Annotated in this window: 54 protein-coding genes and 3 tRNA genes (1 of these 57 cut by a window edge); 42 read left to right on the top strand and 15 right to left on the bottom strand. The window is 47.7% G+C overall.

Features of this window, described 5'->3' with window-relative positions; genetic code table 11:
* The first annotated feature begins 65 nt into the window (after positions 1 to 65).
* The 9 genes from BBB58_RS13475 (at position 66) to BBB58_RS13435 (ending at position 5,376) form a co-directional block, all read left to right on the top strand.
* Positions 66 to 139 (top strand) — tRNA-Cys (locus BBB58_RS13475).
* A gap of 9 nt (positions 140 to 148) precedes the next feature.
* Positions 149 to 229 (top strand) — tRNA-Leu (locus BBB58_RS13470).
* A gap of 106 nt (positions 230 to 335) precedes the next feature.
* Positions 336 to 1,406 (top strand): DUF2332 domain-containing protein, encoded by a 1,071-nt coding sequence (locus BBB58_RS13465; RefSeq protein ID WP_084543112.1) that lies wholly within the window; start codon positions 336 to 338, stop codon positions 1,404 to 1,406.
* A 119-nt stretch (positions 1,407 to 1,525) separates the two neighbouring features.
* Positions 1,526 to 1,596 (top strand) — tRNA-Gly (locus BBB58_RS13460).
* A gap of 67 nt (positions 1,597 to 1,663) precedes the next feature.
* Positions 1,664 to 2,812: a tRNA epoxyqueuosine(34) reductase QueG gene (gene queG / locus BBB58_RS13455; protein WP_074037692.1), complete on the top strand. Its 1,149-nt coding sequence runs from the start codon at positions 1,664 to 1,666 to the stop codon at positions 2,810 to 2,812.
* Positions 2,793 to 3,233 (top strand): methylated-DNA--[protein]-cysteine S-methyltransferase, encoded by a 441-nt coding sequence (locus tag BBB58_RS13450; protein WP_084543111.1) that lies wholly within the window; start codon positions 2,793 to 2,795, stop codon positions 3,231 to 3,233. The genes queG and BBB58_RS13450 overlap by 20 nt, the downstream gene beginning before the upstream one ends.
* Positions 3,234 to 3,245: 12 nt before the next feature.
* Positions 3,246 to 3,719 carry a tRNA (uridine(34)/cytosine(34)/5-carboxymethylaminomethyluridine(34)-2'-O)-methyltransferase TrmL gene (trmL, locus tag BBB58_RS13445; protein ID WP_015880908.1) on the top strand — a complete coding sequence of 158 codons (474 nt, stop codon included), beginning with the start codon at positions 3,246 to 3,248 and terminating at the stop codon, positions 3,717 to 3,719.
* A gap of 227 nt (positions 3,720 to 3,946) precedes the next feature.
* Positions 3,947 to 4,504, top strand: a complete 558-nt coding sequence (locus BBB58_RS13440) for a DUF5366 family protein (protein WP_074037691.1) — start codon at positions 3,947 to 3,949, stop codon at positions 4,502 to 4,504.
* A gap of 68 nt (positions 4,505 to 4,572) precedes the next feature.
* Positions 4,573 to 5,376, top strand: a complete 804-nt coding sequence (locus BBB58_RS13435; protein WP_143180257.1) for a hypothetical protein — start codon at positions 4,573 to 4,575, stop codon at positions 5,374 to 5,376.
* 40 nt (positions 5,377 to 5,416) lie between these two features.
* Here BBB58_RS13435 and BBB58_RS13430 read toward each other — a convergent pair whose 3' ends face one another.
* Complete coding sequence (locus tag BBB58_RS13430; protein WP_074037689.1) at positions 5,417 to 7,207, bottom strand: transglycosylase domain-containing protein; 1,791 nt, start codon at positions 7,205 to 7,207, stop codon at positions 5,417 to 5,419.
* A gap of 155 nt (positions 7,208 to 7,362) precedes the next feature.
* On the opposite strand from BBB58_RS13430, the gene BBB58_RS13425 reads away from it, so the two are divergent.
* From BBB58_RS13425 to BBB58_RS13410, 4 genes are read left to right on the top strand one after another with little or no spacing between them, the layout of a single operon-like run.
* Positions 7,363 to 8,517, top strand: coding sequence for a glucose-1-phosphate adenylyltransferase (locus tag BBB58_RS13425; protein WP_074037688.1), 1,155 nt, complete (start codon positions 7,363 to 7,365; stop codon positions 8,515 to 8,517).
* Positions 8,450 to 9,652, top strand: a complete 1,203-nt coding sequence (gene glgD, locus BBB58_RS13420) for a glucose-1-phosphate adenylyltransferase subunit GlgD (RefSeq protein WP_236548973.1) — start codon at positions 8,450 to 8,452, stop codon at positions 9,650 to 9,652. The genes BBB58_RS13425 and glgD overlap by 68 nt, the downstream gene beginning before the upstream one ends.
* Positions 9,653 to 9,662: 10 nt before the next feature.
* Complete coding sequence (gene glgA, locus BBB58_RS13415; RefSeq protein WP_074037687.1) at positions 9,663 to 11,096, top strand: glycogen synthase GlgA; 1,434 nt, start codon at positions 9,663 to 9,665, stop codon at positions 11,094 to 11,096.
* Between the two features lie 22 nt (positions 11,097 to 11,118).
* Entirely contained in the window at positions 11,119 to 13,551 is a 2,433-nt protein-coding gene (locus BBB58_RS13410; protein ID WP_074037686.1) for a glycogen/starch/alpha-glucan phosphorylase, read from the top strand.
* Positions 13,552 to 13,564: 13 nt separating this feature from the next.
* On the opposite strand, the gene BBB58_RS13405 is transcribed toward BBB58_RS13410, so the two are convergent.
* The gene (locus tag BBB58_RS13405) at positions 13,565 to 14,380 is read right to left on the bottom strand and encodes a sulfurtransferase (RefSeq protein ID WP_074037685.1); all 816 of its coding nucleotides are present in this window, start codon (positions 14,378 to 14,380) and stop codon (positions 13,565 to 13,567) included.
* Between the two features lie 100 nt (positions 14,381 to 14,480).
* Between BBB58_RS13405 and BBB58_RS13400 the strand changes: the two genes are divergently transcribed.
* The 3 genes from BBB58_RS13400 to BBB58_RS13390 all read left to right on the top strand — a co-directional run bounded on the left by BBB58_RS13400 (position 14,481) and on the right by BBB58_RS13390 (position 17,740).
* Positions 14,481 to 16,208: a phospho-sugar mutase gene (locus BBB58_RS13400; protein WP_074037684.1), complete on the top strand. Its 1,728-nt coding sequence runs from the start codon at positions 14,481 to 14,483 to the stop codon at positions 16,206 to 16,208.
* Between the two features lie 126 nt (positions 16,209 to 16,334).
* Positions 16,335 to 17,093 carry a transporter substrate-binding domain-containing protein gene (locus BBB58_RS13395; RefSeq protein WP_015880919.1) on the top strand — a complete coding sequence of 253 codons (759 nt, stop codon included), beginning with the start codon at positions 16,335 to 16,337 and terminating at the stop codon, positions 17,091 to 17,093.
* A complete protein-coding gene (locus BBB58_RS13390; RefSeq protein WP_074037683.1) occupies positions 17,090 to 17,740 on the top strand; it encodes an amino acid ABC transporter permease in 651 nt (216 codons plus the stop codon). Before BBB58_RS13395 ends, BBB58_RS13390 begins: the two co-directional genes overlap by 4 nt.
* A gap of 41 nt (positions 17,741 to 17,781) precedes the next feature.
* Here BBB58_RS13390 and BBB58_RS13385 read toward each other — a convergent pair whose 3' ends face one another.
* Complete coding sequence (locus BBB58_RS13385) at positions 17,782 to 18,879, bottom strand: ABC transporter ATP-binding protein (RefSeq protein ID WP_015880921.1); 1,098 nt, start codon at positions 18,877 to 18,879, stop codon at positions 17,782 to 17,784.
* Positions 18,880 to 18,983: 104 nt separating this feature from the next.
* Entirely contained in the window at positions 18,984 to 19,835 is an 852-nt protein-coding gene (locus BBB58_RS13380; protein ID WP_244150754.1) for a PucR family transcriptional regulator, read from the bottom strand.
* A 69-nt stretch (positions 19,836 to 19,904) separates the two neighbouring features.
* Between BBB58_RS13380 and BBB58_RS13375 the strand changes: the two genes are divergently transcribed.
* The 4 genes from BBB58_RS13375 (at position 19,905) to BBB58_RS13360 (ending at position 23,861) form a co-directional block, all read left to right on the top strand.
* Entirely contained in the window at positions 19,905 to 20,996 is a 1,092-nt protein-coding gene (locus BBB58_RS13375; RefSeq protein ID WP_074037964.1) for a DUF445 domain-containing protein, read from the top strand.
* A 35-nt stretch (positions 20,997 to 21,031) separates the two neighbouring features.
* A complete protein-coding gene (locus BBB58_RS13370) occupies positions 21,032 to 21,403 on the top strand; it encodes a YlbF family regulator (RefSeq protein WP_015880924.1) in 372 nt (123 codons plus the stop codon).
* A gap of 128 nt (positions 21,404 to 21,531) precedes the next feature.
* Positions 21,532 to 23,307, top strand: a complete 1,776-nt coding sequence (locus BBB58_RS13365) for an SLC13 family permease (RefSeq protein WP_074037681.1) — start codon at positions 21,532 to 21,534, stop codon at positions 23,305 to 23,307.
* Between the two features lie 62 nt (positions 23,308 to 23,369).
* Complete coding sequence (locus BBB58_RS13360; protein WP_143180256.1) at positions 23,370 to 23,861, top strand: hypothetical protein; 492 nt, start codon at positions 23,370 to 23,372, stop codon at positions 23,859 to 23,861.
* 39 nt (positions 23,862 to 23,900) lie between these two features.
* Here BBB58_RS13360 and BBB58_RS13355 read toward each other — a convergent pair whose 3' ends face one another.
* Genes BBB58_RS13355 through BBB58_RS13345 form a run of 3 tightly spaced genes read right to left on the bottom strand, consistent with a single transcriptional unit; the run spans position 23,901 to position 26,210 of the window.
* Entirely contained in the window at positions 23,901 to 24,119 is a 219-nt protein-coding gene (locus BBB58_RS13355) for a YhzD family protein (RefSeq protein ID WP_015880927.1), read from the bottom strand.
* A gap of 39 nt (positions 24,120 to 24,158) precedes the next feature.
* The gene (dinB, locus tag BBB58_RS13350) at positions 24,159 to 25,250 is read right to left on the bottom strand and encodes a DNA polymerase IV (protein ID WP_074037679.1); all 1,092 of its coding nucleotides are present in this window, start codon (positions 25,248 to 25,250) and stop codon (positions 24,159 to 24,161) included.
* A gap of 36 nt (positions 25,251 to 25,286) precedes the next feature.
* The gene (locus BBB58_RS13345) at positions 25,287 to 26,210 is read right to left on the bottom strand and encodes a magnesium transporter CorA family protein (RefSeq protein WP_074037678.1); all 924 of its coding nucleotides are present in this window, start codon (positions 26,208 to 26,210) and stop codon (positions 25,287 to 25,289) included.
* Positions 26,211 to 26,291: 81 nt separating this feature from the next.
* Here BBB58_RS13345 and BBB58_RS13340 point away from each other — a divergent pair, with 81 nt between their 5' ends.
* The gene (locus tag BBB58_RS13340; RefSeq protein ID WP_074037677.1) at positions 26,292 to 27,251 is read left to right on the top strand and encodes an HD domain-containing protein; all 960 of its coding nucleotides are present in this window, start codon (positions 26,292 to 26,294) and stop codon (positions 27,249 to 27,251) included.
* Positions 27,252 to 27,302: 51 nt separating this feature from the next.
* Here the strand turns inward: BBB58_RS13340 and BBB58_RS13335 are convergent, their stop codons facing one another.
* Complete coding sequence (locus BBB58_RS13335) at positions 27,303 to 28,304, bottom strand: peptidylprolyl isomerase (RefSeq protein WP_074037676.1); 1,002 nt, start codon at positions 28,302 to 28,304, stop codon at positions 27,303 to 27,305.
* Between the two features lie 153 nt (positions 28,305 to 28,457).
* Between BBB58_RS13335 and BBB58_RS13330 the strand changes: the two genes are divergently transcribed.
* Positions 28,458 to 28,796 (top strand): DUF1878 family protein, encoded by a 339-nt coding sequence (locus BBB58_RS13330; protein ID WP_235189241.1) that lies wholly within the window; start codon positions 28,458 to 28,460, stop codon positions 28,794 to 28,796.
* Here BBB58_RS13330 and BBB58_RS13325 read toward each other — a convergent pair.
* Both BBB58_RS13325 and BBB58_RS13320 read right to left on the bottom strand, forming a co-directional pair.
* Entirely contained in the window at positions 28,780 to 29,343 is a 564-nt protein-coding gene (locus BBB58_RS13325; RefSeq protein ID WP_015880933.1) for an HTH-type transcriptional regulator Hpr, read from the bottom strand. The genes BBB58_RS13330 and BBB58_RS13325 overlap by 17 nt on opposite strands.
* A 61-nt stretch (positions 29,344 to 29,404) precedes the next feature.
* Entirely contained in the window at positions 29,405 to 29,761 is a 357-nt protein-coding gene (locus BBB58_RS13320) for a hypothetical protein (RefSeq protein WP_015880934.1), read from the bottom strand.
* Between the two features lie 168 nt (positions 29,762 to 29,929).
* Here BBB58_RS13320 and BBB58_RS13315 point away from each other — a divergent pair, with 168 nt between their 5' ends.
* Entirely contained in the window at positions 29,930 to 30,265 is a 336-nt protein-coding gene (locus BBB58_RS13315; protein WP_074037675.1) for a hypothetical protein, read from the top strand.
* Between the two features lie 32 nt (positions 30,266 to 30,297).
* On the opposite strand, the gene BBB58_RS13310 is transcribed toward BBB58_RS13315, so the two are convergent.
* Positions 30,298 to 30,726, bottom strand: coding sequence for an HIT family protein (locus BBB58_RS13310; RefSeq protein WP_015880936.1), 429 nt, complete (start codon positions 30,724 to 30,726; stop codon positions 30,298 to 30,300).
* Between the two features lie 128 nt (positions 30,727 to 30,854).
* Between BBB58_RS13310 and BBB58_RS13305 the strand changes: the two genes are divergently transcribed.
* Positions 30,855 to 31,904, top strand: coding sequence for a hypothetical protein (locus tag BBB58_RS13305; protein WP_074037674.1), 1,050 nt, complete (start codon positions 30,855 to 30,857; stop codon positions 31,902 to 31,904).
* 45 nt (positions 31,905 to 31,949) lie between these two features.
* On the opposite strand, the gene BBB58_RS13300 is transcribed toward BBB58_RS13305, so the two are convergent.
* Positions 31,950 to 32,201, bottom strand: coding sequence for a GlsB/YeaQ/YmgE family stress response membrane protein (locus tag BBB58_RS13300; protein WP_047795606.1), 252 nt, complete (start codon positions 32,199 to 32,201; stop codon positions 31,950 to 31,952).
* A 169-nt stretch (positions 32,202 to 32,370) separates the two neighbouring features.
* On the opposite strand from BBB58_RS13300, the gene BBB58_RS13295 reads away from it, so the two are divergent.
* Entirely contained in the window at positions 32,371 to 33,108 is a 738-nt protein-coding gene (locus BBB58_RS13295) for an ABC transporter ATP-binding protein (protein WP_084543108.1), read from the top strand.
* The gene (locus tag BBB58_RS13290; RefSeq protein WP_074037672.1) at positions 33,105 to 34,238 is read left to right on the top strand and encodes an ABC transporter permease; all 1,134 of its coding nucleotides are present in this window, start codon (positions 33,105 to 33,107) and stop codon (positions 34,236 to 34,238) included. The genes BBB58_RS13295 and BBB58_RS13290 overlap by 4 nt, the downstream gene beginning before the upstream one ends.
* Positions 34,239 to 34,282: 44 nt before the next feature.
* Here the strand turns inward: BBB58_RS13290 and BBB58_RS13285 are convergent, their stop codons facing one another.
* Positions 34,283 to 35,587, bottom strand: a complete 1,305-nt coding sequence (locus BBB58_RS13285) for an ammonium transporter (RefSeq protein ID WP_047795604.1) — start codon at positions 35,585 to 35,587, stop codon at positions 34,283 to 34,285.
* Between the two features lie 120 nt (positions 35,588 to 35,707).
* Between BBB58_RS13285 and BBB58_RS13280 the strand changes: the two genes are divergently transcribed.
* The 16 genes from BBB58_RS13280 (at position 35,708) to BBB58_RS13205 (ending at position 53,141) form a co-directional block, all read left to right on the top strand.
* The gene (locus tag BBB58_RS13280) at positions 35,708 to 36,013 is read left to right on the top strand and encodes a MerR family transcriptional regulator (RefSeq protein WP_074037671.1); all 306 of its coding nucleotides are present in this window, start codon (positions 35,708 to 35,710) and stop codon (positions 36,011 to 36,013) included.
* A 116-nt stretch (positions 36,014 to 36,129) separates the two neighbouring features.
* On the top strand, positions 36,130 to 37,179 hold the full coding sequence (gene hemE / locus BBB58_RS13275; protein WP_074037670.1) for a uroporphyrinogen decarboxylase: 1,050 nt from the start codon (positions 36,130 to 36,132) through the stop codon (positions 37,177 to 37,179).
* A complete protein-coding gene (gene hemH / locus BBB58_RS13270; RefSeq protein ID WP_015880944.1) occupies positions 37,176 to 38,105 on the top strand; it encodes a ferrochelatase in 930 nt (309 codons plus the stop codon). The genes hemE and hemH overlap by 4 nt, the downstream gene beginning before the upstream one ends.
* Positions 38,098 to 39,483 carry a protoporphyrinogen oxidase gene (gene hemG / locus BBB58_RS13265; protein ID WP_074037669.1) on the top strand — a complete coding sequence of 462 codons (1,386 nt, stop codon included), beginning with the start codon at positions 38,098 to 38,100 and terminating at the stop codon, positions 39,481 to 39,483. The genes hemH and hemG overlap by 8 nt, the downstream gene beginning before the upstream one ends.
* An 87-nt stretch (positions 39,484 to 39,570) precedes the next feature.
* Positions 39,571 to 40,458, top strand: a complete 888-nt coding sequence (locus BBB58_RS13260) for a Cof-type HAD-IIB family hydrolase (RefSeq protein ID WP_074037668.1) — start codon at positions 39,571 to 39,573, stop codon at positions 40,456 to 40,458.
* Between the two features lie 71 nt (positions 40,459 to 40,529).
* Positions 40,530 to 41,519 carry a lipoate--protein ligase gene (gene lplA, locus BBB58_RS13255; protein WP_074037667.1) on the top strand — a complete coding sequence of 330 codons (990 nt, stop codon included), beginning with the start codon at positions 40,530 to 40,532 and terminating at the stop codon, positions 41,517 to 41,519.
* 147 nt (positions 41,520 to 41,666) lie between these two features.
* Entirely contained in the window at positions 41,667 to 42,140 is a 474-nt protein-coding gene (locus BBB58_RS13250) for a PTS sugar transporter subunit IIA (RefSeq protein WP_074037666.1), read from the top strand.
* 100 nt (positions 42,141 to 42,240) lie between these two features.
* Complete coding sequence (locus BBB58_RS13245) at positions 42,241 to 43,788, top strand: long-chain-fatty-acid--CoA ligase (protein WP_074037665.1); 1,548 nt, start codon at positions 42,241 to 42,243, stop codon at positions 43,786 to 43,788.
* Positions 43,789 to 43,878: 90 nt separating this feature from the next.
* Positions 43,879 to 44,181, top strand: coding sequence for a metal-sensitive transcriptional regulator (locus tag BBB58_RS13240; RefSeq protein ID WP_074037664.1), 303 nt, complete (start codon positions 43,879 to 43,881; stop codon positions 44,179 to 44,181).
* Between the two features lie 11 nt (positions 44,182 to 44,192).
* Positions 44,193 to 46,304: a heavy metal translocating P-type ATPase gene (locus BBB58_RS13235; protein WP_074037663.1), complete on the top strand. Its 2,112-nt coding sequence runs from the start codon at positions 44,193 to 44,195 to the stop codon at positions 46,302 to 46,304.
* Entirely contained in the window at positions 46,301 to 46,507 is a 207-nt protein-coding gene (copZ, locus tag BBB58_RS13230) for a copper chaperone CopZ (protein ID WP_074037662.1), read from the top strand. Before BBB58_RS13235 ends, copZ begins: the two co-directional genes overlap by 4 nt.
* A gap of 313 nt (positions 46,508 to 46,820) precedes the next feature.
* Positions 46,821 to 47,483, top strand: a complete 663-nt coding sequence (locus BBB58_RS13225; protein WP_015880954.1) for a response regulator transcription factor — start codon at positions 46,821 to 46,823, stop codon at positions 47,481 to 47,483.
* Positions 47,484 to 47,509: 26 nt separating this feature from the next.
* On the top strand, positions 47,510 to 48,850 hold the full coding sequence (locus BBB58_RS13220) for a sensor histidine kinase (protein ID WP_244150753.1): 1,341 nt from the start codon (positions 47,510 to 47,512) through the stop codon (positions 48,848 to 48,850).
* Positions 48,851 to 48,977: 127 nt separating this feature from the next.
* Entirely contained in the window at positions 48,978 to 49,448 is a 471-nt protein-coding gene (locus BBB58_RS13215) for a competence protein ComK (protein ID WP_074037660.1), read from the top strand.
* An 86-nt stretch (positions 49,449 to 49,534) separates the two neighbouring features.
* Entirely contained in the window at positions 49,535 to 52,603 is a 3,069-nt protein-coding gene (locus BBB58_RS13210; RefSeq protein WP_074037963.1) for an efflux RND transporter permease subunit, read from the top strand.
* A gap of 127 nt (positions 52,604 to 52,730) precedes the next feature.
* Complete coding sequence (locus BBB58_RS13205) at positions 52,731 to 53,141, top strand: hypothetical protein (protein ID WP_074037659.1); 411 nt, start codon at positions 52,731 to 52,733, stop codon at positions 53,139 to 53,141.
* A gap of 28 nt (positions 53,142 to 53,169) precedes the next feature.
* Here the strand turns inward: BBB58_RS13205 and BBB58_RS13200 are convergent, their stop codons facing one another.
* On the bottom strand, positions 53,170 to 53,556 hold the full coding sequence (locus tag BBB58_RS13200) for a hypothetical protein (RefSeq protein ID WP_015880959.1): 387 nt from the start codon (positions 53,554 to 53,556) through the stop codon (positions 53,170 to 53,172).
* 55 nt (positions 53,557 to 53,611) lie between these two features.
* A protein-coding gene (locus tag BBB58_RS13195; protein ID WP_015880960.1) for a truncated hemoglobin crosses the window boundary here: on the bottom strand, positions 53,612 to 53,796 show its final stretch. It continues 196 nt past the right edge of the window; only the last 185 of its 381 coding nucleotides appear in the window; its start codon lies off the right edge, out of view; the stop codon is at positions 53,612 to 53,614.

Genomic DNA, 53,796 nt, shown 5'->3' with positions numbered 1-53,796 from the left:
AGAATACGACCTTGCCAAGGTCGGGGTCGCGGGTTCGAATCCCGTCTTCCGCTCCAATGACTTTTGGCGCCATAGCCAAGTGGTAAGGCAGAGGACTGCAACTCCTTTATCGTCGGTTCGATTCCGACTGGCGCCTCCAACATAATATGCCGGTGTGGCGGAATTGGTAGACGCGCACGACTCAAAATCGTGTTCCTCTGGAGTGTCGGTTCGACTCCGACCACCGGTATCCGTATGACTCTAACTGAGGTTAGGGTCTTTTTTCTTTTCTTTTTCTTTTTTTGAGAAGGATTGACATTCATTCAGCTCGAATGTTTTAATCAAGAAGAAACGAGGTGGATGATATTCAATATACAGAACAATCGAATCGGTTCATCCGATTTGCTGACAACGAATGTGTGGGTTCTAGTCGCTTATACGAAGTGCTAGCTCGAGAAGTGGCCCAGCATGAATGGCTCTTATCTTTGTGTGAAGACATACCAAAGGGACAACCTGCTCCAAATCTATTGTTTGCATCTGTTCATGAACTGGTAATTCAACACTCTGCTGATGAGTTGGCCACCTATTATCCTAGCGTGACAATATATCCAAAACAAGCTGAAGATGTATTTCCCTCTTTTTTAGCTTTTTTTCATACTTACGAAAGTGGGATCCGTCATCGATTGAGGACCCGTCGTGTGCAAACGAACGAGGTTCAACGATGCGCCTACTTGTATCCGATATTTTCGAAGATTCAACAACAGACGAAGCAATCACTCGCACTGCTCGAAATTGGAACGAGTGCAGGGCTTCAACTATTTGTTGACCAGTACGCTTATGAGTATAATGGCGTCCCAATCGACCCGATAAGCATCTCATCAGTAAACATCTCAGCGACCGTCGAATCGAACGAATCATTCCATCTCGAGGCTAAGACGCTATTAGACATCGGAACGCGTCTTGGCGTCGATTTGAACATTGTAGATTTGACAGACGAAGCAGAGCGGTCATGGTTAAATGCGTTAATTTGGCCAGAACATGAAACAAGACGGCAACTGCTTCAGGCCGCCATGAATGAAGTCAATTTGAATAAGGTGACGCTCATTGAAGGGGATGGTGTGACGATGCTACAAGAACTCGTATCGCGTGTACCTGAAGCGGAGATGTTATGTATCTTCCATACACACGTTGCGAATCAGATGTCACGTCCCGTCAAAGAAGAACTCTTGAGGCAAGTCGAGCGAATTGGACAAACACGAGACGTCTTCCATATCTATAACAATATCCAAGATCGTTTCCTTCATGTAGACCTGTATCAGGACGGTCAACTCACAGCGTTGACGTATGCAGAAACAGAGGGGCACGGCCGTCAATTTCAAATCATGACGCCACTCGATTCTTTGTTTCATCAAAAATCTTTTGAATGATTAAGATATATTAACATATTGATTTCATTGAATTTAGAAAAACTTACGAATACTTGTTGACAGATTAATAGTATAGGTGTATATTAACTATAGTCGCTTGAACGACAACAATATTTCATGCGGGTGTAGTTTAATGGTAAAACCTCAGCCTTCCAAGCTGATGACGAGAGTTCGATTCTCTTCACCCGCTTCATATCTCTCTGCCGAGTGGCGGAGAGATTTTTTGTATGCGAAAATATATAGAGGAGGTGAACGGAATGGACCCGTACACATTAAAACAACAAATCTTAGCGTATGCCGAAACCATCGGGATTGATGAGTTGAAAGTGACGACAGCTGATCCGTTCATCGTCATGAAACAGCGACTTATTCGGCAACAAGAGAAAGGGTTTGCCTCTGGGTTTGAAGAGCCCGACTTAGAGAAGCGTACGAACCCAGAACTCTTACTTGAAGAAGCCCAGTCGATCATTGCAATCGCCATCGCCTATCCAAGTAAATTAAAAGATGCGCCCCGTAGTGTCGCCGGCGAGAGACGAGGGTTGTTTGCTCGTGCTTCGTGGGGACTCGATTACCATCGGGCGGTCGGCGATCGATTGGCCAAACTTCAAGCGTATATCGAAGAATTGGTTCCAAACGTGCGAACGCGTTCGATGGTCGATACGGGTGAACTCGTGGACCGTGCCGTCGCAGAACGAGCTGGGATTGGATTTAGTGGGAAAAACTGTTCAATCATCTCTCCTGAGAAAGGGTCCTATCTTTATTTGGGCGAAATGATTTTAGATGTTTACTTACCACCGGATGAAGCGATTGAAGACGGATGTGGAGATTGCAATAAGTGTATGACAGCTTGTCCGACGACGGCTCTTGTTGAGCCGGGTGTCCTCGATGCGAAGCGCTGTATCGCCTATCTTACACAGATGAAGACGTTGATGCCACGAGAGTTTCGGTCGAAGCTTGGGGGGCGATTATATGGATGCGACACGTGTCAGCAAGTCTGTCCATATAACCGCAAAAAGGACTGGCGTCACCACGAAGAACTGTTACCGGAAGCTGAGATCGTCAAACCGCTCTTAGAGCCTCTTCTGACATTGAGCAACCGGGAGTTCAAACAAAAGTTCGGACATTTATCGGGCGCATGGCGCGGGAAGAAACCGATTCAACGAAATGCGATTTTAGCACTCGCGCACTACCGTGAGCCTTCAGCGATTCCAATCTTACGGGAATTCATCAAACAGGATGAACGCGAAGACATGCGCGCGACGGCTGTTTGGGCAATCGGTGCGATTCTTGGACCTGAGGCCGATTCGATATTTGAAGAGATTGAACGGAATGAAACGTCTGACATGGTTCATGAAGAGATTCGTATCTATCGAGAGGAGTGGGCACATGAAGATCGTGTCGTCTAAATGGGGAACGTTAGCGTATGAATTAAACGCAGCAGGCAAACTGACGGCTCTTGAGTTCACAACACATGAACCGACAGAGGAAGCACCTGAGTGGTTGCGAGATCTCATGACACGAGTCGAGAAGACAGGATTTCAAGAAGCAGATCGTGCCTATGTCGAAATGAACGGAACACCGTTTCAACAGGAGGTTTGGGATGCGCTCTTGACCATTCCATATGGTGAGACACGCACATATAAACAAATTGCCGAACAAATCGGTCGACCAAAGGCCGTTCGCGCCGTCGGACAGGCGCTCAATCGAAATCCATTGCCGATTCTGTTTCCGTGTCATCGTGTCATTGGAAGTAGTGGAAAGCTTATTGGTTTTGCGGGAGGGTTGTCTGAGAAACAACGCCTTCTAGAATTTGAAATGAAAAAGTGAGGGAAATCAACCATGGCGATTCATGTCGTAATGTTTCAACCAGAAATACCAGCAAATACAGGGAACGTCTCACGTACGTGTGCGGCGACGAATTCGGTCCTTCATTTGATTCGTCCGCTCGGATTCTCGACGGATGATAAGATGTTAAAGCGTGCCGGTCTCGACTATTGGCAATTCGTCGATGTACGCTATCATGACTCGTTAGAAGAGCTGTGGGAGAAGCATCCGGATGGTCAGTTCTTTTATATTACGAAGTACGGGGAACAATACCCGAGTGATTTAGACGTTTCAGATGTAGACGGTGACTACTTCTTCGTCTTTGGTCGTGAGACGAAAGGGTTGCCGATGGAAGTCATCGAGAACAATTTGGATCGCTGCATCCGCCTACCACAATCGAACCTCGTTCGTTCATTGAACGTATCGAATACAGCAGCCATCATCGTATATGAGGCGCTTCGCCAACAGGGATATGCAGGATTGAAATAAAAAAGAGCCGGATTCGTAAGAATCCCGGCTCTTATTCGTTACCCTCAGGTTTACGGTTATATCCAGCTGTCAAAATCGCTGCGAGGAAGACGACGCTGATTCCAACCATCAATAATAGGCCCATCCAAAAATCCCCCTTTTATTCTCCATAACTATAAATAGTATAATATACTTGGTAGGTGAATTGCACTGAATATAAGAAATTACTGTGAAATTGGAGAAGGAACATGAAAACGAATGTGTACTTACTGAGCTATGCCCCACTCATCGGAATTATTTTGTTTTCGATGTCACTTGCGATTGCGACCTCCGAGTACGTAATCCAATGGCTGAATCAAATTGGCGTATATAGTGAAATTATCGAACTGTTATCCGTGCAAGAGACGAAAGTGCTCGTGCTCGTCGTATTCTTTACGATTTTCTTTATGTTGTTTAGCGCATTCAAATTGGTAGCCGATACGTTCAATCAACTCGGTTTCGCTTTTTTTGCGCGAGAGACAAATGGCACGTCGCTTCATCGGCTCAAACCTGGTGCCATCATCTTTCTCATCGGGTCCGGAATCAGCTTTCTCTTTTTGAACACGTTACTCGCCGTTATCGCCGTGCTCGTTGGCACGCTCTTGATGTATCTCTTTTACTATGTCTGGCAAGTAAGCCAATCGATGTCCGTCCCACGTGCCATCGGCTTATTACTTATGCAGGCCGTCATGTGGGCGACGTTGGTCAGCGGGTTAGGTTGGTCGGTCCTTCGCTTGTTTAACTCTGTCGGAGATATCATCTTATGAAGCATTCTTTTGGACCAACCTCTGATGTGATCGAAGCGTGGTGTCTATCATTTGTTCCGGAGGAAACCTTGTATTGGATTGATTCTTCGTTTCTTGAGGATATACCGAGTTCCTGTCTCGTGATTCCGAGGCAGGAGTTTTTCAATCATCCGCTTTACCGCAGACCCGACATCACGAATCCGTATGTGACGTGGCAGATGGGTCAAGACGTGACTTATGTCATCCATGCGTTCTCTAGCTTTTTGAAGGAGTTACAGGAGCACGTCAAAACACGTTTATTGGAATTTCAAGTGACGACCCATCGTGGTCTTGTTTTGCCGATATCAGTCGAGCAGATGAAACGTCTATCGAATGAGATGATTATAGAGAAGGATGGCGCGTGTGTCATCGTTTTGCATCCGCAAAATTGGAATGAGCTCGACATCGAGATGCGTCATTCTCTCCTGCTCGACTATGCGAAGGAATGGGATCGTTGGGAAGGGGAACCCTGTGATGACTCGATTGCTTCGCATATTGCGGGTTATACAAATCGGTTTCCGATCCAGGATGGAAGTAACTGTCTCGCGGCGACGTTGTTTGCGGTCACGGGAAACGAACAGGTCGTTCACCAATGGGTTCATCCAGAGACGTTCCTTCAGACATTAAAGCGAAGTAGGTACGAAACTGTGAAGAATGATACACTAAGGCCGAATGACGTCCTGACGTTTTGGAGCGACCAAGGGCAACTGGTCCATGCGAGTTACTGTGTGCGACAAGGACTCTATTTCAATAAACATGGTCAAGTCCGTTTCAATCCATGGAAACTAATCAATCACGACGAGTTAATGGAGCATTGGGGAGCATATCGACTTCAAATCGAACGTCGATTATAAAGCAAAAGGTGTCAGTCCACTTTTCAGTGGCTGACTCCTTTTATTGGTGTGCCTGTGTCCAGACAATCGCCGGATACGCACGGTTGGCGAGTTCCGGGAATGGGCGGGGCGTATCGGCACCGAGCCAGATGGCGGTGATGGTGCGATCGGTCAGTCCGACATACCACATATCTTTGTTGTCGTTCGTTGTTCCGGTCTTTCCTCCGAGATACTCAAACTTACGTTTCAGCTGATTCGCATAGCGACCTGTGCCGTATGAGGTGACGGTCGATAACGCTTTTTTCATCTCACTAATCGTTTCCGGAGACCAGACTGTCTCTTCCGTTAAGATCGGGGTCAACGTTGGTTCACCGGACTTGAATGTGATTTGTTTGATTGTATGTCCGGATGTATACTCGCCTTTATTTAAGAATGGGGTGTAGGCGGCGGCTAGTTCTTTTGGGGAGACCCCTTGTGTGAGACCGCCAAGGGCACTCGCTAAGTTCTCGTCCTGTTCATCCCATTGACTGAACATCATATCAGCTGTCTTATACGCGCGTTCCTGATCGATTGTTGAGAAGGCGGCGAGCGCAGGTGTGTTATACGAGAAAGCGACCGCATCTTTCAATAAGACATCGCCTAACACACGGTTGTGACTATTTCCGGGACAATAAGAACCGTAACAAGCCGGACGACCGTCAAGTACCGTGTCAAGTTTCGCTCCTGTCTCTTCGATAAATGGGGCGAAAACGAGGATCGGTTTGATTGCGGAACCTGGTTGGCGGTACGCCTGGGTCGCTCGGTTGAACTCACCGACCTGCGTCATCTCAGAGTCGACCATGGCCACGATTCTCCCTTGAGGTGTCAGTTCCGTATAGCCACCGTTCACACCGGGAGGGAGTTGACTCATCACCTGTTTTGCTTGTTTCTGCTTCCCGGTTGATAAGTAAGTCTCGATCGTCGCTTCATGCGTGGACAAATATTCTCTCGCCTCGGTATCATCTAAGTCGTAACGTGTCCGTACCAATTGAATCGCTTCACGGACGGCTGTATCCATATAGTCCGGGTATTGAATCGTTTGACTGCGAAACGACGCTTGGAGCTTGACGCCATGATACTGATCGTAAGCACTCTTCGAGAGAACACCCGCTTCAAACAGTTGCGTCAAGATTCGGTCCTTACGCTCAAAAAAAGCATCAGATGGATTGAGGGGATCATAAAGTGACGGATTATTTGGTACTGTCAACAAGTAAGCGAGTTGATTCCAATTCAGATCGTCGAGCGGTCGTGAAAAGTATGTATCGGCTGCCGATTGAATCCCATATACATTATGTCCAAAAAAAATAACGTTGCTATAAGCTGTTAAAATTTCTTTCTTGCTATAATTTTTTTCTAGTGCTCGAGCAAGCAATAACTCTTTCACTTTTCGTTCATATGTCCGTTCATGTGTGAGGTACACGTTCCGTGCCAACTGTTGCGTGATTGTACTCCCACCTTGGACAGATGTCTCGTTCGCGTTATTGATAAATGCTCGGGCAATCCCGCTCAAATCATAACCGGGATGAGCATTGAACTTACGGTCTTCGATGGTCGTAATCGCATCTTGGATATGTTCGGGCAACGCTTTCGGAGACACGTCATTTCTGCGGCCCGCCAAGTAGATTTGCTGTTCTCCACCGTTGTATGCGAGTGTGACGGCATGCATTGACGAGAGTGGTTGTGCCGATACCAGCTCTTGTCCCCAAGATAGAATTTCATCTGCCTGATCAATCTCTTCTTTCAATGCAGTGGCAAGTGACAAGGAAGCAGCCAAAAGTCCAGCAAAAAATAAGGTTCCAATCCAAGCTCTCATCTATTTCACCTCTCTCTATACATTATATCGTCCAATTTACAAAAAAATAAAAATGTAAACGTTATCATATAATAATTCGAGAAGGAATACTTTAGGAAAGGGCGAAAAAGGGTAAAAGAGGTTGTATATTACGATTTTGAGGAGGCTTATTATTTATGAAGCAAGAAATGGTTGCGATGCTCCTTGCAGGAGGAGAAGGAAAACGATTGGGGCCTCTCACGCGAAAGACGGCGAAACCGGCCGTGAATTTCGGTGGAAAGTACCGCATTATCGATTTCCCATTGTCAAACTGCACGAACTCGGGAATTACAACAGTCGGGGTATTAACGCAATATGAGCCACTTGAATTGAATCGTTACTTAGGAATCGGGACGGCATGGGATTTAGATCGTCGCAACGGGGGGTTAGCCATTCTCCCACCTTACCAAGCACAGTCGGGGAAAAACTGGTACGAGGGGACGGCCAATGCAATCTATCGTAACTTGAGCTATATCGATGATTACGATCCAGATTATGTGTTGATTCTTTCGGGAGACCACATCTATAAAATGGACTACGAGAAAATGCTCGAAGCCCATAAAGAAAAACAAGCCGATGTGACCATCTCTGTCATGGAAGTGCCGTGGGACGAAGCGCCGCGTTTCGGAATTTTGAACACAGCGGATGACCTCCGCATCAATGAGTTCGAAGAAAAACCAGAAGAACCGAAGAGCAACTTGGCTTCGATGGGGATTTACATCTTCAACTGGAGCATCTTGCGCGAACATTTGATTAAAGATGCTGAAGACGAAACGTCTAGCTTTGACTTCGGGAAGAATATCATTCCGAACACGCTTCTTCAAGGACTCGACGTCTTCGCTTATAAATTCAAAGGCTATTGGAAAGACGTCGGTACGATCCAGTCTCTTTGGGAAGCGAATATGGACCTCTTGGAAGAAGAGCCTCCATTCGATTTATATGACCCGGAGTGGAAAATCTATTCGGTCAACCCGAACCAGACTCCTCAGTATATTGGAAAAGACGCTTGTGTCGAACAGTCTGTGATTAACGAAGGGTGTCATATCGAAGGCGAAGTCCAACATTCAGTGCTATTTTACGATGTCCGTGTTGGAGAAGGTTCACTCGTTAAAGACTCGGTGATCATGCCAGGAGCTAGAATCGGGAAGGATGTAACAATTCACAGAGCCATTGTCGCTAGCTGTGCAGTCATTGAAGACGGCGCGACAGTAGGTGAGCCGGGTGGTGAAATCGTTGTTATTGAACCACACGAAAACATTGAAAGTGGAACCGTCTTCAAACAAAGAGTTTGATACGAGTAAAGAGACACGCAAGGAGGCGTTACTGTTGACGAACGATTTATTAGGGGTCATTAACTTAGGAACGGAACAAGGTCTGTTTCCGGAATTTACTGGACATCGTAATCTGGCATCAGTCCCATTCTCAGGACGCTATCGCCTGATAGACTTCACCTTGACGAATATGATCACACAAAATATTAATCAAGTCGGGATCTTTACGTTAGATAAGTATCGCTCATTGATGGATCATCTCGGTTCAGGGAAAGAGTGGGATTTGGACCGTTCGCAAGGAGGTCTCCACATCTTCCCACCAGCGTTGAAACCGGACGGGGAAGCGTATCTTGGCGACTTGGCCAACTTCTCGATGCACCGTGAACACTTCATTCGCAGCAAGCAGCCGTATGTGGTCATCACAGGTTCGAACGTTTTGACGACAATCGATTATACCGACATGCTCGCACATCACAAATCGATGGGCGCCGACATCACGCTTGCCTATACGACGCATGAACAGAAATGTGGTTACTGCCGTCCGATTCGCCTTGGGGAGAATGACCGCGTCGTCGGCATCTCTGAGCGAGGCTTCTCACCGGATGATGAGTACACATATACGGAAACGATCATTATGTCGAAGAATCTCTTTATGCGCCTCGTTGATGAAGCGACCTCTAAAGGCGAATATGACTTGTTGGACGGTGTCATTCGTCCTCAGCTCCATCGTTTACACGTGCACGGGTACCATTATGTCGGAAAAATGCAGGTCATTCATTCGGTACTTTCTTACTATAATGAAAGCATGCGATTACTTCGTGGCGAAGGCATCATTTATGACTTCCCTCATATTTATACGAAAATCAAACATGAGCCACCGACCCGCTATTTGAAAGGATCAAAGGTTAACGAGGCGCTCGTGGCAAATGGGTGTAAGATTCATGGCGAGGTGCAAAATAGTATTCTCTTCCGTGGTGTTGAAGTCAGTAAGCACGCACGTGTAAAAAACTCAATCATCTCATCGAAATCGATTATTGAAGAAGGGGCTGTCGTTGAAAATGCGATTTTGGATAAAGAAGTCGTTGTAAAACGAGGACAGGTCATCCGAGGCACAATCGACGAACCGATTGTCATCGCGAAACGAACAGTGGTGTGAGGAGGATTTTATGAAAATTTGGTATGTTGCTTCAGAAGCGGCACCGTTCATGAAAACGGGGGGGCTGGCCGATGTTGTCGGTTCGCTCCCTCAAGCGGTGGCGGGCCTAGGAGAAGAAGTCAGTGTTGTCATGCCGAAATATGGCTCAATCGCTGAAGAGTATGTGGACGAGATGGAGTATTTATTCGACCTGATTGTTCCGGTCGGATGGCGTAAACAGTTCGGTGCGGTCTTGAAGTTAGAGCGGGATGGCATCACGTATTACTTCATCGATAACGAGTATTACTTTAAACGTGACGGTGTCTTATATGGACACTTTGATGATGCTGAACGATTCGCCTTCTTCTCTCGCGCTGTACTCGAAATGATTGGGAAGATGGAAGACGTACCCGATGTCCTGCATTGTCATGACTGGCAGACAGGTATTTTACCGGCCTTCTTACGAATCCATTATCAACATATTGAAGCGTATCAACGCATTCGCACTGTGTATACCATCCATAACCTGCAATACCAAGGAATCTTTCCAGAAGAGATTCTTGGAGAATTGCTACAGTTCGGTCCTGAACATTTCACGGCTGAAGGAATTCAACATAACGGTCTCGTCAATTACATGAAAGCCGGCATCGTCCATTCCGATCAAATCACGACCGTCAGCCCGTCGTATCGCGACGAAATCATGGAACCCTATTACGGTGAAGGGTTAGACGGGGCGTTGCGTCATCGCGCGGTCGATGTCCGAGGGATCTTAAATGGCATCGACTTGGCAACGAACGATCCAAACACAGACGCACGAATCGAACAGTCGTATAACCTTGATACGTACAAAGAAGGAAAGCTTGCGAATAAACGAGCGTTACAAGAGCGACTTGGGCTTGAAGTACGTGACGATGTCATGCTCATCGGTTTTGTCAGCCGACTCGTTGACCAAAAGGGGCTCGATTTAATCAATGGTGTCCGTGAAGAACTTGGACATCTCCCTTGCCAGTTCGCGTTCCTCGGTTCGGGACAACCGGAATATGAAAGAATCGTTCACGAGATGACAGCTGCTCACCCGGGGAAAGTCGGGTCATATATCGGTTTTGACATCGAACTCGCTCACTTGATTTACGCGGGATCGGATGCCTTTTTAATGCCGTCACGTTTTGAGCCTTGTGGTCTCAGTCAATTGATTTCCATGCGATACGGCACCTTGCCGATCGTACGTGAGACAGGTGGACTCCGGGATACCGTGAAGCCGTACAACGAGTTCACTCAAGAAGGGACCGGTTTTGGATTCATGAACTACAATGCTCATGAGATGTTGGCGACAATCGAAAAAGCGATTCGTGTCTTCTATGAAAAGGAAAACTGGCATGCCCTCGTCCATCAGGCGATGACCGCGGACTATAGCTGGAAACAATCCGCCAAGCAATATCGTGAGTTATATCATTTATTCGCATGAGTGGAAGGAGCTAACTTGATTTATGTTCACAGATAAACAAAGCTTTGTCGACGCATTTAAAGAACGGTTCATCGCATTGAACGGGAAGTCGATCGAGGATGGGACAGAGCAGGAAGTGTATCAAACATTGGCAACGATGGTACGTGAGCAGGCCATGCCCAAATGGATTCACACGCGTGACCGTCAAGAAGAAAAACACAGTAAGCAAGTCATCTATTTCTCGTTAGAATTTTTATTAGGTCGCTTCTTATACAACAACTTGCTCAGTTTGGACGTATTGGAACTCGTTAGAGACGGACTACAAGATCTCGGATACGACTTCACAGACATTACCGAGTTGGAACCGGAACCGGGTCTTGGGAACGGGGGGCTTGGGCGCCTGGCCGCCTGCTTCCTCGATTCGTTGGCTGCACTCAGTTTACCTGGGCATGGAAACGGGATTCGCTATCGTTATGGACTATTCAAACAGAAAATTGTAGACGGGTATCAGGTCGAGCTGCCGGATAACTGGCTCCGTGACGGGAACATGTGGGAAACGAGACGTCAGGACAAAGCGGTCGAAATCAATTTCGGTGGCTGGATTGAGATGAAACAAATCGGAGATCGATTGCGTGTCGTCCATCATCCAGACGAGGTTGTTCTTGCCGTTCCGTATGATATGCCGATTATCGGTTATAAGAATGATGTCGTGAATACGTTACGTCTTTGGAACGCCGAATCACCACTTGACGACGAGGCGTATTTAGAGAAGACGAAAGGGACGTATAAAGACTTGTTGAAACATAAACAGTCGATTGCGACCATTTCGGAATTTTTGTACCCAGATGATACGACGTATGAAGGAAAAGTATTACGTTTGAAACAACAATACTTTTTTGTATCTGCAGGCATTCAATCGATGCTTGCTTCCTATTTGAAGCGAAATAAATCACTTAAGCAGTTAGGCGACCATTACGCGATTCATATCAATGATACGCATCCGGTCGTCGCAATTCCTGAATTGATGCGCATCTTGATGGATGAGCATGGATACGGTTGGGATGAGGCGTGGCGTATTACGAAGAGCGTCATGTCGTTCACGAACCATACGCTACTCGCAGAAGCGCTTGAGAAATGGCCGGTCGAGATGTACCAACGCCTTCTGCCGCGCGTGTATCAAATCATCGAAGAAATCAATCGACGTTTCTGTCGAGACGTACTCGTCAACTATCCGCACCTCGAATCCCATATGGGAGAGATTGCAATTGTGTCAAACGAACAGATCAATATGGCCAATCTCGCTGTCGTCGGTTCTCATTCAACGAACGGCGTAGCGCAAATTCATACGGATATTTTAAAACAGCGCGAGATGCGTTACTTATATGAGATGTTCCCGCTTCGCTTCAACAACAAGACGAACGGGATCACACACCGTCGCTGGCTCTTGAAGTCGAACCCGGGATTATCCGACGCCATTACGGAAGCAATCGGCCCGTCATGGATCGAACATCCGAACGACTTGGAAAAGTTGATGGATGTTTCGAAAGACCGGAGCTTCCAAGAAAAAGTCATGGACGTGAAGCAACAAAACAAATTGGACTTAGCGGCATACATTCAAGAAGAAACGGGAGAGACAGTGGACCCTCATTCCATCTTTGACGTACAAGTCAAACGCTTGCACGCCTATAAGCGACAATTGCTGAATGCCCTTCACATCCATGCGCTTTACTTGAAGATTCAAGCGGACCCGACGTTTACGATGGTGCCTCGCACGTTTATCTTTGGCGCCAAGGCGGCACCGGGATACTACTATGCGAAAGAGATCATTCGCTATATCAATGCCCTTGCCACGCTCATCAATAAGGACAAGCGGGCGAGTCAATTCATTAAAGTCATCTTCCTTGAAAACTATCGTGTCTCCATGGCCGAACGAATTTTCCCAGGGTCTGACTTGAGCGAACAAATCTCGACTGCGAGCTATGAAGCATCCGGTACCGGAAACATGAAATTCATGATGAACGGAGCCTTGACGATTGGAACGTTAGACGGGGCCAATATCGAAATTCGTGACGCCGTCGGTGATGATCACATCTTTATCTTTGGATTATCTCCGCAAGAAGTCATGAACTATAAGAAGTTCGGAGGCTATCATGCGGCAGAGATGTATCACGCACATCAGGAAATCAAAGATGTGGTCGATGGTCTTGTCAACGGAACGTTCGATAAAGTGGGCGAATATCAATTCCAATCCATCTTCGATTCTCTCCTCGTCTATAACGATGACTTCCTTGTCTTGAAAGACTTTGTCTCGTATATGCGGGCACAGCGACGAGTCGATGAGGTGTTCAGTGACCAATCACGTTGGGCTGAAAGCTCAATCGTCAATACGGCGAAGTCAGGAATCTTCTCGAGTGACCGTACCATCACGGAATATGCGAACGCGGTCTGGAATATCAAACCGACGAGCGTAAAATAAAAAGGATCCACCCTTAGGGGTGGACCTCGTTTTCTGGATAGCTGATCCAATCGGAATAGGATCCCGGATAGAGTCGGACATCATCTTTTCCGAGAGCATGAAGCGCCAAAATATTGACGCAGGCGGTCACACCGCTACCACAGTAAAAGATGGGGTTCTCGACGGGAAGAACATCTTTATACAGTTCTTTTAAGTCGTGGAAGTCTTCTAACGTCCCGAGTTCTGTGATGGCCTCGGCATAGGAGCAGAGCAATGCGTTCGGAATGTGACCTGCTTTTGAGTCGATTGGTTCATGTGACCCGTTGAAGCGATCTTCGGTTCGTGAATCATAGAGCGAGCCGCTCGCAGCAGCTTTCACTTCATCGAGTGTCGCAATCATATGGTCTTGGAAGTCTGGCGTATAGTCGCTTGTCGAATAGTGTGGAACGTCCGTAGTGGTCTCACCGCAATAAGTGATGCCAGATTGGATACCGCCTTCTAACACAACGACCCGTTCGTGACCGGCCCATTTGAAGAGCCACCATGCACGGGCTGCGAATGGGAAGCCGTCATCGTAAATGATGACCAAATCTTCTTTTTTCAAGCCGATGCGACGAAGTGTTGCCGTCCATGCTTCTTTCGAAGGGAGCGGATGACGTCCGCCGTGTTCGCCGAGCGGACCGGACAAGTCTTCCATCAAATCGAGAAAGACAGCGTTCGGAAGATGTCCCTTTCGGTAGACATATTTACCATAGGACGCGTCGTTTAGCGAATATCGGCAATCGATGAAACGAATCGAGTTCGTATGCACGATTTGTTTTAATTCTTGGGCACGCATTGTTGGAAACATTAATATCACCTCGAGGTTTCGTTACTCTCATCGTATACAAGATGGAAGCAATTGGCGAGTACTTCGATTGAATTTTTTGAGGGTGAAAGGGGAATGAATCATGACATGGCAACAAACGTATGACCGTTGGAATCAATTCGAAGGGCTCGAGCCGCATTTACGTGCGGAACTCGAAGAACTCGCAAAAGATGAGACCACATTAGAAGATGCATTTTATAAGACGCTCGAGTTTGGAACAGGCGGGATGCGTGGAGAAATCGGACCAGGTGCGAACCGGATGAACGTCTATACGATTCGAAAAGCGTCACAAGGATTTGCTGATTTTATCTCAGCATCAGGGGAAGAGGCGAAACGTCACGGCGTCGTCATCGCCCATGACTCACGTCATTTTTCGCCTGAGTTTGCGTTAGAGGCGGCGCGGACATTGGCGTCAAACGGAATCAAAACGTACTTGTTCCCAAGTTTGCGTGCCACACCTGAACTGTCGTTTGCCGTTCGTCATTTAAATGCGTTCGGTGGCATCGTGATCACGGCGAGCCACAACCCGCCGGAATATAATGGGTTCAAGGTATATGGGGCAGACGGGGGACAGCTGCCACCAGCGGAAGCAGATGAACTCGTGACGTATGTCAATGCGATTGAAGACGAGCTGAAAATTCAGATTGAAGATGAAGCGGCGCTCCGACAAACGGGGTTACTCCTCACCGTCGAGTCATCAGTCGATGAAGCCTATATGGAGGCACTCCAGTCAATTCGAATCCACCGTGACATACAGGACAGCCCCCTTCGGATTGTCTATTCGCCACTCCACGGGACGGGACGCCGTCCGGTCATGGAAGGGCTGAAGGCGTATGGATTTGAGCACGTGACCATCGTAGAAGAGCAGGCAGAGCCAGACGGTGCGTTCCCGACGGTCAGTTATCCGAACCCGGAAGAAAAGGCTGCATTTAAATTAGCAATGGAATACGGGGACCGGGTCGAGGCTGATTTGCTCATGGCGACGGACCCGGATGCGGACCGTGTCGGCTTAACCGTGCGCGGACGGGACGGGGAATGGTTCGTCTTGACCGGTAACCAAACGGGTGCGCTATTAATGGAATACATCCTGTCGCAAAAGAGTGAGACAGGTACGTTACCTTCGAATGGGTTTGTCGCTAAGACGATCGTCACGTCTGAACTCGGTGCCGCGATTGCAAAAGCGTACGGCGTACATCTCGAAAATACGTTGACTGGATTCAAGTTCATCGGTGAGAAGATCAAACAATATGAAGAATCAGGCGAATATGAATTCCTCTTTGGGTATGAAGAAAGCTACGGCTATTTGATTGGAGACTTCTGTCGTGATAAAGATGCCGTTCAGGCTTGTTTACTCGCAGCCGAGATGGCAGCTTATCATAAACAGCACGGTCGGACGCTTTATGATGCGTTACAGTCGATTTACGAGAAGTATGGATTCTACGAAGAGTCCTTGCAGTCGATGACGTTAAAAGGAAAAGCTGGTCTCGAGCAAATCGGACGGATGATGGAAGCATTCCGTGCCAATCCGCCAAAAGAAGTCGGTGGATATGAAGTCGTTCGTTTCGAAGACTATAAGAAACAAGTGGCGACCGACTTACAGTCCGGTAAATCGGAAACGATTGAATTGCCATCATCAAACGTCTTGAAATTCGTCTTTGCAGACGGTTCGTGGTTCTGTCTTCGCCCATCTGGAACCGAGCCGAAAATCAAGTTTTATTTCAGTGTGCATGCGGATCGTGCCGAGAAGACGACCGCCAAACGTGAAGCGATTGAAGCGGATGTTATGAAACAAGCGAAGGCGATTGATTGATGAAGAACATCACTCTAGAAATAGGGTGATGTTTTTTGTTTGACATGAAGACATCGCGCCAGTATGATGAGGATATTGTTTAAAACCGTGTAATCATATAAGGATTATAGGAAAGGCGGAATCATTATGAAAAAGACATTAACGAGCGTACTCGCAATCGGAGCTTCAGTCGGGCTTCTTGCAGCTTGCGGTAACGAAACAGACAGTGGAGCGGACGAAGCGGTCATCACAGTCGGAACAGAGGCGACATACCCACCATTCACGTACAAAGAAAAAGGTGAATTGATGGGATATGATATCGACGTCTTAAACGAAGCGGCAGAACGTGCCGGTTACAAAGTGGAATACGAAGCAATGGACTTCAAAGGACTTGTCCCAGCACTCGATGCTGAGCGTATCGATATGATTGCTAACCAAATGAGCATCACGCCTGAGCGTGAAGAGAAATATGCGTTCTCTGACCCGTATGCTGTGTCAGGAGCTCAAGTCATCGTTGGTTCAGACAACAATGACATCCAAGGCATTGACGACCTCGATGGAAAAGTAGTCGGATCGACACAAGGTTCGGTCTATGCGCAAATGGCTGAAGAAGCTGGCGCTGAAGTCAAGTTTTATAAAGGGGCGAACCAAGTCCTTCAAGACCTCGAAGTGGGTCGTTTGGACGCGGCCCTCAACGACCGTCTCTTCATCTTGACGGAACTCGAAAAAACAGGCTATGACGTCAAAGCAGTCGGTGACATCTTCAATACAAGTGAAGCTGGATTCATGACACGTCAAGATAGCGACGTGCTAGACAAGTTGAACGATGCGCTCGCAGAGATGAAAGAAGACGGCACGATGAAAGAAATCGGTGAGAAGTACTTCGGTGAGGATATCAGTCAATGAATGAACTGATCACGACCGTCATAGATAACCGCTCGGTCTATCTTGAAGCCGTCCAGCTCACGTTGATCGCCAGTGTCCTGTCGATTCTTCTCGCCTTGGCGCTCGGTCTGATCATCGCTTTACTTCATAGTAGTCCGATTAAAATCGTACGGTTGTTCACACGGACGTACATTTCGTTCTTCCGTGGAACACCGCTCTTACTTCAGTTGCTGATCTTGTATGTCGGGCTCACCGGGTTCGTTCAACTCAGTGGGATGCAGGCGCTCATCTTTGGATTAGGCTTCCACTTCGCTGCCTATATCTCAGAGGCTTTCCGAGCAGCCATCAACTCGGTCGACAAAGGACAAGTGGAGGCGAGTGTCGCGCTCGGTATTCCGAAAATGAAACGCTTCAAAGACATCATTTTCCCGCAGGCGCTCTCACGTGCCATCCCACCTGTCTCGAACTCGGTCATCGACATCATCAAGTCAACGTCACTCGGTTCGGTCATCGCGGTTCAGGAGTTAACGTACGTGTCTGACCAAATTGCGGCAACGACATATTTAGTCATGCCGTTACTCTTGTTCTCAGCGTCGATTTACTGGATTTTATCGACCTTGATCCAAGCCGGTCAACACAAACTCGAACGGCGTTACGCGATTCGATAAGAAAAACCTCGATTCAGACGAATCGAGGTTTTTTGTATACCTTAACGGATGACTGCTTCAGTTTCTCCGTCGAAGAAGTGTGCTTTTGTCATATCGAGTGCGAGTTCAACATCGTCACCCATGTGGATGTTTGAGCGACCGTCAACGCGGGCTGTGAACTGTTGTCCACCGAGTTCAGCGTAGAGGTAAGACTCAGAACCCATGAGCTCAGCGACGTCGATGTGCGCTTTGAACGTGTGTGTCGTTGGTGAGTCGATGTAGATTGGCTCATCGTGGATTGATTCCGGACGAATTCCGAGGACGAGCTCTTTTCCGACATAGCCACGATCACGAAGCGTCTTCATTTTTCCTTCTGGTACGTTGACTTCTTCACCGTTCGTGATGAATTTGCCTTCTGCGAGTGTACCGCGGAAGAAGTTCATCGATGGTGAACCGATGAAGCCGGCGACGAAGATGTTGTCTGGATGATCATATACTTCTTTCGGCGAACCGACTTGTTGAATGATTCCGTCTTTCAAGATGACGATCCGTGTAGCGAGTGTCATCGCTTCCGTTTGGTCATGGGTAACGTAAATCGTCGTTGTGTCCAAGCGGTTGTGGAGTTGAATGATCTCTTTACGCATTTGTACACGGAGTTTCGCATCCAAGTTTGAGAGTGGCTCATCCATCAAGAAGACTTTTGCGTCACGGACGATTGCACGACCGATGGCAACACGCTGACGTTGTCCACCTGACAGCGCTTTTGGTTTACGCTCGAGGTATTCTTCCAAACCGAGAATGCGGGCAGCGTCTTTTACGCGACGATCGATCTCGTCTTTCGGGAACTTACGGAGCTTCAACCCGAACGCCATGTTGTCGTAGACGCTCATATGCGGATAAAGTGCGTAGTTTTGGAAGACCATGGCGATATCACGATCTTTAGGAGCGACATCGTTCATTCGTTTCCCGTCAATGATAAAGTCACCGTTTGAAATCTCTTCAAGTCCTGCGATCATACGAAGTGTCGTCGATTTTCCGCAACCAGACGGTCCGACGAAGACGATGAACTCACGGTCTTTGATATGCAAGTTGAAATCGCTGACGGCTTTTACGCCACCATCGTAAATTTTATCAATGTGTTCTAAACGAATTTCTGCCATGTCGTTAGCCTCCTAAAGAATCTATGTGTATATAATAGCGCTTACAAGAACGATTATATGATGAAACCGCTTGCATTGAATATGGACAAGTTGCACAAAAACCGTCAATCGGATTTGTGCAACATGACCATGAGTTGAAGAAGGCTAGCGTCATAGAACGTTCGAGCATCGTAACCCGTCGTCTCAAATAGGCGATCGAGCCGATAATTTAGCGTGTTTCGATGCATGAACAGTGCTTTGGCGGTATGCGAGACATTCAACGAGTGACGAAACAACGCCTCTAATAATTCGATCGTCGATAAATCGAGCATTTGCATTAACGGGGCAGTGATATGCATCCGTTCTTTTAAGTCCTGCTGTTGTAGTAAATAATGGTATAATAATTGACTAGCAGGGTAAGTTTTAGTAGACATACGTGCGTATGGCATGAGTAATTGATGTTGACGATACACATGGGCGAGCGAGCCTTGCGGACGTTCGCTATAGATTGCATGTGCCTCGATAAAACAGTCACTCGCGATGGCGCGCAATACGTCCTCAAACTCCTGAAGATCGACGAATGGATTTTGTTCAATCAGCTCGATATGTCGTGTCGACATCAAGATGACCTCGGCATGCGGCATAAAGTCACGGACGATATTGACGAAGGATTCGAACGCTTCTTCTTCCGCTTCTTGGAAAGAAAGAGAGATGAGCCGAAACGGTTGCTCAAAACGAAACGTCTCATCTTGAAGGGTTGCTTGCCATTTTCGCTGATGGGGATCAGATTGAAGGATTGGCGTCGCCCACAGCGCCAACAGCTTTTGTTCGCGTTCGCTCAGTTCGAACGCGGGGAGTCCGAATAGGGTACCATCTTGCGTCTCGAACCAATCAAGGTCACCAGATGCATCTTCCGACCGATGGACAGCAGTCGGAAAAATCGATTTAATACGATCAAACGTATTCAATACTATCACCTCAACAACAATGTATCATATTTCAGATCGGAGGCTTGCAGTTTGGACGGGTTATTAAAGATTTTACTCATGATATTGATCGGGGCGACCATCGGGGGCGTGACCAACTTTCTCGCCATCAAGATGTTGTTCCGACCACACGAACCGAAATACATCGGTTCATTCCGGATTCCTTTTACACCAGGACTTATTCCGAAACGTCGAGATGAACTGGCATCTAGTTTAGGGAAGACGGTCGTCAAACATTTATTGACACCAGAGGGTATGCGGAAGCGATTGCTAGATGACCAAGTGACGACGCATATTACGCACTTTGCGCAACAAGAGGTCCAGACGATGTTACGCTCGGATAAGACGGTTCGCGAGCTATTGGAACCCCTCTATCCGAACGCAGAGGCACGATTCCTCACGCTAGCAGATGAAAAACTACGTGACGAGCTATCGAACGTCATGGCTGAAGTGAAAGAACGAAAGCTGTTTGAGTTACTTGGAGAAGAAGGGATGGACCGTGTACGAGTGGTCATTCCTGAAGTCGTAGAGGCGCTTCTCGTCAAATCAGAGGAATATTTCTATTCTCCTGAAGGTGAGGCGCAACTTCGTCACATGGTTGACTCGTTCGTCCAGCGTCGTCTCGGATTTATCGCAGGGTTCATTCAAAACATGAACTTTGTCGAGATGGTTCGACCTGAAATCGTCAACATCTTACGTGGTCAATCGACCCGTGACGGAATGACGACGATGATTACGCGTGAATTTGAGCGATTCAGTGAGAAGACGGTCGATACACTGATCGATGACCGACTCGAAGCACGACTCATCGATGGCATCACAGACCAAGTCGTATCTCGTTTGCCAATCGGACAATTATTGGATCGTCCGGTCTCGTCGTATACACAGTCCGTCGAATCCCGCATTGTCGACGAACTCGTTCCACAAGGTGTCACGCTTGTCATTGAGCGCTTCACGAATCAAATGGAGACGATCATGGACCGATTGAAGATTGATAAGATTGTGCAAGAGCAGGTCCAATCACTCGACACGTCGTACCTCGAAGAGATCGTCTTATCGATCTCGAAACGAGAGTTCCGGGCAATAACATGGCTTGGTGCGCTGTTAGGTGGTATGATTGGGTTGATTCAAGGGTTGATTGCCATCTTGTGATGGCTTAACCCTAATAGCATTTAGGAGGACGTTACATGTCACAAACAAACTTGTACGACCAAGCTTACCAATTGGAGAAAGCACTTCGCGATTCTGAAGAGTTCACAACACTCTCTTCTTTATACGATCGTGTCAATGCGGATGCGGAAGCGAACCAGTTGTTCGCTGACTTCCGTAACATCCAAATGACGCTTCAACAAAAGCAGATGCAAGGAGAGGAAATCTCTGAGCAGGAAATGATGGATGCACAAACGAAAATGATGAACGTTCAACAGAACGAATTGATCATGGAGCTCATGCAAGAAGAGCAACGCATGCACCAACTCGTCACAGAAGTGACGAAAATCATCATGAAACCACTCGAGGAGCTTTATGCCCCGATGGTGAACGAAAACGAAGTTCAATAACAAATGATGTGCGGATGGCTTTAGAGCCATCCGTTTTTTTGTTGATGAGATTGTCACACGCTTTAAGTAAGCGCTTACATAAAGTGGGTTATAATGAAATTGTGACAATAGCGAAAGGGTGAATCAGCATGATCACGGTGATAATCCTTTTAGGGATGATTTTCTTTTTCATAGCAGGATGGTTACGGGCGGACTTAGTGGCATTGATTGGACTCGTTTGCCTCGTGCTCACACAACAATTGACCCCAGGTGAGGCGATGGCTGGTTTCTCCAATCCGGTCGTCTTGATGATTGCTGGACTGTTCGTGGTCGGAGCGGGATTGTTTCATTCTGGTCTGGCGGAACGGTTGGCTTCTTTGCTTGTTCCATACGCGGGAGGGAATGCGACGCGTTTATTCTATCTGTTTATGTTGACGGTGACGCTCTTGTCGAGTGTCATGTCCAATACGGGTACCGTCGCCTTGCTCATTCCCGTTGTGATGGTAATGGCACGAAAAATCCAACAGTCTACGGATTCTTATCTCATGCCACTCGCCTTTTTTTCTAGCATCGGTGGAACGATGACACTGATTGGGACTCCTCCCAATCTCGTTGCGGCAGAAGCGCTCCGTGGCCTCGTGGATGAACCGCTCGGATTCTTTTCATTGTTTCCAATTGGTCTGGTCGTTATGGTGATCGGACTGATCTATTTCCGGCTAATCGGGAACCGATTACTCGATCAAGGTGGGGCGAAACAGTGGTCGAAAACGGAGGTGAGTGAGCCATTGCGTCCAAACGTCTATGTGATGTCGATTGCAAAGAGTCATCCGTTAATTGGGAAACAGTTACGTGACCTTCCATGGTCTCATGAAGGGGTTATAGTCTTGAAGGAACGAGTTCATGGACGACACCATCATGAGACGGCTCATGCGGACACCGTACTACGTCCGGGGGAATTACTTGTCAGCGGCGAGGAACGGCACGTTCGGAACTTTTCCGAAAAAGAACAGATTCCATTTGAACCGATTGAGGCCACCCGTGTAGATGATCAAACCGGAGGGGTTCTCCTGTTCACGGTCCCAGGGGTGAGTCGACTAATCGGGAAGCGGATCAGTGAGAGTCAGTTACGTAATCAGTTTCATGTCAATGTCTTAAAAGTCATCCGACCACAAGAAGAGATTGCACACGTGCGATTGAAAGACACCCCACTGAAACAAGGGGACATGTTGATGGTACAAGGGACATGGGATGATTTAGAGCGGATGGAACGAGAGACACATGACCTGTTATCAAATGAACGGGTGACCGAGGTGGCCAATCGAGTCGTATCCGGGCGTCATCAGCTCGCAGCAGGCATCATCATGCTCACGTTGTTGCTCCTGTTCATGTTCGAATGGGTCGACCCGACCGTTGCCGTATGGATGGCTGCGCTAGCGATGGTGTTGAGTGGAGCTGTCCGACAGATGGACGTCGCCTATCAATCCATTCAATGGTCCTCGCTCGTCTTGATTGCGGCCATGATCCCGGTAGGTACAGCGCTTGAAAAGGCGGGAATCATGGCATGGGTCGTTGCATGGATTGAAAGGACGTTTGCCGACTTTGGTCCCACTTGGGTACTCGTCGTCTTATTCGTCTCCACCATGATTCTTAGTCAAATCATCTCGAATACAGCGACCGCTATTTTGTTCGTCCCCCTTGCGATTGCACTCGCCGAATCGATGTCTGTCAGTCCGGTTCCATTCGTCGTTGCGGTCGCCATCTCGGCGTCACTCGCTTTTATGACCCCATTCGGATCTCCGACAAATGCGATGGTCTTTAGTATCGGTAACTATCGATTTATGGATTTTGTCAAAGTCGGTGTGCCGTTGCAACTCATCACGGGCATTATAGGAATTCTGATGATTCTCATCCTTTTCCCATTTTGAATAGGAGGTTTGGGGACGAGTATCGAAAATAGAGGAATCAGCAGATGAAAGGGGGGACGATGATGAAAAAATGGATGATTGTATTCTTCTGCCTGTTTCTTGTTGCGTGTGGGAAAGAGATGGAAACTGAATCAGAACCGGAGATGACGGAGAACGGGCAGGTGGCCGAAGCGTATCTCGAGGAACAACAGTACCCGATTGTCTCTTATGAAGGCGAGCATACGAGTACCTTGACTTTAGAGGAACTGGCAGAGGATCGTGAACGGAACGTTTGGGGACTACAACCGGTATCACCGGATGAATACGTGGGTAAGACCATCTACTACGAAAACTTTACGGTGAAAGATCACCCGATTGGTGAGCAATCTCCCGCAGGACAGACTGCTGTCTCGGTAATGATTGTGGATGGAAAGGTCATCGGCGGGACATCATTCCCCGTGACAGACGGATCAGGTTCAGGGAACGGATATAGTTTGAGCGGAGAATCGCTTGAAGATATTCACCCCGATCTTCAAGAATGGCAGGATGCGTGGAATAAAAAATATGGTGAATGAAAAGTAGACCAAGACAATCATTGTCCTGGTCTACTTTTGTTAAGATGCCGTCCCTTTCAGTTTCCCCGGTAATTTGCAACGCTCGAAGTAGATGAGTTGCCCCCGTCGGACGATACGCGCCCCTTTATGCTCATGTCCAGCAGCACGAAGCATGTCGAGCCCTTTTTGTTTGGCCGACTGATCGTCGCTCGCTTCGAACATTTCATTCAATACGAGCGTGCCATCATTTTCAAATCCTGTCACCGTGTATGTTTCCATTCACACGACCCCCTTTTCTTCATTTTAATGAATGGTCATTCATTCTTCAAGAGAAGGTTTTGTCAGTTCGTCGAATGTCAGCTGTCGTGTCGATTCAGTTCGGGGAATCAAATCGGATACGGTCAGTCCGATCAAACGGACGGGCTCGGTGACGTTCATCTCGTCGAAAAGACGTCTGGCAAGTCGTCTAATCTCATCATGGTCATGCGTCGGGTGGTTTAATTTGATTTGATGACTCCGAGCCTGAAACTCGCTCGTCTTTATTTTGATGGTGACCGTTTGACAGCTCAAGTCGCGGCGATCGAGCTGACGCAATACGTCCTCCATCTCCGGAATGACCTGTTCGAACACTTCTTCCGGGTCATCGATATCAAATGCGAACGTCGTTTCCGATCCAATCGACTTACGCTCCCGCGTGGCCACGACAGGACGCGTATCGCGTCCATGTGCCAGTTCATACAGTTGTTGCCCACGATCGTGTCCAAAGATGCCTTTCAGTTGCTCGGGACGAGTTTGTTGAAGGTCACCAATCGTATGGTAGCCACTTTTATAAAGTGTTTGAGCGGTCACTTTTCCGACGCCATGCATGGATTCGATGGAGAGGGGAGCCAGAAAGGTTGCCACTTCATTAAGCGGGACGACGGTGAGTCCATTTGGTTTCTCAAATCCTGAAGCGATTTTCGCGACAAACTTTGACGGTGCGACTCCGGCAGACGCGGTGAGACCGGTGCGACGCTTAATCTCGCCTAATATATACCGGGCGATAAAGGGTCCAGATGTGCTCAATAACGAATTCTCCGTCACATCGAGGTAAGCCTCATCGAGCGAGAGTGGTTCGACGAGCGGTGTGACGGACTTAAAAATCTCCATCACTTGTGCGCTGACTTGTCGATAGGCCTGAAACCGTGGTTTGACAAACGTCGCATGGGGACACAAGGCAAAAGCGCGACGTGATGACATCGCGCTGTGTACGCCGTATTTCCTCGCCTCATAGGAACATGTCGCGACGACCCCGCGGCTGTGGGGAGGACCTCCGACGATGACGGGCTTTCCTCGTAAGTTAGGACGATCACGCTGTTCGACAGAGGCATAAAATGCGTCCATGTCCACATGAATGATGAGTCGTTCCATAACATCACCTTTCTTGTGTGAATCACTTTTCTTTCATTATACCGAACTTTTGTTCGTTTTTTGAGTTTTTTGTTTTGACCGATGTTTCGGTGAAGTCGTCTGATTCGGAAACTGTAGCAATGACCCGATCCAATTCTTCCGTTTCAGCCACACTTGGATGATGAGCGTGAAGAGAAGAATCATGAGCCAGGCGAACCCATATCCAAGCGGCCATTCCAGTTCAGGCATATTTTTAAAGTTCATTCCCCAAACCGCACCGAATGCAACGACGGGAGTCGTCAGCGCGGTGAAGACGGTTAGTGCCTTCATGATTTCGTTCCCTCGAAAGTTCGACAGGGTGGAGGCGAGATCTGTCATCGCAATCACGTCTTCTTGATAATGATTGATGAGTGTCAGCAATCGACTGACTCGATAATCGGCAAGTTGATACGATTTTAACTGCTGCAAATCGATCGTTAAAAAAGCTTCTCGTCCCGCCATGACAAGCTCCTTATATGGAGTGACCGTATCCGACCACCGTTCAATCTCACTGCGAAGACCAAAAATCTCATTCATGAACGTAGCGGGAACTTGTCCCGTCATTTCACGTTGAGCTGCCATCAAACGTTCTTCAAACTCATCGATACCGTGAAAGTAGTTGTTCATCCGTTCGGCAAGCAACTCATAAAACGCCTCGATTGGAGAATCGCATTGTTTGGCGAAAACGGACTCATGGTGCAAATCACCAAAGCCGATTGTCCATAAAAAATCAGGTCCAATGAAGTAATGTCCAATTTTTTGTGGTTCCCGTTCTAACTGTTCATAGTCGAGTGTGAGTGAACCATACATATATCCATTCTCGACGACAATCTTCGTCACATTTGAGGTCGTCAATTGTTCAAGCCAATACGTATAGGCTTGAGCATATAGCTGATCAACATGAATATAATCTTCCGGTCGTGTATACCAATCCCATTCCATCATCCATTCCTCCAATTCACTATATTGATAGTATTCCCAAATTGTCAGGAATGTTGGCATCTGTCTCAAACTTTCGTTAAGATGAAGGTACTGAACAAGAGAGAGGTGCTTTCATTGACGACAAAAATCGGTCAGCTCAAAGTGGGCGACACGCTAGACCAATATGTCATGATCAAACAATCGTATAAGGGACTTGCCGGGAACGGGAAACCTTATTTAACATTAATCCTTTGCGACGAGAGTGGTGAAATCGAAACGAAATTATGGGATAGTGCCGATACCGAGAAGTATGCGACGAAAAAAATCGTCCATGCGGCCGGGGAAGTGATGGACTATCGCGGGCGCACCCAGTTGAAACTAAAACAAATTTCAATCATCGAGCAGGAAATAGACATCGCACCGTACGTCCGATCGGCTCCGATTCCGAAGTCAGAGCTCGAGACGACGATTCGTGGATTCATAACGTCACTTCAACACGATGAGATTCGCCGTCTTGTCGAGGAAGTCGTCAATCGTCATGAAGAGGCATACTTTACGTATCCGGCTGCCGTTCGACATCATCACGCGGTCTATTCGGGACTGGCATTTCATGTGATGTCGATGTTGAAGCTCGCGGATACGATGTGTGAACTGTATCCATCCTTGAATCGTGATCTTTTGATTGCGGGTGTGATTTTGCATGATTTGGCGAAAGTCATCGAATTGTCTGATGCGATTACGCCAGAATACACACTCGAAGGAAAATTACTCGGTCATTTGTCACTTATGGCATCGGAACTTGAAGTTGTGTCACGGGAACTTGGAACGGACCGCGAAGTGACGACCTTGTTGCAACATCTCGTCTTAAGCCATCACGGGAAGCCGGAATGGGGATCTGCGAATGCGCCACAATTACCTGAAGCGGAGATGTTATTCTTCATTGATAATATTGATGCGCGCATGAACATGTTTGAGAAAGCGTATGAAGGGGTCGAGCCGGGGACATTCACGGAGCGTGTCATGGCACTCGATAACCGTGCCTTCTATCGCCCGAATCTATAATAGATGATCAACGAAAAAGGGGTACTCCATTGCTGGAGTGCCCCTTTGTGATTACTGTTCAGTTGATTCTGCTGCAGGTTCTTCTGAAGATTCGTCTGCGTTTTTAATCGCTTCTTTAACAGCGTCAAATTGTTGTTCTGCTTTTGCATCTTTTACGTCAACGTTGTATTTTTCAATCAACTCAGCGTAAATTTTGTTCGCATCGACAGAAGCTGATTTTTCAGCTGCCAATTCTTCACGAATACGATCTTTCTCGTCTTCGAGTTTCAAGTCTTTCTCTTTACGGTCTGTCACTTTGATGACATGGAAACCGAACTGAGATTGAACCGGTTCAGAGATTTTACCAACGACATCTTCTTTGAATGCGTACTCTTCGAATTCAGGTACCATCTTACCAGCAGAGAAGAAACCGAGTTCTCCACCTTGTTCTCCTGAACCAGTATCCGTTGATTTTTCTTTCGCAAGTTCAGCGAAGTCTGCACCGTCATTCAACTCTTTGATGATGTCTTGTGCCTCTTCTTCAGTTTCAACGAGGATGTGGCTAGCTTCCACTTCCACGTTCTCTTTTGCGAATTGTGCTTCGATTTCTTCATCGGTCACATCGACAAGTTTCGATTTCGCAGCGTCAACGAGCATCTGTCCGCGAAGCGCTTCTTTAAACTCTTCCGTACCGCTCATACCGGCTTGTTGAATCGCTTGTTCGAACTCTTCTTCTGAGTTGAACTGTTCTTCTGTCTTGCTGAACTCTTCATCTACTTTTTCTTGGTCGACTTGGTCACCGTATTCTTTTTCAAGAAGTGCATTCATCGTCTCTTGGAATGCGAGTTGTGGCACCATGCGATCATAGCTCATATCCGCGATTTCACCGCGTGTGATTTCGCCACCTTTGTATGTGACGACTGCTGAATTATCTGACTCTCCGCCGCCTGCGTTCGTTGCCGCATACGTACCGCCAGCACCGATAATGAGTGCGATTGCAGATGCACCGACGAGTGCGCCAGTTGAGAATTTTTTATCTTGCTTTTTTGGTTCGTTCGTCATTCCGTTTGACATGTATTCCACCCCTAATAATTCTTTAAAGTTTCTAAGTCCGACTATATCACATTTTCCTAATCATGACAGCTGTTCTCTTGTCTGTACAGTATCATAGCACACAATCCTGTCGTATAATGATGAAATAGAATGTGAAATGATGGGGTGAGGGAAGTGTCACTAGAGGAGAAGGTCGAGCATTTAGCCTATCAGATGAAGATCTTACTCGAGATTGTCGATTGGACAGACCGTCCGTTCGAATATGAGGTGATTCGAGCGAATTTGACGAAACAAGAAGTCGAGTCATTTTATCAATTGCTTGAGGAGATTCGGGCACAGCAAAACGAGCAATTGCGCTACGGATACACGTCCATAGAACCATTGCTCGTCCATTTTGCAGGTATGTTAGATGTGAGACTTGACGTCAAAACGATTCTTGAGGCATGTGTCCGACAAGGAATCGAGTTAGACGTCACAGAACCACTTTATCGGCAGGTCAGGCTTCTTGACTGAGTTCATCCTCATCAGGGCGTCTGCCTGCCTCTTCTGTGATCATTTTTGACGTTTCCGCAAAGATATCCATAAAGTTATCCCCGTACAAGCGACGCACGATAGCCGTCATATCTGTTAAGTCAGGGAACTTTCCATACAGTTCTTGGAGCGGAAGGGAAGCACGGAATACACCGTTCCCCTCTGGGTCGAAGGCGTGAATCGTTTCGAGTAATAACGATTCGCCTTCAGGTGTCAATTGAACGTACGTGTTTCGTTTGTCCGTCTCTTTTTTAGAAAACGTAAGTAATCCACGATCTTCTAACTTCTTCGAGAAGTTGAAAGCAGTCGAGACGTGCATGACGCCATATTTCGCAATTTCTGAAATCGATGCACCGCCTAAAGCGTGGGCAATCCATAAGATATGATGTTCATTGATATTCAAGTCGAACGGTTTGATCCAGTTTTGCCAGTCTTTTTCGACGGTTTTCCACAAAGCTTTACTCAATTGAATGATTTTGTGGCTATAGAGCATGGCCTCAGGGCCAGTGAATTCTTTTTCGTGTTCCATCTCGATCCATCCTTTCCGGATAAAAAGTCAAATGTAATCGACGGACGATGACCTCAAACACTCACTGTGTTTGATTGACGGTTTTGTCAGTCATAGCAGACTGTACGTTCGAGAGTTCCTGAAGGTTCCCTTGGATGCGCTCGACTGAAGGCTGAATGTCTTGTTGATAGCGTTCGACTTCGGCTTTCACTTGGTCAGTCAATTCTTTTCCTTGCAGTTTTCCTGCGGCGGCAACCTGCGATGCATGTTTCGCCACATTCCCAAATTGTTCTTTTAGCGTAGTGATTGTGGATGCTCGATGTTGTTGAGCAGCGGCATCATTTGCAGTTCCTCGCGCCAATTTCTTCACTGTGGCGACTCCTAAAAATGCTAAAACAAAGCCGAAAGCAATCCAATCTCGACGTTGGCGACTCGACAATTCATTCCCCTCCTCAAGCTCGGATAATCAGAATTACATTCTTTTCATATTATTTTACCAAAAAAGAGTGATTAAAAACCTATATCGCAAATAAAATTTTTCAGAACATTCATTTTTGACCGAAAAATCATTTTATTTTAAAATACAGGTAAAGGAAGGTGATCCTCAGTGGAGAAAGCGAAGCGTTGGGTAGATGACATGCTTGACCTGTATCTCGCTGCGAAACGACTGGGAGATGACACTTGGGCCGAATCCATTATGAATACACTAGAGGCGGGATACGAGGCGTCGAAGCAAACGGAACAGGCACGTGAAGAATCGATGCGAGAAAAGCGGATGCTTGAAATAGATGCCCGTCTAACGAAATTACGAAAAGAATTTGAACAAGCGACATCTGTCAAGACGCGTCAACAGCTATACGAAGTGGCAATCAAGCTTCAGGTCGAGCGGGCGCAACTAGAAGAGGAACGAAAACGGCATCGTGACTCAATTAATCAATCATAAAAGAGACCCGTCGATGACGGGTCTCTGTCTGTTTATACGTGGGCATGAATGTTCGATGCAAGGGTAGTGAGTTCTTCTGACGTGAAGGCGTCATTTTGCGTGATCCACTTCGCACCAAATCCATCCTCGTGTCCAAAGCGCGGAATCAAATGGATATGGAAGTGGTACACCGTTTGTCCGGCAACTTCTTCGGCATTCGATAAGACGTTCATTCCGATGGCACCCGTTTCACGTTGAATCGCTTTGGCGATGGTCGGGACGCGTTTAAAGACATCTGCCGCCACGTCTTCCGGCAATTCATATACGTTTTTCGCATGATGTTTTGGGATGACGAGCGTGTGTCCTTTCGTCACTTGAGAAAGGTCGAGGAAAGCGACGACCGCTTCGTCTTCATATACCCGATAGGATGGGATTTCTTGTTTTGCAATTTTACAAAAGATACAGGTCGGATCTGTATGCATCTTCATTCCTCCATTCTTAAATGTCGTTTCTGTTCCATCATAACACGGAAGTTCGGGCGCAAGAACGATAGGAAGCGAGATGGATTCCTTCTATAATGAAGATAAGTGAGCGCAAAGGAGGTGAGCACATGCCTTATACGAGAAGTAGAAAAAAAGAGCGGAGTCCGAAAGTCTTTCTTTTGATCTCTAGTTTCACGATTCTAGTTGGAGCCATTGTTTTCTATATATATGCATACAAGCCGGCGGCAGAACAAGATAAAATTCACGTCGCATTCAAAGAGGCCTTATTAGAAGAAGAGCGTACCTTTTTTGAGGAGAAAGTCGAATATCTTGGAGAACCTTTATCGAGAGCGGAGGCTCTACGATTCATGGGGTGGTTGAACGATGAAAAGTCCATTCGAGGAGAGGCTATCGCAGAAGTTGCGAAAGACCGAGCCAACCGAACGTCGGGTATGGAGGCGGACGGATTATTTCGTTTGATCGACACGGGGGAAGGACGGTATGGCTTTTCTGACTATCGAATTGAACTACTCCCACAACGGATTGATGTGACCTCGGATGTACCATTGACGAATATTTGGATTGATGGACAACAGGTAGGACGGATTGATGAAGCCGATGATACGTTATCGTTTGAACAGATGCCGGGACAATATGATGTCAAAGCGGTAGCGGTGACAAATGGAGAGACGGTCACGGAAACCGAAACGATTCAATTGATATCTTCTAAATCCATTGAGTATGCCCTTATGCCTGAATCGAACGAAGCCATTGCCGGACAATTTGATTTGAAGCGGGCTGAGTTGATTGAAATTGAAGTGGAGGCTCAAACGGGTCACTCACTCGAAACGGTCGATTCTTTAATTGGGCAGTCGAGTCAGCAAGTTCAAGAAACGCTTGGTGAACCGGCTGGAAAGCGTGAAGGAAAATGGGACTATGAGCGATTGGCTGTCACGTTTAAAGATGAGGAAGTGGAATCGATTCGGGTCGACCTCGATAAACGACCGGATGATTTGATTGCCCTCCTCGGTGAACCGAAAGCGAAGTCGGAACACCCACTCGGAACAGAGTGGGATTACGGTCAATCGTTCTTCGAATCATTCTTTACGTTCTTTGGTCTTGAGACCGAGAAACAGTTTATCGAAAAGAACCAGGCAATGTATTTACTGATCCAATGAAAAAAGAGGGACATTCCACAATGGAAGCCCCTCCGATACATAATCTTATTTTTTACGCATTGATTTCATAACGAACGATACAATCAAGATTAGGATAATCGCACCGATAAGAGCCGGGATAATCGCGATATCCGCAACGATTGGTCCGAAGTTACCAAAGATAAGTCCACCCAACCATGCACCGATAATCCCCGCGATGATGTTACCAATGATTCCACCTGGTACGTCCTTACCTAAAATTAATCCTGCTAACCAACCGATGATACCCCCGATAATCAAATAAAGAATAAACCCCATCATTCATTTCTCCTTCCTCTTTTTGCCCATTGTTCTTTACAACGATTTTGTGGAACAATGGAAGTATTGATGTTTATTTTAAAATGCCTTACAGTTCAGATTATTCCCATGTGACAACATTTAAAACATATACCACGAAAAAAAGATGAAAATGAAAGGTGTGGTTTTCATGCTGCACGTCGATCGATTGAACGGCGGATATCTCGGTAAACAAGTTTTGTATGACATTTCGTTTGAAGTAAAAAAAGGGGAGCTCGTTGGTTTGATAGGGCTAAACGGAGCTGGAAAATCGACGACAATCAAACACATTTTGGGGTTATTGTCACCCCTCTCCGGAAACATCGAAATTGATGGTGAGACATTAAATTCTTCTGAAAAGAACTATCGTAAAAAAGTAAGTTACATACCGGAAACACCGATATTGTATGAGACGCTAACCTTGCAAGAACATATTGAATTGATGGGGAAGGCATACGATGTGAATCCGGACGAGTTGGCTGCGCGTACGAAACGTTTGGCGAAAGAGATGCGAATGGAAAAACAACTCGCCTGGTTCCCTTCCGTCTTTTCAAAAGGGATGCGTCAAAAAGCGATGATCTTGTGTGCGCTCGTGACGAAAACGCCGCTCTTGATTGTTGATGAACCATTTGTCGGTCTCGACCCACTAGCCATTCGTCAATTGCTTCAGTTGTTTGATGAATATAAACAAGACTGTGCGATTTTAATGTCCACCCATATCCTCGAAACGGCAGAGCGGCACTGCGACCGATTCGTCTTCCTCCATCAAGGAGTCGTCATCGCAAGCGGAACAGCGGCGGAGTTACGTGACGTGTATCGATTGTCGCCTGATGCGACACTTGATGACATATATGTAGAAGCAATTGCGTCGGAGGAACGGTCGTCATGAATCGATTTACAGCAAGGCTCGGGACCTGGATGGAAGAGGTCGTTAAGTACAGTCGCTACGTTGCAAACGGGGGACTGCTGTTCACGCTCTATTTCACCTTGATTTACGGGGCGTTCGTCTACAATAGCTTCTTAGAACGAATCGATGGGACATTCCCCGGGACGTGGATTGCTGCGGCGGTCCTTTTAATCATGCCGCTCGGTCATCGCCCGCGAACATTCGTCCAGGAGGCGGATCAAGTGTTTTTACTTCCAGAGTTAGGAGATATTCGTTCCTATATGATCGGGGTGCGTTTATTTAATCTTGTTTTTGCTGCACTACGTGGATTGCTCGTCCTGCTCGTTTTACTTCCGCTCCTCGTACGGACAGAGAGTTATTCGAGTATTGAAGTGTTATCTTTCGTCGTGACGATGGTCATGTTGTCAGCTGCAGGTCGGTTGGCAAAAGTGGAAGGAGTGCGCGAATGGACAATCCTGCCGTTTGCACTTGGAAGTGGTGTCTTGTTATTGATGAATTGGACACAGTGGGCATGGATCCCCGCATTCGCTCCCTTCATTCTCTTGCATCTGAAGCGTAATGAGCGGATTCCGCTTCTCCATTGGTCGTCACTCGAAGAGAAGAGTCGGGCACAATTTGAACGGGTGATCAGCTGGTTCGTCGATTTGCCGACCTTGAAAGAAGAGGTTCGAGAGCGCCGGCTATTGACTCGGCTTCTAGAAAATCGGGTCCTACGGCGCGTGGACGCTTCACGTTACGTGTACGGACTTCGTATTCTCCGTTCGAACGACTCACTTGATTTAATTCTACGTTTGACCGTAGTGGCGCTCATTGTCATGTGGATGTCGGGAGGATGGTACGTCGGCTTGGTTACGCCACTCTTTGTAGGCTTGACCGCGTTACAGCTCGTTCCTTTATTTAAACGGTTAGAAGCGATTTCCATCGTTTCTTGGCTACCGATTACACGCGATGAGCGAATCGCAGGGTATTCGTGGTGGGCGATGCGACTGCTCGTCATCCAGTCCGTCGCTCTAGTGATTGCATCTGTCGCTTTCGGTGCCACATGGGATGCGGCGGTCGGGTTGGTCTTGTCTATCTTGGTCACACGCTATTACTTAAGTCGATTAAAATAAAAAGAAGGACATCCTGTGCGGGATGTCCTTCTCACGTGATTAGATTATTTTTTAGGTGACATGACGGATACGCTCGAACCGAGAATCTTCGGGAGGCGTCCTGGTTTCTCAGTTGTTTCTTCGACTTCACCGTATGCTGATACACCATGTTCTGCGATGTCGAGGCCGACATCTTCTTGTTCTTCTGTGACACGGAGTCCGATTGTGACGTCGAGAAGTTTCAAGAAGGCATAACTTCCACCACCGGCGATGACCATCGCGATCAATACACCGAGTGTCTGCACACCGAGCTGTGTCAATCCGCCACCGTAGAAGAGTCCAGCAGAACCGATTCCTGTGATCTCAACGAGTCGAGGAGATGCGAAGAAACCGAGTGCGAGTGTTCCGATGATCCCAGCGACTCCGTGTACGGAGAAGGCGCAGAGCGGGTCATCCACATACTTCGCCATCAAGATGCTCGTTCCGTATGTTGCAACAGATGCGAGTGCACCGATGACGACAGCTGCCCACGGTTCGACGAACGCGCATGCTGCCGTGATGGCAACGAGTGCTCCGAGTACTCCGTTCACGATTGTCGGGATATCTGCCGTCTTCCGATGGAGCATGACGATTGCAAGGGCGCCGAGCGCACCGGCTGCTGTGGCGAGCATCGTTGTCAATGCGACGTAACCGAAGAATCCGTCAGCGACCGACATTGTCGAACCGGCGTTAAAGCCGAACCAGCAAAGCCAGAGGACGAGACCACCAACGACTGTTAACACGTGGTTATGACCAGCGAGTGATTCCGTCTTACGTCGTGGTTTCAAAATGATTGTTGCCATGAGAGCCGCCATCCCACCTTGAAGGTGAACGACCGCCGAACCTGCGAAGTCTTGCATCCCCATTGATCCGAGCATTCCGCCAGCCCATACTGAGCGAGCGACGATTGGGTAGAGGATGGCAACGAAGAAGATACCGAACAGAACGTAGGCAGAAAGCTTAGCCCGTTCCGCAAATCCACCCCACGCGATGGCAAGGGAAACTGCAACGAATGATAACTGGAATAAGAATTTAATGTCGATGGAGACGTTCGCCCAGTCGAGACTTGTGAATGATCCGCTTAAGAAGAATCCTTCTGTCCCAAACCAAGTCGTCCCGTCACCGAACGAGAGACCGAACCCGACCGCCCAAAAAGCGAGTGCCGCCACAGAGAGGCTGATAATTTGTTTGACCGCGACGTGACCGGCGTTCTTCGCCCGAAGCGTCCCTGTCTCGAGTAATCCGAAACCTAATTGCATCGTCAATACGAGCAATGCAGCGATGAGTACATACAGCGTGTCCATATAATAGAGAATGTCTTCCATGTTCATGCCCTCCTTTTTCTTAGGTGCTTTCCAAAAGTTGACTTCAGTGTAAAACGAAAAATTCATGCTGGATTGCATTTTGTCAGATTATCTGACATAGTTTTTTTATTAAGGAGGCGAGGCTGAATGGACTATAAATCGAAGAAAGTGATCGGGATGGGCGTTGTGACTGAATTGACGGGACTTTCGGAGCGTCAAGTCCGGTATTATGAAGCAAAAGGTCTCGTCTTTCCGGAACGGACAAAAGGTGGTTCACGTAAATATTCTTTCCATGACGTGGAACGTTTGGTCGAAGTGGCGACTAAACTAGAGGATGGATGGCGAATTCAAGATATTAAGGAACGAGAACGACGATTGTCGACGAAACAGCGTGATGATTTGATTCGAGGTCAATTGAATTCTGCCTTCCGAACATTTCCGACAAAAAAATGACACAAAGAAAACACAATGAAAATGCTTCACATTAGCATAATTCTAATTAATTTCTGTATAATGTTTTTGAGTTCACAAACACGAGAATAAAGAGTGTAGGAGAAATTTAGAGGGGAATGACGCGACGTATGAACGATACTATTTTAAAAGCGTTTAAAGGAGAGGCGACAGATTATGTACCTGTATGGTATATGCGCCAAGCCGGACGCTACCAACCGGAATATCGAGAGATTAAAAAGACGAGGTCACTATTCGAGATCACGCATGATCCTGAACTTTGTGCATATGTGACGGAACTTCCGGTGAAACAACTCGGAGTCGACGCGGCCATTCTATATAAAGACATTATGACGCCACTTCCGTCGATGGGAGTCGATGTCGAGATCAAGAGCGGGATTGGACCGGTCATCGATAACCCGTATCGAACGATGGAAGATGTGGAACGCTTAAAACCGTTAAACCCGGAAGATATCTCATACGTCTTCGACACGATCCGTCTACTACGGGAACGACTAGAAGTTCCGCTTATCGGCTTTTCAGGCGCACCGTTCACATTGGCGAGTTATATGATCGAAGGGGGACCGTCGCGGAACTACCATCGTACGAAAGCACTCATGTATGCAGAACCAGATGTATGGAATGCATTGATGGAAAAACTCGGCGACATGGTCATCACGTATGCGAAGGCGCAAGCGGATGCCGGCATTCAAGCGTTCCAATTGTTTGATTCGTGGGTCGGGACGCTCAGCCGCAAAGATTATGCACGTTACATCAAACCGACGACGGAGCGTATTTTTAAAGAACTACGTTCACTCGACATTCCGCTCATCATGCACGGTGTCGGAGCGAGTCATCAAATCGAGGAATGGCACGACCTTCCCCTTGATGTGGTCGGACTTGACTGGCGTCTGTCAGTACAGGAAGCACGGGACCGTGGCATCACAAAGGCGGTTCAAGGAAACTTAGACCCGTCGTTCTTGTTAGCTCCATGGTCGGTCATCGAAGAGAAGGTAAAGGAAATTTTAGATGAAGGAATGAAACAGCCAGGTTACGTCTTCAACTTGGGACATGGGGTGTTCCCTGAAGTCGACCCGGCCGTACTCGTCAAATTGACGGCATTCATTCACGACTACTCACGCGAAAAAATGGGAGGCAACGAATCATGAAAACAGTCGGACTACTTGTCATGGCGTACGGCACACCGTACAAACCAGAAGATATCGAGCGGTATTACACGCACATTCGCTACGGACGCAAACCGTCACCGGAAGCACTTCAAGATTTGACGGAACGTTACGAAGCGATTGGTGGAGTATCTCCACTCGCAAAAATCACGATCGATCAAGCGGAGACGCTTCGTGACATCTTGAACGAGCGTCATGTAGGTGAAATCGAGTTCAAACTGTATATCGGATTGAAGCATATCGAACCGTTCGTAGAAGACGCGGTCGCACAAATGGCGAACGACGGCATCAAAGAGGCGGTATCGGTTGTCTTAGCACCTCATTACTCATCATATAGCGTCAAATCATACAACGGACGTGCTCATGAAGAAGCAGCGAAGTATGGCATCGACATTCGTTCGGTAGAGTCGTGGTATGATGAGCCGAAGTTTATCAAATGGTGGGCGAATGCGATCAACGATACGTATGCGTCATTGCCTGTACCGGCTGAAAAGACATGTCTCATCGTTTCAGCGCATAGTCTCCCTGAGAAAATCTTGGCTGGTGGCGACCCGTATCCGGATCAGTTGAAAGAAACAGCTGATAAAATTGCCATTGAAACAGGCGTCCCGCATTATGAGATTGGTTGGCAGTCAGAAGGAAACACGCCGGACCCATGGATTGGACCAGATGTCCAAGATTTGACGGCTGAACTTTATGAAAAGTACGGCTACGAGGCGTTCGTCTATACGCCGGTCGGCTTTGTTGCAGACCATCTCGAAGTATTGTTCGATAACGACGTCGAGTGTAAAGTTGTCTGTGACCGCCTCGGTGTTCACTACGCACGTCCGGCTATGCCAAATGCAGAGCGAAGCTTCATCGAAGCCATCGCGGATCGAATGGAAAGCGTGATTGTGCATCATGCGTAAATTCACGATTGTCGGTGGTGGGATCACAGGTCTCACCGCCGCTTTTTATGCAGAGCGTTATTTGCCGGAAGACGTGACCATCACGTTGCTCGAGGCGACGGATCGCCTCGGAGGAAAGATTGATACGTATGAAACGGGCGAGTTTGCGGTGGAACGTGGTCCGGACTCGTATGTCTTTCGTAAGACTGCGATGACGGAATTGATTGAAGACGTCGGTTTAGGCGATGAACTCGTTCGCAATGGCGTCGGTCAAGCTTACGTCCTTCATCATGACGGGCTCCACCCGATTCCGAAACAGACGGTGATGGGGATCCCGCTCGACGTCAATGCGTTTCGTGAGACGACGTTGCTTTCGGAAGAAGAGCACGAGGACTTGAAACAGATGTTGCTGTCACCACCGAATGTAAAAGCACCTGATTCGGACGTTTCACTCGGTCTGTACCTTCGTGAGCGTGTCGGAGATCCGATTGTCGACCGATTGATTGAACCGTTACTCTCTGGTATCTATGCCGGAGACATCGATCAAATGAGTGCGATGTCGACATTCCCACAGTTCATCGAGGGAGAAAAGAAATACGGGAACTTGTATGAAGGGATGCGACACTTACGTCCTGAACAACGAGTCGCGGAAGTCGGGGCGAAGAAGGTTGGTCAGTTCGCTTCGTTGAAACGTGGACTCAAATCACTGACGGACCGCTTGGCAGAACGGTTGGACCGAACTGAAATCGTATTAAACTGTTCCGTTGAACAAGTATCCGAGCATGAGGACGGGTACCGCCTCTTCACAAATCGCGGAGACATCGATACAGACCATCTGGTTTTGACGGTCCCACCGCGTCTCATACGTCAGTTCCTCCCGAAAGTCGATAGTGACTTCTTAGCGGATATGAAGCCGCATGCGACGGCGACGTGCTCACTTGTCTTCAAAAAAGAAGATATTGAGCTTCCTTTTGTCGGGACAGGTTTCGTGACGAGTCAAGAAGCAGATGTGACCATTACTGCGTGTACGTTCATCGACCAAAAATGGCCGCATGCGGTGCCTGAAGGATATCACGTTCTTCGTGTCTTTTTAGGGCGCCCCGGGGCAGATGATATCGTTGAAGCATCTGACAAAGAAATCATCGAGACGGCATTACACGATCTTCAAGGCCTGATGCGCATCCATCGTGAGCCGATTCAAACCGTCGTCAGTAGACTCCGTGATGGGCTGCCTCCTTATGCAGTCTTTCATGCGGACCGCGTAAAAGCACTTCGGGCCGAGATGAGCCGGGTATACCCAGGCGTCATTCTCGCCGGAATCGCCTATGACGGAATCGGGATGCCTGACTGTGTGAAGAGTGTACGGGAACAAGTGAAGGCTTTGCGTGAAAAAAATTGAGATTTGATGAAGGGAGGGTTCGGATTGTTCCGAAGCCCTCTCTTTTTGTTATAGTTAAAAGCGAAAGAGAAAAAGGAGTGATGGAAGATGGCAACGTATAAACTTTTTGTATCAGACATGGACGGTACGATTTTGCACAACCACACCAAAATCGCGGATGAGACAGCGGAGATCGTTCGTGAAGCAGAGGCGGCAGGAATTCGCTTTGCGATTGCGACGGGGCGCAACTATGTGAATGCGAAACAGATTTTAGACGAGGTCGGACTTTCTTGCCCGATCGTCTCGTCGAATGGGGGACGTGTGCTCGACACGTCGGGAGAAATCCTTCATGAAATCGATTTGACGATTGAAGAGGCACTTCAAGTCATCGATGTCCTTCATCAAGATGACAAGTATGCAGACGTTTTTTACGAAATGTACACAGAAGCGGGACTCGTGGCGAGCCGTGGCGATTTGATTGAAGCATCGATGAAAAACTTGAAAGCGAATGGTGACGACCGCTCGCTCGAAATGTACGAATTCTTTAAGAATCGCTACTACGTCAACGAAGACGTCAAAATTGTTGATGACATTGAGAACTTTATCCGAGAAGAAGCGGGACGTGTCTACAAGTTCATCGCTTTCTCGAGCCACCTTGAGAAAATGAACGGACTTTGGAAAGAAATCGAAGACCAAGTCGAAGGGGTGTATGTCACGTCTTCAGGCAATGATAACATCGAAGTGATGGCACACGGTGCAGATAAAGGGAACGGTGTGACAAAACTTGCCGAACATTATGGCATCGATTTATCTGAGGTCGTCGTGATCGGGGATAACTTGAACGACGTTCCGATGTTCAAAGTGGCCGGTAAAGGGATTGCGATGGGCAATAGCCATGAAGACTTGATTGCCATCAGCGACCATGTCACCGAACGCCATGATGAGTATGGTGTGGCGAACGCATTGAAGCGCGTGATGACAGGTGAGTGGAAGTAAAAGATTTGTCGAGGGCTCGTCTCGTTTCGTATAATACGAGTAACGAACATCCGACTAGGAGGAAATAAACTGTGAAATTTATTTTTAATCCGGATATCCGCGACCCGAAGCTCAACTTGGCGGTTGAAGAGTATATCCTTAAACATTTGAACGTAGACCATGAAGATTACTTCTTGTTCTATATTAACGGTCCGTCCATCATCATCGGGAAAAACCAAAACACATCAGAAGAGGTCAATTTGAAGTACATCGAAGAGAACGGCATCGATGTCGTTCGACGTCTCTCTGGTGGAGGTGCCGTTTATCACGATGAAGGAAACTTGAACTTTAGTTTCATCACAAAAGACGATGGCAACTCGTTCAATAACTATAAGAAGTTCACACAACCAATCGTGGATGCGCTTCGTAACCTCGGTGTCGAGGCAGAGCTGACAGGTCGTAACGACATTCAGGTCGGAGAACGCAAAATCAGTGGGAACGCACAATTCACGACGCGTGGACGCATGTTCAGCCACGGGACGCTCATGTTCAACTCGAACATTGAAGAGGTCGTGAACTCACTTAACGTCTCGGAAGAGAAAATGCGTTCAAAAGGAATCAAGTCAGTTCGTAGCCGTGTGGCGAACATCACTGAATTTTTAGAGCGTGAAATGGAGATGGAACATTTCGTCGAAGCGCTTCTCCATTCGATTTATGATGGAGAACAACCGGAACGCTATGTGCTTCGTGACGAGGATTGGGAAATCGTCCATGATATCTCGAAAGAACGCTATGCGAACTGGGACTGGAACTTTGGGAAGTCGCCGAAGTTCGACGTCGAGTCGAAACGTCGTTTCCCAATCGGGACGATTGATGTCCGCTTGAACGTCAACAAAGGGACAATCACAGAAGCGAAGATTTACGGTGACTTCTTCGGTGTCGGTGACATCCAAGATGTCGAGCAAGCGCTCGTTGGGACGCGTTTCGAACGTGCGGCCATCCGTGAACAATTGATGCAACTCGATTTGAAACATTACTTCGGAAATGTCGAGCTCGAGGAATTAGTCGATTTGATTAGTTAAGTTAGTCATGGCGGTCTCTACGGAGGTCGCCTTTTTTTGGCAGTTTCGTGAACGTTGAACGTACGGATTGCACCTGGATGGGAGAAGGCGTATCATAATTTGTGCAAGCGCTTTCGTAGAGGCTGATCAAAAATAGGAGGAATCACAATGTATCGAAGGCTCAGTGAATGGATGGACCCGAGTCGGATGTGGGTGACGGAACAATCGACGTTTGAACGTGCGATTATGGCGGTAGGTCTTGAATTAGAACGAAAAGGCATGGTCAGTTCTTCATTTACGCGAGTCGTTCTCGATCAAGAACCGATCATTCCTTCTGGGGTGAGTGATGTCGCTGTGCCGGTTGCGGTCATTGATGTTCCTATCTCCATAGCGAAACGAGACGGTATTTCCCTTCTTCATCTGCTGAACACGTGTGAAGTAAAAACTATCACGGGAGAGACGATTCAAGCGAAAGCGATATTATTCATTACGGCTACGAATGAATCAAAAAAACAAGGCTATCATAAACTGATTGATGATTTGCTCATGGATGATGAATCTCTCCAAGCGCTCGTACACGTGAAAAGTCGAGCTGGATTGTTTCACTTGCAGGCGAACTTTTTGGAAGCGTTTTCTTATTGAAACATTTCATGTACAATAGAAGTAATTGAAAAGAGCGCGGGCAACGTGCTCTTTTTTATGGCTCAAAAGTGAATCATCATTCATTTAAAGGGGGATTACCATGGCAAACTTAGTCAAGTCACTACAAGAAGTAGTGATTGCTCACCCGCAGAAAGCGGCGTATGTGTTTGGGGAAGACACGGTGAGTTACGGACAGTTTTATGGGCAAGTCAAGGCGATGGCGTCGACACTTGAGCAAAAAGGAATTGGACAAGGCGATCACGTCGCCCTCGTTCTCGGAAATAGTCCTGCGTTCCTAATTGCATATTTCGCTGTGTTGTCACGTGGAGGGGTCGTCATTCCGATCAACCCTACATACACGCCTGATGAAATGGCCTACATTCTGCTTGATGGGGATGTAAAAGGGATTGTTGGCTTATCACCGCTCGTCGCACAGGCGGAAGCGGCACTCACGAAGTTGCCTTACTTAAAACTCGTGATTTCCGTTCCATATGCCGATGTTCCGGCATTAAAGCGGGAGGGGACGATTGAATTCATCCCATTCGCAGAAGCGTTTGCTGAAACAGAAGGGACGTTCATCGAAGTGGACGAGGATGAAGTTGCCGTCATCCTTTATACGAGTGGGACGACCGGAAAACCGAAAGGAGCTCTCCTCACCCATCGAAACTTGTTCTCAAACGCACATTCTATCGGAGAGTATTTAGACATCACTCCAGAGGATAAAGCATTGGCGGCATTGCCGATGTTCCATGTTTTCTGTTTGACGGTCATCGTCAATGCACCACTCCTCCGAGGGGCGACGATTGTCATTTTACCGAAGTTCTCTCCACAAGATGTGTTCGACTTGGTGCCGAAGCACCGTGTGACGTTGTTTGCCGGAGTGCCGACGATGTACAATTTCTTGTTACAGACGGCAATGAAAGTACCGGCCTACACGTCTGCGTTGAAGCATGTCCGTGTGTTCGTCTCAGGAGGAGCAAGCTTACCAGTTCAATTGCTCGAGTCATTTGAACAGATGTTTGAGTGCAAGATTCTAGAGGGATATGGCTTGTCCGAGGCATCGCCGGTCACTTGCTTCAACCCGCTCCATGGCGAGCGAAAATCCGGGTCGATCGGACCTTCAATCGTTCACGTCGAAAATAAAGTCGTCGACGAGCTTGGGGAAGAAGTCGGCGTCGGTGAAGTCGGAGAGTTGATTGTACGAGGACCGAACGTCATGAAAGGGTATTACAAACTACCGGAAGAAACGATGATGACACTTCGAGACGGATGGCTCTATACAGGCGATTTGGCGCGACGTGACGAAGATGGTTACTTCTATATCGTCGACCGGAAGAAGGATATGGTCATCGTTGGAGGCTATAACGTATACCCTCGTGAGGTAGAGGAAGTATTGTATCAACATCCGGATATCGTCGAAGCTGCCGTCATCGGTGTGCCGGATGCAGAACAAGGGGAAGCGGTGAAAGCGTTCGTCGTCACGAAACATGAAAATGTGACGAAAGAGGACATTCGTGCATTCACACAAACGAAATTAGCAAAATACAAGCAACCAACCTATATCGAATTGATTGATGAGCTTCCACGAAATACGACCGGTAAGATTTTACGAACGGTCTTAAAGAGCGAAGCGTTTCAAAATAGTTGAGTAGAGAAGGGCGACTTAGTTCGCTCTTTTTTATTCTTTTCATTTGACACTGTTACGGGGTAGGGGTATATTGGTGGTGAGGTGATCAACATGGAAGAATTTATGCATGACCAACCACTCGTTCCGCGTGATGATGCTGAACGGGAGGCACTCGGGAAACGTCTAAAACGAATCGAAGGACAAGTTCGAGGGATTCAAAAGATGGTCGAGAACGACCGCTATTGTGTCGATATTTTGACACAGACGTCAGCCATTCAGGCCGCTCTGAAGCAAGTCGAGATGCAACTGTTAGAGCGTCATATGCGCAAGTGTTTGGTTCACGCAAGTGAGACGGAAAACATGGAACCTTACATTGATGAATTGATGACAATCGTCAGCCGCATCAAAAAATAAGGAGGGATTTCATGAAAACCGTTGAGTTATCCATACAAGGAATGACCTGTGCGGCTTGTTCGGCACGAATTGAAAAAGTGTTGAACAAGATGGACGGTGTCGAAGCGACGGTCAACCTTCCGCTCGAGACGGCGACCATTCGTGTCGATGAAGGCATTACAGAAGAAGAGCTGATTGCTCGGATTGAGAAAATCGGATACGGAGCCGAGCCAAAAGTGGAAATGGCACCGCCGCATGATCTGCGTCCATTACAGCGGAAAGTCATCATCTCTGCGCTGTTATCGGCCCCGTTACTCCTCGTCATGCTGACGCATATACCAGGACTCGGATTTCATGCCCCGTGGCTGATGAACCCATGGTGGCAATTCGCCCTTGCGACACCTGTCCAGTTTTGGATCGGGGCACAGTTTTATCAAGGCGCGTATAAGAGCTTGAAGAGCGGGTCGGCGAACATGGACGTGCTCGTCGCGACGGGGACGTCTGCTGCATACTTTTACTCCATCTTTGAAATGATCGTACACCCGATGAATCCACATCTTTACTTTGAGACGAGTGCCGTCCTCATCACACTTGTCTTACTTGGGAAGTGGTTAGAAGGACGAGCGAAAGAGAAGACGACTGATGCGTTGAAATCACTTTTGTCGCTTCAGGCGAAAGAAGCGATTCTGTTTGTCGAGGGTGAAGAACGGTCTGTCGCTGTCGAACTCGTCAAAGTAGGAGACATTCTCGTCGTGCGTCCGGGAGAGAAGATTCCGGTCGATGGACGAATCATCGAGGGAGAGACGGTCATTGATGAATCGATGTTGACAGGGGAATCGATTCCAGCAGAAAAGACTGTCGACGCCGAAGTTGTCGGCGGAACAATCAATCAGTCTCATCGCATTCTCATGCGGGCGGAACGAGTCGGGAAAGAGACGATGCTCGCTCAAATCGTACGTGTCGTCGAACAGGCACAAACGGATAAGGCGCCGATTCAACGTCAGGCTGACCGCATCTCGGGTGTCTTCGTACCGATCGTCGTAGCCATCAGTGTTGTCACGTTCGTGGTCTGGGCATTCCTGTTAAATGATATCGATACGGCTATTCGAGCATCAATCGCAGTACTTGTCATCGCATGTCCGTGTGCCCTCGGTTTGGCAACGCCGACATCGATCATGGTTGGAACGGGACGAGCGGCAGAACAAGGTGTATTGTTCAAAGGTGGGGGGCAACTCGAATCACTCAATGAATCAAACATCGTTGTTTTTGATAAGACAGGGACGTTGACGAACGGGAAGCCAGAAGTAGTGGAAACGTTTGGTGACGAGGCAGCGCTCCGACGCGCCGTCATGGCAGAACGACAATCCACACATCCTTTGGCGGCCGCCATTGGTCGGGAAGCAGGCGATGGTGTCGTGACGAAAGTGGAGGAGTTGGCCGGACGAGGTGTTAAAGCGGTTGTGGATGGTAAAGAACTCGTCATCGGGTCCGTTCGAATGATGGAAGAGCTTGGATACAACTTGCCAGATTGGTCGATGGGGGCGATGACCCCGGTCTATGTCGCGGATGAAAGTGGGATTGTTGGGGCGTTCGGGCTACAAGATCAATTGAAACCGAAAAGTCGTGAAATCGTGCAAGCCCTTAACCAAACGCGTGACGTGTATGTATTGACAGGTGACCGGAAAGAAGTCGCCTACGCGATTGCCGACGAACTTGGTCTCCCGCATCGTCAAGTCATTGCCGAAGTCCTTCCTGTCGAGAAGGCGGAGCAGATTGAACGATTGAAACAATCCGGTCGCGTTGCCATGGTAGGGGACGGCATGAACGATGCCCCGGCACTTGCGGTGGCGGACGTTGGGATCGCATTCGGGAGTGGTACGGATGTCGCACTCGAGGCGGCAGATGTTACAATTGTAGGGCAAGACATTGAAGGCGTAAGTCGAGCGATGAATATGAGTCGTTTGACGATGAAGAACATTCGTCAAAACTTGTTCTGGGCCCTTGCCTATAATAGTCTTGGTATCCCGGTCGCTGCAGCAGGGTTACTTGCCCCATGGATTGCTGGAGCGGCGATGGCGTTCAGTTCGGTGTCTGTCGTCTTGAACGCATTACGATTAAAAACACAAGGAGGATCATCATCATGAAAGAAACAACGTTAACCGTAGAAGGTATGACATGTAATCATTGCAAAGCTGCCGTTGAGGGGGCATTGAATGAATTGAACGGTGTCGAATCAGCGACGGTATCTCTCCAAGAGCATCGAGTCGACGTGATCCATCAAGATTCTGTCTCACTTGAGACGATGGTGGAAGCAGTCGAAGAACAAGGATACGACGTAAAAGCATAATCATGGTAAGTCCCGAGTGAAATCGGGACTTTTTTTTTGTGGTATTCAATGAATAGGATGTGTGCTATATTTAAGTTGATAATGAGAATCGGTATCAACGGGAGGCGGACATCATGGAAATGATCATGATCAGTGGAGTGTTGGCGTTGATTAGTGGGGGCGCAGCATTTTTGACACAACAGTTACGAACAAATTCAGTACGGTGAAGAAGGTGCGGTTTCGTGACCTTCTTTTTTCTTTGACTTCATTTCTTTCCCATCATTTCACGACAATTGTTTGATATGATGAGAAAAAACGTGTTGAGGTGACTTGAATGTATACAATCTACTTAGTCGACGATGAAGCAAACTTAAACAAAATGCTCGTCACTTATCTAGAACAAGAAGGATACAACGTTCGCTCATTTGCGGACGGGACATCTGCACAAGAAGCGATTCCAGACCAACCGGATTTATGGGTGCTCGATATCATGTTGCCGGACCTGGATGGTTTTCAATTATTGAAACAAATCAAAGCCGTCAATGCGAATACGCCGACGATTTTCATCTCGGCGCGCGATGAGGATATCGATAAAATCATCGGGCTTGAGATGGGTTCGGATGACTACATCGCTAAACCTTTTCTTCCGAGGGAACTTGTCATCCGCGTCAAAAAATTGATTGATCGTGTCTATGGTTCGAAATCGAACGAGCATATCGAATACGGGGAGTACACGATTTATCCGGATAAACGTCTAATCAAGCACGGAGACGAAGAAATCGATTTGACTTCGAAAGAATTCGATTTACTACTACTCTTCCTCGAGCATCCGGGCTCTGCCTTGTCACGTGAGCAGATTCTAGAAGGTGTTTGGGGGAACGATTACTTCGGATCGGACCGCGTCGTCGATGACTTGGTGCGTCGTGTCCGGAAAAAATTACACCGTCTCGAGCTCGAAACGCTTTACGGTATCGGTTACCGTCTCGTCAGACCATGATGGACGCGCTTAAACCGAAGCGGCTCATGTGGAAGATTTGGGTGCTCATCTTACTCATCATCGTGACGCTCGCGCTCATGATTTTGATTACGGTCCGTTCATCCATCACCCAGTTCATCGATGAACAAGTATATGAGACGTTACGAGATGTGGACTATTATTTAGGGAACACGAATGAGTTAGAGAATTATCCCCAAAACCCGATTGAGTATGATCGACGCCAACAAGAGTCCCGTTCGGTCAACCAATTGATCTTTCTCCCGAACGGACGGATCATCTACGGATCGGCACCGCTTGAATTGACGAACCGCATGTATCAGGAAGCGTTAAATCAAAGTGGTCAGGTCGAACGGTATCAGACTACGATTGACGGAGAGGACGTCTACTACATCATTCGTCAAAATGAATACGATGGAACGATTGTGTATCAAGCCTCCTACGCTTGGGATGCCTATCGTCGTGAGTTGGTGTCGACATTATACTGGCGAATCTCGATTCTGATAGGTATCATCAGCCTCTTGTCACTGATTCCAGCTTTACTGATGTCGCGTCAACTGACGAAACCGATTGTGGAGATGGAACGGGCCGTTGAGAAGATTTCGAATCGACAGTGGGAGACGGCTTTACCATTAGATCGTCAAGATGAACTCGGTCAATTGGCCCATTCGATTGATGCCATGCGAAAAGAGTTGAAAGAGCAAGACCTGGCACAACAGGCGTTGCTTCAAAATATATCCCATGACTTAAAGACACCGATCATGGTCATTCGTGGATATGCCCAGTCGATTGGGGATGGGATTTATCCGACAGGAGATTTGAAAGGTTCTGCCGAGGTCATTGATGAGGAAGCGTCTCGACTCGAGAAGAAAGTCGTCGATTTGTTGTACGTTACAAAACTTGAATATTTCAAAGGACAAGAAATGAAACTCGAACCAATCAATCTCGACAAGTTGATGGAACTGCTCGTCGCGCGCTTCAAACTCAGAGGCCAGCTCGATTGGGAAATCAATGGAGAAGGCGGCGAGATGCTTGGCGATGGTGAACAGATTCGGGTCGCGTTTGAGAACGTGCTCGACAATGCACTCCGTTACGCGGAATCCTGCATCCGCATCGACCTACGTCAAGATGACGCCGGCGTGGAAATCACCATCTTTAACGATGGGCCACCAGTTGATGAGAGTTTAGACTTGTTCCACCAATTCTCTCGAGGGAAGCAAGGGAAGTTCGGACTCGGTCTGTTCATCGTGCAGCGAATTGTGACGCTTCACACAGGGGAAGTGTCTCTGCGAAATACAGGTGACGGAACTGCAGTGCGATTTTACTTTCCCCGACTCAAGTCGAACCAACCTTTAAAATCGAATGCTTGATTTTCAAAACCAGCCAGGAAACGGCTGGTTTTTTCATGGGAAATAGACGAAAGCCGATTTGCGGGGCGGATCAAATCCTGGTATGAATGACATGTAAGTCACTACATACGTTATGGGGGATGAAAAGATGAGCAGATTGACCAATGAAACGAGAGCTTTAATTCCTGTATTTAACGAGTTTGGCGAAGCGGAGACACTTGTGTATCAACCGGAAGGCGTCATGCGGGTAAAGGGGTCGCCAATCGACTTATTGGAACATGCATGTCTATACTACGGGTCGAGCATTCAAGGTCGAATCGAGGCAGCGCGACACGTCCTCGGACCACATCGAAAGACGCCGGTCGTCATGGATTGGCATGCGGATGCCGTCTTCTTTCCGACGATTGCCAAAGAAAGTCCAGATTGTGCGTGGATTAACTTTCAACACGTGACGGCCATCAAGAGAGATGGTAAAGAGACACTCATTCAGTTTTTGACGGGGGAATCGGTCAAGGTACACGTGTCCGACCATACCGTGTCTAGACAAAAACAGCGGTCAATCGAATTATCGTACGCTTTTCAAAAACGTTTCCATGACAGCACATTGCAACACGCTTAAGGATTGAATTCAATGACAAACCCCTCTATGATGAAGAAGAGATATCATATGTGTATTTGCACATCATCCGAAAGCGAGGGGTTTTTATGTTTTTTGAAAAAATGATTGAGCGAGGGAAACTGGTTGTCGTGTTTCTTCTCGTCGCAATCGTCGTGGGTGTGCTGACGTTCTTCCAGCTCCCTAAACGTGAGATTCCTGAAACCGGGATCAATATCGTACTCGTTCAAACACCGTATCCTGGTGCGACAGCGGAAACGGTTGAACGGAATGTTACCGGCGTGTTAGAAGAGGAACTACGTAGTTTAGAAGGAGTAGAGAACGTGACGTCGATTTCGGCTTCAGAGTTCTCGAACATCACGGTCGAGTATGCGGATGGAACCGATCTGGCAGAGTTTCAGGCGAACGTTCGACAAGCGTTGTCGGATGCGACACCTAAACTTCCTGAAAACGCGCTTGCGCCAACGGTCAATGATTCACTCGGGCAGTTACCTGTCGCATCGTACTTATTGACAGCAGACGATCGTGAATCATTTGAGGATGTTCGATCAGACATCGAACAATTAGAGTCGAAACTTTTGCGAACGGATGGCGTGACGGGAGTCACGATCAAAGGGTTACCAGAGCAGGAGTATGTTGTGTCACTTAATTCTGAAGAGCTGAGTTCACGTCAACTTGCCTTTCCTGATGTGTTAACGGCCATTAACGAAGAATACAAGACGACACCGCTCGGACGTCAATCGACTGAAGAGGGGATTTATCAACTAGCAATCGATAACTTGACGAATGTAGACGACATGGAGCAAGTCATCGTCGGCTCATTCAATGGGGAACCTGTCATACTAGCAGACGTCGGAACGGTCGAAGAGACAGCGAAAAGTAAAACCGATCTCGTTTCATTAGACGGAAAGCCGGCTGTTTCGATTACAGTTCCGATTGAATCAGGCTTGGATATTCCAACGATGCAAGACCGCGTCAATGACGTGGTCGAAACAGAACTTGGAGACTTAGATGGTTTTGAGCTCGTTCCTTATTATGAACAAGCGAAAGCAGTCGATGCGATTTTCTCATCGTTGACTCGTGAATTTATTGTCGCCATTATCGCCGTTATTGCCGTGACGACGATTGGTCTAACATTCTCTGGCTCTATTATCGTCAGTCTGGCAATTCCGTTGTCATTCTTGATCGCCTTGATCCCGTTACAGTTTACTGGGGTCGATTTGAACCAAATCTCGATTATCGGTGCAATCATCGCCTTGGGTATTTTGGTTGATGATGCGATTGTCGTCAACGACAACATCTTACGACGGTATCGGAATGGAGACTCAGCGATGCTTGGGGCAGTACGAGGAACGAAAGAGGTATGGGGCTCGATTGTCACGTCGACACTCGCAGTTGTCTTCGCCTTTTTACCGCTCACCTTGCTGTCGGGCGCAAACGGAAACTTTATTCGCGCCTTACCGACGGTGCTAGCCCTCTCTGTGTTGGCCTCGATGGTCATCAGTTTGACGCTCGTACCGATCGCGCAGTATCGTTTGAATCGTAAAGAAGTGAAAGTATCAAAACGTGAACCAGGTTGGCTCGGTGGACCGCTCAACCGACTCAGTAATTTCTACGCCGACCGCCTTTTACCGAGTGTCGCGAAGCGGCCGTGGACGTTTGGGATTGTTGGATTTGTTATCACGACGGCATTGTACGGTTTGATTTTACTCACGCCGTTTGAATTCTTCCCGGCCGCGAACCGTCCGGAAGTCGTGACCAGCGTGACCTTCCCCGTTCAAACCGATTTGGACGAGACGGAGGCACGTCTTGAAGAAATTGAAGCGAGATTCAAAGAAGAAGAGGGTGTCGTGGAAACATCCGTCTTCGCAGGTGGAGGTCTTCCTGGTTTATTCACAGGTGGACTCGATCAGTCTGGTGAAAATACGGGACAAGTGGTCGTTCGTGTCGACAACGAGTCAATCGATGCCATCGAATTGATTGATAAGTATACGAACGTGTTGCGTGAAGACTATCCAGATGCCGAAATCTTCCTAGATACGCAACAACAAGGACCGCCGGCATCGGCACCTGTCGAATTCACGATGCGGAGCGAGACGATTGATCAGCTCGTGGCTGCACGTGACCAAGTGAAGGCCGACCTTGAAGAAATTGACGGGGCAATCGTCCTCGATAATATTAAAGAACCGTTCCAAACACTCACATACGAATTGAATCGTGAGGAAATGGCACAGGCCGGCGTGACGGCTAAAACAATCAGTGACCAAATTCGTCTCGTCACAGACGGTGTTCCAATTGGTACATTCGATGACGGGGTAGAACAGCGTGACGTGAAAATCGTCATTGATGCAGAGGCGAACCGCGAAGCACTTGCCCTTGACGAGATTTTAGTTCCTGTCGAAACAGAAGCAGGTCCACCTGTTGCACCACTCAGTACGTTCGTGACGGAGACGACTACGGAACAAATTCAACAGATTCCTCGTGAGAACGGGGAGCGCTCGGTCACACTCCAAATCTATGCAAGCGAAGGCACGGATGAAGAGGCATTTAAACAAGATGTCGAGCAGGTGTTAGATGACGCGAAGTCGGGGTTAGAAGATGAAGGAATCACGTTCGACCAGTCCGGTGCGAGCGACACGCAGAACGAGTTCTTCTTAGAACTTGCGACATTGTTCGTCGTCGTTTTGTTCTTGATTTACTTGATCATCGCATTCCAGTTCAATTCACTCTCGTTGCCGTTACTCGTCTTGTTCACAATCTATCTCGCGATTGCTGGAGCGGTCGTCGGATTGTTCGTGACACAGACGCCGTTCAGTTTCATGGCATCGATGGGGATGGTCTCACTTGCGGGAATCGTCGTTCGGAACGCAGTCGTCCTGTTCGAGTTTATCGAACAACGCATTCGTGAAGGATTACCGGTCACAACCGCCGTTTACGAAGCAGGGCGCGCTCGGATTCGTCCGATTCTCTTGACGGCGCTCACGGCAGTCGTTGCCCTCTTGCCAGTCGCACTTGGTGAAGACCCGCTCTTCAAACCGCTTGCGATCGGCATCGTATCGGGTATTCTATTCTCAACTGTGTTGACTCTCGTCCTTGTCCCGGCGTACTACCTGATTTTGGCGAAACGTCGTCATAAGGACAAACCATTTACAGAATGATTTAGCTTGAAGATGTGATGCCGTATGGTGTCACATCTTTTTTTGAACCATTTGTCACATGTTTTGGGTGATGTTGTATGGGTATAATTAGAAGAGAGGTTTTGAACAGTATGGGAGGGAATTGAAGATGAACGATTCATATACTTGGCTCAATCGCCGCAAAGTACGACCAGCGTACAGTGTGACTGGGAGCCGTTCGTGGTCGAGTGAACGCGTCGTCCGACCAGATCGCGCACGTGGGAAGGTGGTACGTGATGTGAAACGTGTACGTCGTCCGTACGTAGACGAATACGGCAATCGTCGCTGGACAACGGGACGTGTGGTCGTCACGGATGCATCACGCAAAGCGCGGGCGCATGGACATGGCGATACAGCCGTACAATTAGAGTTCTCGACACCAACGCCATATGAACGTGTGAAAGAGATGATTCCGACGAAACGTGTTCTCGTTCCGGTCGTTGCTGGACTCGCGGTCGTCGGTGGGATTGCCGGTGTCGCCTATGCACTTCGCAAAAAGAAACGGAATAAGAAGAACTAAAAAAATCGCCGAAATTTCGGCGATTTTTTTAGTTGAAGCGTTCAGCGAGGATGCGCTCGAGTTCACGTTGACCAAGTTCACGCATTTCTGCTTCATTCTCTTCATCGTATGCATCATCCGAGAAGCGGCCGACAAATTCAACCTTGCCATTACCGAGTTCACGGAACACTAAGTTTTTGCGATCGTTGTAAAAGACGACACGGTATTCACGACCATTTTCATGATCATAGTTAAAGACGCCTTTGATGTGGTCCATGTTCTTCTCTTCCGGCTGATCCTCATCATCGTCCTCATCTTCTTCTGCTTCAGCAGCTTCGTTAGCTTCATCAAGCGCGTCGGCGAGGACTACCGTTTCTTCTTTTTCTTCCGTCTCTTCCTCAGATGAGACGACTTCTTTTTTTTCTTCTTCTGTCATGTGAAACGACCTCCTTTGCTTACTTTCCTATCATACCCACTTTTTATAGTTGTGACTACTCAAAATGATGCGAACAAACACGGACGACATTCGAAGATGACATGATCAACCGTTGAAATAACTGACGTTTGATCGATTCTGGGGCATCCACGGTCTTGAGCGCCTGTTCCATGCATCCAAGCCAATGGCCGGCATGTGTCTCAGAAATGGGATGCTCATGATGAATCATCGCCAAGTTTC

This window comes from Exiguobacterium profundum (assembly GCF_001909285.1).
GTDB classification, from domain to species: Bacteria; Bacillota; Bacilli; order Exiguobacteriales; family Exiguobacteriaceae; genus Exiguobacterium; species Exiguobacterium profundum.
Note: the sequence above shows the minus strand (reverse complement) of the source record. Positions and strands in the feature narration are given on the sequence as shown.

Excerpts from the sequence above, each read along its gene's own strand:
- BBB58_RS13220 (WP_244150753.1), top strand. The coding sequence starts at position 47,510 with ATGTGGAAGATTTGGGTGCTCATCTTACTCATCATCGTGACGCTCGCG.
- BBB58_RS13340 (WP_074037677.1), top strand. The coding sequence starts at position 26,292 with ATGAAGGTACTGAACAAGAGAGAGGTGCTTTCATTGACGACAAAAATC.
- BBB58_RS13240 (WP_074037664.1), top strand. The coding sequence starts at position 43,879 with ATGGAAGAATTTATGCATGACCAACCACTCGTTCCGCGTGATGATGCT.
- BBB58_RS13355 (WP_015880927.1), bottom strand. The coding sequence starts at position 24,119 with ATGGAAACATACACGGTGACAGGATTTGAAAATGATGGCACGCTCGTA.
- BBB58_RS13365 (WP_074037681.1), top strand. The coding sequence starts at position 21,532 with ATGATCACGGTGATAATCCTTTTAGGGATGATTTTCTTTTTCATAGCA.
- hemE (WP_074037670.1), top strand. The coding sequence starts at position 36,130 with ATGACGCGACGTATGAACGATACTATTTTAAAAGCGTTTAAAGGAGAG.
- BBB58_RS13290 (WP_074037672.1), top strand. The coding sequence starts at position 33,105 with ATGAATCGATTTACAGCAAGGCTCGGGACCTGGATGGAAGAGGTCGTT.
- BBB58_RS13310 (WP_015880936.1), bottom strand. The coding sequence starts at position 30,726 with ATGCATACAGATCCGACCTGTATCTTTTGTAAAATTGCAAAACAAGAA.
- BBB58_RS13215 (WP_074037660.1), top strand. The coding sequence starts at position 48,978 with ATGAGCAGATTGACCAATGAAACGAGAGCTTTAATTCCTGTATTTAAC.
- BBB58_RS13450 (WP_084543111.1), top strand. The coding sequence starts at position 2,793 with ATGAAGATCGTGTCGTCTAAATGGGGAACGTTAGCGTATGAATTAAAC.
- dinB (WP_074037679.1), bottom strand. The coding sequence starts at position 25,250 with ATGGAACGACTCATCATTCATGTGGACATGGACGCATTTTATGCCTCT.
- BBB58_RS13375 (WP_074037964.1), top strand. The coding sequence starts at position 19,905 with ATGATATTGATCGGGGCGACCATCGGGGGCGTGACCAACTTTCTCGCC.
- BBB58_RS13390 (WP_074037683.1), top strand. The coding sequence starts at position 17,090 with ATGAATGAACTGATCACGACCGTCATAGATAACCGCTCGGTCTATCTT.
- BBB58_RS13285 (WP_047795604.1), bottom strand. The coding sequence starts at position 35,587 with ATGAACATGGAAGACATTCTCTATTATATGGACACGCTGTATGTACTC.
- BBB58_RS13305 (WP_074037674.1), top strand. The coding sequence starts at position 30,855 with ATGCCTTATACGAGAAGTAGAAAAAAAGAGCGGAGTCCGAAAGTCTTT.
- BBB58_RS13405 (WP_074037685.1), bottom strand. The coding sequence starts at position 14,380 with ATGTTTCCAACAATGCGTGCCCAAGAATTAAAACAAATCGTGCATACG.
- queG (WP_074037692.1), top strand. The coding sequence starts at position 1,664 with ATGGACCCGTACACATTAAAACAACAAATCTTAGCGTATGCCGAAACC.
- BBB58_RS13260 (WP_074037668.1), top strand. The coding sequence starts at position 39,571 with ATGGCAACGTATAAACTTTTTGTATCAGACATGGACGGTACGATTTTG.
- BBB58_RS13370 (WP_015880924.1), top strand. The coding sequence starts at position 21,032 with ATGTCACAAACAAACTTGTACGACCAAGCTTACCAATTGGAGAAAGCA.
- BBB58_RS13385 (WP_015880921.1), bottom strand. The coding sequence starts at position 18,879 with ATGGCAGAAATTCGTTTAGAACACATTGATAAAATTTACGATGGTGGC.
- BBB58_RS13300 (WP_047795606.1), bottom strand. The coding sequence starts at position 32,201 with ATGGGGTTTATTCTTTATTTGATTATCGGGGGTATCATCGGTTGGTTA.
- BBB58_RS13295 (WP_084543108.1), top strand. The coding sequence starts at position 32,371 with ATGCTGCACGTCGATCGATTGAACGGCGGATATCTCGGTAAACAAGTT.
- BBB58_RS13250 (WP_074037666.1), top strand. The coding sequence starts at position 41,667 with ATGTATCGAAGGCTCAGTGAATGGATGGACCCGAGTCGGATGTGGGTG.
- glgA (WP_074037687.1), top strand. The coding sequence starts at position 9,663 with ATGAAAATTTGGTATGTTGCTTCAGAAGCGGCACCGTTCATGAAAACG.
- BBB58_RS13395 (WP_015880919.1), top strand. The coding sequence starts at position 16,335 with ATGAAAAAGACATTAACGAGCGTACTCGCAATCGGAGCTTCAGTCGGG.
- BBB58_RS13345 (WP_074037678.1), bottom strand. The coding sequence starts at position 26,210 with ATGGAATGGGATTGGTATACACGACCGGAAGATTATATTCATGTTGAT.
- BBB58_RS13410 (WP_074037686.1), top strand. The coding sequence starts at position 11,119 with ATGTTCACAGATAAACAAAGCTTTGTCGACGCATTTAAAGAACGGTTC.
- BBB58_RS13425 (WP_074037688.1), top strand. The coding sequence starts at position 7,363 with ATGAAGCAAGAAATGGTTGCGATGCTCCTTGCAGGAGGAGAAGGAAAA.
- BBB58_RS13325 (WP_015880933.1), bottom strand. The coding sequence starts at position 29,343 with ATGGAACACGAAAAAGAATTCACTGGCCCTGAGGCCATGCTCTATAGC.
- BBB58_RS13235 (WP_074037663.1), top strand. The coding sequence starts at position 44,193 with ATGAAAACCGTTGAGTTATCCATACAAGGAATGACCTGTGCGGCTTGT.
- BBB58_RS13210 (WP_074037963.1), top strand. The coding sequence starts at position 49,535 with ATGTTTTTTGAAAAAATGATTGAGCGAGGGAAACTGGTTGTCGTGTTT.
- BBB58_RS13200 (WP_015880959.1), bottom strand. The coding sequence starts at position 53,556 with ATGACAGAAGAAGAAAAAAAAGAAGTCGTCTCATCTGAGGAAGAGACG.
- BBB58_RS13245 (WP_074037665.1), top strand. The coding sequence starts at position 42,241 with ATGGCAAACTTAGTCAAGTCACTACAAGAAGTAGTGATTGCTCACCCG.
- BBB58_RS13360 (WP_143180256.1), top strand. The coding sequence starts at position 23,370 with ATGAAAAAATGGATGATTGTATTCTTCTGCCTGTTTCTTGTTGCGTGT.
- BBB58_RS13335 (WP_074037676.1), bottom strand. The coding sequence starts at position 28,304 with ATGTCAAACGGAATGACGAACGAACCAAAAAAGCAAGATAAAAAATTC.
- BBB58_RS13400 (WP_074037684.1), top strand. The coding sequence starts at position 14,481 with ATGACATGGCAACAAACGTATGACCGTTGGAATCAATTCGAAGGGCTC.
- BBB58_RS13225 (WP_015880954.1), top strand. The coding sequence starts at position 46,821 with ATGTATACAATCTACTTAGTCGACGATGAAGCAAACTTAAACAAAATG.
- copZ (WP_074037662.1), top strand. The coding sequence starts at position 46,301 with ATGAAAGAAACAACGTTAACCGTAGAAGGTATGACATGTAATCATTGC.
- hemH (WP_015880944.1), top strand. The coding sequence starts at position 37,176 with ATGAAAACAGTCGGACTACTTGTCATGGCGTACGGCACACCGTACAAA.
- BBB58_RS13280 (WP_074037671.1), top strand. The coding sequence starts at position 35,708 with ATGGACTATAAATCGAAGAAAGTGATCGGGATGGGCGTTGTGACTGAA.
- BBB58_RS13205 (WP_074037659.1), top strand. The coding sequence starts at position 52,731 with ATGAACGATTCATATACTTGGCTCAATCGCCGCAAAGTACGACCAGCG.
- trmL (WP_015880908.1), top strand. The coding sequence starts at position 3,246 with ATGGCGATTCATGTCGTAATGTTTCAACCAGAAATACCAGCAAATACA.
- hemG (WP_074037669.1), top strand. The coding sequence starts at position 38,098 with ATGCGTAAATTCACGATTGTCGGTGGTGGGATCACAGGTCTCACCGCC.
- BBB58_RS13430 (WP_074037689.1), bottom strand. The coding sequence starts at position 7,207 with ATGAGAGCTTGGATTGGAACCTTATTTTTTGCTGGACTTTTGGCTGCT.
- BBB58_RS13440 (WP_074037691.1), top strand. The coding sequence starts at position 3,947 with ATGAAAACGAATGTGTACTTACTGAGCTATGCCCCACTCATCGGAATT.